The sequence below is a fragment of the Wolbachia endosymbiont of Cylisticus convexus genome, assembly GCF_003344345.1.
In genome coordinates, this window is sequence record NZ_QPIP01000001.1 from 1 (window position 1) to 57,671 (window position 57,671).

Consider the following 57,671-nt stretch of genomic DNA (forward strand, 5'->3'; position numbering starts at 1 on the left):
AGATAAGGGTACTCGGATGACATTCTTACCATGTCATTCCAGTGCTTGACACTGGAATCCAGCCTTTTATCGGAAACGTTGATTACTTTTATACTCTGTAAATTTACTGGATGCCAGTGTCTGGGCACTGGCATGACACCCATTTCTTTCTAGTACTCCCTTTCTTGTCATTCTAGCTTCCATAATGTCATCCGAGTAGCTGACACACAGCTGTACGAACATTATCCGTAAAGAGATGTCATCCCAGTCTGGGATCCAATAAGAAAATCTGGTCACGCGCTGGAATTCTTCGAATTCCAGTTATGCAAAATGCATTCAATACGATGATAGTTTGCATATAGTATAATCTTGCGTTTTGGTAAGAATAGTTTTATTCCATCCATCAAGGAGTGCTAAATTGAAATATGTATCACCCTTGTAAGGTTTGTGAATTTCAGTCATAATAAACTCTGAGATTAGGTTATGCTCTAAAAAAAAGATGTACTATCTGCGCTCCACCAATCACAAAAACTTGAGAACTACTTTTAATCAACAGAAACTCTTGCATAGAAGAAACGACAGTACATTTTGGGCCTCTATTAAAACACTTGTTACGAGAGAAAACAATAGGTGTACGATTCTTTAATACGCTTTGAGGTATAGTTTCAAATGTCTTTCTTCCCATAATAATAACTTGTTTGTCAGTCACTTGACAAAAATGTTTGAACTCACTTGGATAATGCCAGGGCAAATCATTATTTATTCCAATTACCCCATGAGGGTCAACAGCCATAATTCCAATAATCTTCATCCCTGCAAGGCAGCTTGGGCTACAAAAAATCGCATGTGATCACGCACATTATGCACTCGAAGGAAATCAACCTTATTTTGTAGTATAGCTGATGTAGCAATTGTTTCTAAATCTCTATTAGAGGCAGGTTCTGTGGAAAAAGAAGAAATAAATGACTTTCTGGAATGGCCAACTAAAACCTTGCAGCCAAAATTTTGTAAAGTTTCTATACTGCGTAAAATCTGAATATTCTGATACATAGATTTGCCAAAACCAATACCGGGGTCAATAATTATTGAATTTTCATCAAAACCCAGGCCTAGTAGTCTGTTAATGTTCTTCTCTGCCCAATTATTTATGGTATCAATCGGGTCAGTGTCATGTGGAATAATGTTGTCCTTATGTGGTGGTATGGAGAGTGAATGCATAACAACGATGCTACATCCATTGCTAGCAATCGTTTTTAGAGTATGATCATTCAGATCTCCCTTCTGATCGTTTACCCAGGCAATGTTGTAGTGCTTCAAAACGTTCAAAATAACGTCTGGCCAGAAACTATCAATGCTGACTTTAATATCACCAGCTTTCATATAATCACTAAGATTATCAAGTACTGGCTTTAGACGTGCATACTCTTCCTCTGGCGTCTTTATTGAAGCTCCAGGCCTTGTTGATTGAGCACCAAGATCAACTATGCTTGCACCATCTGATACCAACTGCAATGCCTGCTTGGTTGCTTGATCTGCATCATAATAAAGACCACCATCTGAAAATGAATCAGGGGTAATGTTGACAATACCCATAAGCTTTGGCGAGAGCGTAAAACTTTTTGAAAAACAGTTTTGAACATTAGAAGCAAATGTTTTGTTAACTATTGCCATCAAGTGGAGCAAAAATGGTCTATTTACCAATTCTGGGTGAGGAATTTTAAGGTCAGGTGTGTCGAGCGTTAAGTCACCCCATAACAAAATATCTAAATCAATAACGCGAGGTGCCCATTTTTCATAAACTTGTGGACGGCCAATTTCACATTCAATTTGTTTTAAGCCTTTTAATAGCTCCTCAGGAGGAGAAGAACAACTTCCATAGACAATCATGTTGAGAAATGGCTTGTCCCACTCAGGTGGAGCACCATTTGGTAAAATAGCCTTAGTTTCTAGAATGATTGAAGATTTTAAGTCTTTTAAATAGCGCTCCTTCAGTAACTCAGTAGCCTTTTGTAAATGGGAAAGGCGATTCCCTATGTTTGAGCCAATAGAAATATAGATCATTCTTGCAATTCATTACAGTAAGTAAAAAAAACGCCCCCATGTACACCAGGAACTGGTGGTGCAGTTTTGTGAGTAGTTACCCTGACAGAAGAAATAATATGCTCTTTTTGCATCAAAAGGTTAGTAATGGTCCTGTATATATCATGAGTTAAATGTTCGATTAAATTAAATTGCTTGCTCTGAGCGAGAGATTGAATGTTCTGTACTACCTCCAAATAGCAGATAGTATCTTTAAGTTGATCAGTTGTAAGCCCTAAAGGAGGGGATTTAAAAGTGAAACCAACATCAATACTCACCAATTGGGGAGAAAACTTCTCTTCTGCGCTACATCCTAAATGAACCCAAAGCCGCAGATCAGATATAAGAAAACTACATGCTACCACTGAATCTAGTATCTACTTATAATTAATGACAAACGTTAACATTCATCATGCCATCAAGAAAACCCCATAAGAGTTTTGCTCCTTTTTTAGCACCTTGCATGACTTTCTCTTGCTCTTCTTCGCTTAAATCTGCAATAAGGTTTGCACATTCTTCAGAATGCCACTCATCAGCTTCCATATGAACGGTAAAAAATTTGAGAGAACGTTCGTCGTTTATTGAATAGTGTTTTTTCAGGCCTTCGATTTTAGACTTAGAAATTTCCGGAGTTTGACGTTCGTAAGCATACAAAGCTCCAAGACCTTCTGCAAAACCTGATCTTACAATATCAAAGTAACCGTCAACTAATTCTTGCGTCTCCTTAACCTGTGCATCTTCAAAAAGATTAGGCCTTGCTACTCCCAGCCCTTCAGCAAAACGCTGCCATAATTCTGGGTGATTCTCATCGCCTTGTTCTTCTTCTATTAAATTACCAAGTAAAACTTGCCGTATCTTTAGACTTGGACATAAAGAATGTATACCACTGATATAACGAGGAAAAGCAGCAACATGGTGATAATATTCTTTAGCATAGGTTTGTAAAGCCTGCAGACTTAAGCTACCTTCATTCCATGACTCGTAAAACGGGTGTTTTAATAAGTGTAAACTATCTAATTGATTATTAAGTGATTGAGCAAATGTCATAAACAAACACAAAACTATTTCAGGCTACGCTTAGGTTCACCAGATGTCAAGAGACATTTCTCACCACCTTATCTCCAATTACAGAATTGTGCTCAAAGTGAACATAATTCCTGAGCTAATTTCACTCTTTTTAGAATTTACAGATGATTATTTCGAAAAGAAAGGCTCACTCAATCAAAAAAAACAACCAGAGATAAAAACAGAAGTGATACATGAAAAGAATGGTAAGAAAGAAATAAAGAAAAAGAAACAGTGTTTTAGCGACGTAGAAGATTATTCAATAAATCAGAGTATAGCTCAAAAGCTAACGGATTTAGAGGTAAAGAAAACCTCCACTAAGATAATGCCACTAGACCCTTATCTTTTCTAAACTTTCTTTATAAAAACCATAGGCGCCTATTATTAGCTAAAGTAAAGGTCAAGTATCTGGAATTCTGGACATAAAACCCTCCTGTATAAAAAATAAAATGCAGCGCACATACGACAGATATACACTGAAGTTTATTGAAAAATTGACCGAAAAGTCTGCAGACAAAGATAAATTAAGCTCTTAAAAATATCTCTAATTGTAATTATAATTAGATTCAAAATATGCGGAAGTAATTTTTTTACAATATAATGGAATTTTACAGACACTAACAATTGCAATGCTGCGTACTGTAACAACACAAAAAACTTATGTAAGAGGGTAGGTGTATGGTCCTGAAATTTTGTTCTAGAAAAATGTAATCACAATCTACTGCAACTTAATTCTGCTTCAGGTATAACTGAAATTATCTCAGACATTTGCGTAGTTGCCCTAGTACCGCAAAATGTGCTTTCTTGAAAATAACGCAATCTATTTTCCAATATATTTCTTTCTTTTACATAACTGGTGAATTCTTTATTCAAACTAGAATTTTCTTTTTCATACTTGGAAAGTGTTGTATCGATCAAGTAATTAAAAAATAATATTAGACCTGTAGTATTAAAAAGCAATTCAAGAGAATAATGTAGCATATCTTTACTTACTTCTTCACTTATTGTGTTATGAGAATTTTTATATATTCCAAAACAAGAGCCAAAAGCTGCCAGGCATACACAAGTAAGTTTTGTTTTGCTCAGGACGCATTTAATTTGTAATAATTTTTGATTATTATCTGCTAATCTTCCACGCAAATTATTAATTTTATCACTATAGTACTGAATAAACAATTCTATTGCCTCTTTATCATTAGCATAATTACATGCTTTATAAGATCCTCTATCTATGAGCTCAGTATTTACATACCTTGATTTTATAAGCTCTTTGATTGCTTCATTCTTGCCAAGAAGTACAGCTTCATGCAGAGGTGTGTAACTACTTTCAACATCTTTTTCCCTGTTAATACTTTCATAAGTTAAGTACTTGAAAAGAGCTGAAAGACATTCTGAATTATTACCCTCAATAGCCAGAGTAATTACATCTTTCCCATCTTTATTCTTAGCATTGATAATTTTAGAAAGCGGCTTTTCATTCTCTTGATTACGTTCAAAATACTTGCACTTATAGAATGTATTCGAAAGATATGGTTCTTTAAGAAGACATAAAAGTTTTTCTACGAAGCTAATACGATTTTTTTTAACAGCTACATGTAAAGGTGTGTCCTGATTTTTCTCATCTTGCAACAATAAGACATCATACAAACAAGCGTTTGTATGTAGAAAATTAATCTCTTGGTCAAAATAGATACCTTCTTCTTCTCCTTTACAGATATTTAATAGCCGTGACCCTATACTTTCTGCAGCACTGTAATCAATTGCAGAGCTACGTTGCACTTTGTATGGAATTTTTGCACTAGGAGTTATATTCACACTATTCCTACCTTTAAACAGTCTAGCTATACCTGGTTTACCTCGAGCTGCAGAAGGTGTTTTATCTTGAACATTAACCTTAGCATTTTCACTAGGAGAAAGTTTTAAAGTATGCGAGCTACTTCTTCTACTGGAAAAAGGCATCTCATTCTTTTGATCTTTAGCCTGAGCACTATTTTCTAGCTTTGTATTCAAGGAATTTGCTATGCCTAGAGGTGTTGAATAATTGTTATCTTTAGCTAAAGAGTTAAAATTACCAATTTCTGTAGCATTTTCAAACTCAAAGTCTTCTACTTGAAAATTTGCTGCAGCGTTTATTTGACCTTTCATATTTCTTTTTTTCACGGGAGTTACATGTCAGGCAGAATACCCCATCTTTAAAATTTTTCAACCCCATTTAAGATTTTCTTGAAATAGTTTTTGATAAAAATACTTATGACACTAACTTTTGTGTTAAACTTTTAGAAGATTTTATAGCTAAAAAATTACTTCCGCATATTTTAAATCTGATTATAATTACAATTAGAGATATTTATTGAGCTCAAAAATCTATCTCCGTCTGCAGACTCTTTTATTAAATAATCAAACTCATTAAAAAATGTGGCGTATCTTCTTCAGCGTATACACACGTACTTAATTTCTGTCGTATGTGCGCTACATTTTATTCAAATTTTTTTTCACAGGAGGATTTTATGTCCAGAATTCCAGATACTTGACCTTTACTTTAGCTAATAAAAACCAACTGGTACCTGCGGTTTTTATAGCTACGTTTTCTTAAACAAGTTTTAAATGAATAGATTTCTTGCATAAATAGATGTCATCCCAGTGCTTGACACTGGGATCCAATAAGAAAAATGCGCTGGAATGAAATCAACTTTCGAATTCCAGTTATGCAAGAAATCTAATGTTAAAAAACTCACAGTTATTCTAGTACTGCTTTATTATCTGCAATTTTTTCAGGCTCGACGGAATGCAATTGAGAATTAATAGCAACAACGCTTTCTATCGATGTGGCCTGTTTATAGTCCTGACTTAGGAAATACATAGCCACTCCAACTGCTATTCCAGCAATGAGAGCAGATACTGCTATTGCACATAATATAATAGTCATTGAAGGTATTAAAGCACCACCAACACCCAGCCCAACACTGAGAAAAACGCCAGGTATAACGCCACATAAACTATTATATTTAGCACTTTCTTTTTTCGATTTGGCTTGGTCTTTCATACATTTAATGAGTACTTCTCTTGTTTTTCCTTCAGCTAAATCTAATGGCATTTTGTCTTCTTTATTCCTTATCAAAGAATTTGCACCATATTTCAAAAGGGTTTCTATTGCCTCAGTGTTATTACTTATAACAGCTTGGTGTAATAACGTATTTTCACTTTGACCTTGAAAATTTATCAATTTATAGAAATACTCAGGAGTAATAAATTTATACACCGCTTCATCTAAAATATTCATTACGTTTTGAAACGGTAATATATCTCCTTTTTCAGACCTTGCACTATCGAATTTAATACAGTGGTGCAAAATAGGGTATACTATCTTTCCTATTTCCTTATTGATAAGCTCTCCATTTACAGGGACTTTATTGACAATAGCCTCTGTGAATAGCGTCTTGTTAATCACAACTTCTCTATCATCAGTAAGATACTCTTGCAACTCTTTAATTTTTTCTGTAAATTTCTTTTCTTGATTATTAATGATTTTAAGTAAAGTAGTCATACCATCTCCTTGTTCTAATTATATTAACAATATAATAAATTCTACTAAAAGTCAAATTTTTAATTAAAAAGTTAATATAATTTATTGACAATCTATACAAATGTCAAATAAATTCCGAAAATCCATCAAAAAAAAACTCACAGGATCAACATCTATTGTTACTGCAATGTTTGAACTCAAATTACAGCAATATTTCAGCTTCCTCTTTATAGATAGACTATGTTTATTGTGTATTTTGAGTAACACTCTATACCGATATTTATTATTTAAGAAATTTATTGCTGCTGGCGATGGGCCAAAAATTTCGAGTTCTTTTTCTCTAGTCAAGCACTGGAATGACAACACAGAAGGAGTAGTAGTTGAACATTGATCATGCAAAAAGCTTGTTATTCTACTTGCTGCTTTTTGCGTTGCAAATTGATCCTTACCGCAAACTATAAGCGCTATTAGTCTACTAAATGGTGGCATTTTAGCTTTGCGTCTTGACTCAAGTTCAACTTCATAAAACAAATCCCTTTTTTGCTGCTGCAATGCTTTTATTATCAAGCTTTCAGGGTTATTAGTTTGCACTATTACCATTCCTTTCTCATTGAACCTTCCCGACCTTCCTGCAACTTGATGCAATAATTGATACGTCTTTTCTGCTGCCCTAAGGTCAGAATTTTCAAGTCCTAAATCCGCATTTATCACTCCAACCAAAGTTAATTTAGGAAAATTATGCCCTTTAGCAATTACTTGTGTACCGATTATGATATTCACCTCTTCCTTGAGCACTGAGTCAATGATGTTACCAAGCGACTTCTGATCGCTGCTTATAATCGCAGTCTTTGCATTTGGTATTAGTTTCACTATTTCTTCAAGCAATCTTTCAATTCCCACACCATAAAGGAACAATGACTGCTCACTTTGACAATTAGAACATTTTTCTGGAAGTTTTGACTGGTAAGAGCAATGATGACACAAAAGGACGTTCTTCTTTTTGTGATATGTAAGCCAAACAGCGCAATTTGAGCAGGAAATTTTATATCCACATTTTTTACAAACTGCGAGTTGTGCATACCCTCTGCGGTTTAGAAAGAGCATAGCTTGCTGTTTTTTCTCTATGGTTTGTTTTATGCCTTCGAAAAGCTCATTGGAAATCCATTGTTTATTATTCACTACTTTTATGTGTGGCAACTCTGCACCACCGAATCTTTTAGTCAATTTTACATGATTGTAATTTCCGTTTTTAACATGATAAATCGTTTCAAGCAGCGGAGTAGCTGATGATAAAACAATCGGAATGTTTTCTATTTTTGCTAAGATAATTGCCATATCTCGGGCATTATATATAACTCCCTGTTCTTGTTTAAAAGATGAGTCATGCTCTTCATCAACGATGATCAATTTTAGGTTTTTATAAGGTAAAAAAAGCGCTGACCGTGCCCCAATAATTATCTGCGCACTTCCATTTGCGATACTGAGCCAATTATTTCGACGAGCTTTTGGAGTGAGCCCTGAGTGCCACTGAGCTATATTGCCAGATGTCTGACTGCGAACACGATTTACCAATTGTGAAGTTAGGACAATTTCAGGCAGGAGGATTAGCACTTGTGCATTACCCTCTTCTGGTGTCATTCCAGTGTGTAACCTTTTGGTGTTTGAACATTTGCAGGTAGTTTTAGTAGTAGATGATGTCATTCCAGTGCTTGACACTGGAATCCAGTCTTTATCGTACAACTGCTTAGTGTACTGATTTGAAATTAAGTTTTCTGGATCCCAGTGTCGGGGCACTGGGATGACATCCTTTTTGGTAAAAATTACTCTTATATTGTAACATTCGTCTAGTTGTGTATTGAACGCTGGAATGACATAACGTTTATTTTTGAAAGTAAATTGCATAGCAAATGGTGTCATTCCAGTACGTGGCAAAGGCAGTATGCTAAATGTTACAGTGGGTTTTGCCTTAAATACAAAGGTGTCATTCAAGTAGCTGACACTGGAATCCAGGAATTTTGATTGTAAATTAGGTATTGGTCTTAAATTAAAATAAACGTTTGTAATAAGATGATATAAAAAACTGGATCCCAGTGTCGGGGCACTGGGATGACAAGAGAAAGAAACACTGGGATAACAGGAGAAGGAAACACTGGAATGACACCATAGGGGGTACATCATAGAGTGATACCTTTTTGGTAGACAATGTTCATATGTACTGTAATTCTTAATCAACTGTGCAATCACAGAGAGATAAACTTCCGTTTTTCCAGACCCGGTTTCACCGTCAAGTAAAGTTACTGAATACTCATTCAAATTACTTATTATTTTATCACGAGCTATCTGCTGCTCAGAGTTTAATTTGTAGTCTATTTTGCTTATTTCCTGCTTTTGCTCAGCATAAACTAGTTTATCTATCTGATTTACCTTTAATACTCCTCCCATTATCACTTTCGCAAGCATACCAATAGGTATTACATTATATTGCGCAACCCACTCTGCAAATTCGATCAACTTTGGTCTGATGCTCGGTAAATCGACCTTTTGTTCAATGCATTTTAATTCTCGATCACTCTTGTCACTACATTTCCAAACTATTCCAATCAAACGCTTTCTACCAAATGGTACCACCACATAATCCCCGATTGAAACTTCAGTATCTTCCTCAACTGCATATGAAAATAACTGATCAATTGGAAGTGGTAGTAATATCTCAACTATTCTTGTCATGGCAGCCTAAACTGTTTTTGTAACTTTTGAATGAATCAGAAAAATCAGATACACCTTAATGCTTTTTTCATAGTACACGATTTATAATCATAAATATTGGAAATGTGAGGAAATTCTGTATGTTTAGCGATAAAATAATCCTAGATTTTGAAGTAGAAAAAGGTGACCCAATAGACCGATGTTACTTTTCTACACGTATCAAACTTACAGATGAGAGCAAGAATTTTCTATGTGAAAAGCTCGGTAAGCCTAACAATTTAGATGATTATTTTGATCTTAATTCTGAAAATTTTTATATTTATTACAATAAATATGGTGGGCACTACGGTATAAATGAGCTATATGTCAGAGATAATAATGGTAGATATTTAGCTACTAAACTTCCACTTGATCACAACGGATTTTCAATAGAGTTATCATTCGACGAGGTGAATTGTGGTTTTTATCCTCTTTATGCGATCTATAACCCTAATCAATATGACAAAGAACAGGAGAAGAGCTTTGAAGATAATGGTGAATTGCGACCACTTGCGTTAAGTGTGCTAGATCACTTTCTAAATGGCTTAACCATTCAAGACATGTTTTTGCAGATACAAAACAAATTTATTGAAAAAGAAACAAAATTAGCAAAAGAAAAAAGACAAGCAGAGAAAGAATTGAATCAAAAGAATGAAAAGTTAAGAGAACTCATAGAAAATGGTGAGATTGAAATATTTAAAGTAATAAAAGGTAATGGTATTGGAAATGGACGTTCAGCAGCAATTTTACAACTTGATGGTGACCTTGATGCAAGTAAGTACTACATAGCAGAGTATGAAGGCAATGAATACTTGCATTGTATGAGCCATGATTATGACATACTGCTTGACCAGAGCGATTTATTTTTTGTTCTCAATAGCAGCTCTTATCTTGAACTTGAAAGCGGTTTCTACTCAATATCTGCTGGCAGCTGTGCTAAATATCTCGATATTAAGAATCGGCTTTTCAGCGATGATCAACTATCTAAGCAGTTATGCAAAATCAGGCAAGGGCTAGTTAACACATTTTGCTCAAGACTTATTTATAGTGAAAATTTTTAAGAGGTGGATATGAAATTCAAAATAAACTCTGGATATGATAAATCACAAACGTTGGTTAAAAAATTATTTCCAAATAAAGAAAGTATAGTAATAAACGATCAGCTTACGATAGAAGTGAAATATGGGGGGCTAGCTAGTTATACACCCGAGTATATAAAACAAACTGTAAAAGATGCTTATGGAGCTTGGTCTGAAAATTTTTATTCACAAAAAAGCAATCATGCTGGTCCGGTAAAATTGCAGCTTTATGTGCTGAAAAATTATGATGATTATAAAGCTCATATAAAGGAACTTTCAGGTGGTAAAGACCATCGTGAATTATGGGGTGGTGGAACAGTAAGAGCACATGAAGCTGATGGCACGATAGCAAAGACTTTCATTGTTGGAGATGTAAATGGCTTACTTTGTGCAAAATCTAAAATTTTAATGGAAAAAATGAGCGATGCATTTCTTGAGTACGCCACTGGCGACCTCAATGCAGTTCCTGAAGTTTTACGTACCGGTATAAAGCTTTTCATGTGGAGCTATGATGCAGCTAAAAAAGAAAGCACTCGCGATATGCATTATACAAAAGAAGCATACAATAAAATGCAGGAATCTGGGTATGATACACCATATAAAATAGCAAGTATGTCTAACGACTATAGAATGTTAGATTGCTTGGTAACATTCCTACAAGAAAAACATCCTCAATTCATAAAGCAATTGCTGACTGAAATGTCCTTCGATGGAGTACAAGCGATATCAAAATTCAAGCATATTTTGAATAATTCAGAAATTGAAAAAGAATTTAAGCAGTGGATGGATATAAAAAGTGGCAATAAAATTGTAGCAGATCTTGTACCAGATAATGAAGTTATTACTTACAGCGAATACAAGCTTCAAATAAACATAAAATATGATAATAAAGAACTAAGTCAGGAAAAAATAAGTGATATAAAAGACACCATCGAGAATAGTATAAAAGACTTTGACTCGACATTTGGCATTAATAATTCTCAGCCTTGGCACAATATACAAAATAAAGTCAACGTTTCCGTGTTTAACACAAAAAGTGACTACGAAAACTATCTGAAGGAATTGAACGTTAACTATAAAGGCAATTCCGGTTTGACGCTCCAAGGTCGCGGCTCAGAAACTCATGTTTATTTTTATCTACAAGACCAATTCGATGACGCGTGTAAAACTTTAAAACACGAATTGGGACACGCTTTGACTGTCATTAATTCCTATTACGGTACGGGTGACATTTTATCTAGAGCTATGCATGAAGGAGTTGCTAACTATATAGCAAGCTTGGAAGACGGTCAGCATATCAATGATCACGGAGATAAAGAGGCCTTGATTGCAATAAGAAATAAAGATCTCAAACCAGATGAGATATTGCGCAATAATATTATGAACGATAAAGGGGAACATTATCATTCAGACGCTGAACAAGTGATCAAATTTCTTGAAGATAAACACCCAGATATGATTGATAATTTGCTCAAGAGCCTTTCTAAATCTGGTACGAATAGGTCTCAAGGTAATAAATTATTTGAGGATTTTTTGGCTGAGCTAAAAGGCTATGACCAAGAATTTAAACAGTGGGTCAAGGCTGAGTTGAGTGGTCTAAAGCATGAGCACGAAGTATCAAGTACGCAAGAGGATAAAGCTGAACAACCTGTTAGTGAAGAAAAAGAAAGAAGTAAAAGGTTACTAGAAGAAGACAAAGATGAGCAAGAAGAAGTTGTTATGAGAAGTGTAATAGAAAATATGGATAACAATTCTATCAACGAAGTGGAAGCTTCAAGCAGTGTTGCAAATGCACAACATCCCTTAAAAATAAAAATAGAGGAACCTAATGATCAATCTATAAACGAAGAAGTTAAAGTGAAAAGTGAAGTCGAATCTAGAAAGAAAAGGTCAATCGACGAAGATAAAGAAGAAGATGCTATAGGAAATGTGAATGAGATAAACGAGGTAACAGGTGCAACACGTTTACATTCTGCTGCTTCATTAGGAGAAGAAGAACCTAACAATATAGATCAAATGCCGGCAGATCAACCTGCAAGTGGAGAGAGGAATAAAAGATCGATAAGAGAAGATGAAGAGAAGCAAGAAGAAATAACTATTATAGATAATGTGAAGAGTAATCAGGAAGGTCCTTTAAAAATCAAAGTGGGTGAACTTATTGAAATGGGGAAATATAAGGTAGAGCTGCAAGTGACGTATGATGATGTAAGGAATTTTTATGATACTATACGTGGCAAATATCATGATGGTAGTGGATACAACTACGAGCAAATAATGGTTTTATATAATGGAATTGTCAAGCCAGCATCACAGCATTATGACGAGTCATTTACTCTTGCTGAGTCCTATATTGCAGATGGTCATCTATTTATTAAAAATCAAGATTTTGGAGTTTTGAATGATTTTAATGAGATGTTCTATAAAAGTGATGAGTTTATGTAACATAAAAAGTGGATGAGAATTAATTGATATAGGAAATTAGGGTTTTTGCATGATCTTCTATCATTCCAATCAGAAAGGTGTCATCCCAGTGCTTGACACTGGCTTTTTTTTACTAGATTCCAGCATCAAGTGCTGACCACCTACTACTAAAATTGCCTGCAAATTGCAACAATTGTGCGCTTAACCACTAGAGTTTTAAAAGGAAGGTGTCATCCCAGTGCCCAGACACTGGCTTTTTTTACTAGATTCCAGCATCAAGTGCTGACCACCTACTACTAAAATTGCCTACAAATTGTAACAGTTGTGCGCTTGACCACTAGAGTTTTAAAAGGAGGGTGTCATGCCAGTGCCCAGACACTGGCATCCAGTTAAATTCACGAGTATAAAAAAATACAACGTTTCTGATGATGATGGAAATTAGTGTTTACTCGGATGATACCCTTTGGGTTTTGTACAGCTATCCTTCACGTGCTATGTAAATAACAACTATGCAACAGTTCAAGATTATTTACCAAGTATAGACATCAGCTCATCCCATTCTCTTTTACCAATGCTACTTTCTTCTCTCGTAACATTTTCTCCTTTTATTAGCTTGCGAATTATTTCAAGACCAGTTTTTGAAATGCAGGCTGACTCTAACGAGTATTCAACAAAAGCATTATAGGCCAGCGGAACCCATTTCTTTATTATATCCAACATAACTTCTGCGTAAATTCTAATTTCATATTGGGCATGCTTATCAGCTCTAAGCCTTAAAAAGTGAAGAAGGTTATGCAGATCAATTTTCCAATAAAATTGTGTGTAGTAATTAAGTGTTAGGTTAGTGCGAGCAATTTCCCTTGCAAGGCCCTGCCCAATAAATTTCTCATAATGAGAATATACTAAATTAGAGTCATTTGTCAGAGAATCTATTATTTCTTTTGAAGTGTTTGAATCAAAAGCTTCACCGCTGCCTTGTTTATTATTATCAGATTGTTTTGCAACCTGTTCTGGTTTTGGTATATAAAATTCATTATCAAGTATCGAATACCTTCCAGAATATTCATTCACATTTGCAGTTCTATGTCTTATCCATTGTCTTGCAACAAAAATTGGAAGTTTCACGTGAAACTTAATTTCACACATTTCAAATGGAGTTGTGTGATGGTGTCTCATCAAATATTTTATAAGCGCTTCATCTTGATTTATCTGTTTCGTTCCTTTTCCATAAGAAACGCGAGCAGCTTGAACTATGGCGCTATCAGAGCCCATATAATCAATCACTCGAACAAATCCATGATCTAATACCTTATATTCTTCATATAGAATGTCATCTATCTCTTTTACTGTAGTTCGCCTATTCATAATATATCCTCAAGGAGATATCAGCTCCACATGAATTGAGTTTTTCATCCATTGCTTCATATCCTCTCAATAAATGATGTGAGTTATTTATTGTAGTTTCTCCATTTGCTACCAAAGAAGCAAGAATTAAAGCTGCTGTTGATCTTAAGTCATTAGCATGTAGATCAGCTCCATATAAGCTCTTTATTCCACTTATAGTAGCTTTACTTTTTTCGATGCTGATATCAGCACCTAATTTTCTTAACTCATTTGCATGTGCAAATCTATTTTCAAAAACATTTTCTTCAATTACTGATATTCCACCTGCAATTGACATTGCAGACATTAGTTGTGGTTGCATATCACTGGGAAAGTTGGGATATGGATTTGTTGCAACGTGAGCAGATTTAATAGAGCCGTTTTTTCTAGAAATAATAATACCATCGTCATGTAACTCAACTCTGGTTCCTATAGTCTTCAATTCATTTACAATACATCCTATATCAGATAGACTTACTCCTTCTAACTTTAGCTCGCCGCCGGTAATGACAGCAGCTAGCGCATATGTACCGGCTTCTATGCGATCTGGTATTATTTTGTGGACACATCCGTTTAATTCCTCAATGCCTTCTATTGTGATTTTTGTGTTGTTGACTTCAATATTGGCACCCATCCTCTTCAGGAACTCTATTAAATCAAGAACTTCCGGCTCTATTGCAGCATTGCTTATTATCGTTACTCCTTCTGCAAGTGTTGCTGCCATTATTACATTTTCTGTTGCACCAACACTCACTTTTTCAAATGTTATTTCTTTGCCTTGCAATTTCCCCTTTGTTGTTGCAATTATATTACAGCCATCAATTTCAATTTGAACTCCCATTGCTTCAAGCGCCTTGATATGCATGTCAACAGGACGTTTTCCAATATTACACCCACCAGGAAACACCGTTGCAATTTTACCAAATCTACTGAGCATTGGACCCAGCATTAGAAAAGAAGTTCGCAATTTACTTGCAGTTTTATATGGCATTATATGATTGTTGATATTACTACAGTCAATTTGTAAAGTGTGATTTGCTTTATAATCTTTATTGTGTATAAAATTCACTTCTGCACCAAGACTCTTAAGCAGCTCAGACATCAGATGCACGTCAATTAAATCAGGTACATTATGTAAAGTTACTGCAGAGCTACTAAGCAGACTTGCTGCTATTATTGGCAAGATGGCATTTTTTGAACCATTAATCTTGATTTTTCCAATCAAAGGTTTATGGTTACTCCTTACTAATATTTTATGCATTTAATCAAGCGAGAGAACTTATCAAAATTTTTCCAATCAAAGGTTTATGGTTACTCCTTACTAATATTTTATGCATTTAATCAAGCGAGAGAACTTATCAAATAAGTATAATGGGTTAGCAGTAAAAGGCAAAATTTTGCTTTTTTTTCCTCTGTCATCCAAGTAGCAGATACTGGGATCCATTTCTTCATCATCATCAAAATGTTATATTTTAACATTACTTTTATGATGACCAATTTAACTGGATTCCAGTGTCAAGCACTGGAATGACACCATTATTTTCTTTCTTAACCAATCTTGCATTTATTTTATCTTTAAGAGGTTTGATTATCATTTTTTCCAAAGATGAGAGACGCATTAGTGCCACCAAAACCAAATGCATTAGAAAGCACATACTGAATTTTATGCTCTTGAGCTTCAAATGGTACAAAATTCAAATCACATCCTTCTGAAGGTTTATGCAGATTCAAAGTTGGTGGAACAATTCCGCTCTTTAATGCAAGGATACTAAATATTGCTTCAACACTTCCTGCGGCACCAAGTAAATGTCCTATAGAAGATTTAGTCGAGGAAACAGGTATTTTATAGGCATAGTCACCGAATAACTGCTTCATTGCTATTACTTCTATTTTGTCTCCAAGTGGCGTTGAAGTGCCATGTGCATTGATATACCCAATTTGACCTGGACTAATTTGTGCATTCTTTAAAGCAAGCTCCATTGCCTTAAATGCGCCTCTTCCTTCTGGATGAGGTGCTGTAATGTGGTGCGCATCTCCTGTTAGTCCATATCCAGTGAGTTCTGCATATATTTTTGCTCCTCTTTTTTTTGCATGTTCATATTCTTCCAGTACTAATATACCCGCCCCCTCGCCCATGACAAATCCATCACGTTCTTCATCCCATGGCCTTGAAGCCTCTTCAGGTTTATCATTAAATTTAGTTGATAACGCCTTCATCGATGCAAAACCTGCAATTCCAACTCTGCATAACGCACTTTCTGCTCCGCCTGCAATCATCACATCAGCTTCATCAAGTTTTATAGCTCTTGCTGAGTTTATAATCGCATGCGCACCTGTTGCACATGCAGTTACCGCTGAGTCATTTGGACCTATAAATTCGTATTTAATAGAAATATGACCAGATATCAAATTTATTAGACTTGCAGGAACAAAAAATGGGCTAACACGTCTAGGCCCCTTTTCTTGCATGGTAATTACGTTTTCTTGAATTGATGAAAGGCCACCTATACCAGAACCAATAACTACACCTATTCGCTCTTTATTAATATTTTGATTTTCCAAAACTAGTGAATCATCTACTGCCTGAATAGCAGCTGCAATGCCATAATGAATAAAGCGATCTGTTCTTTTCAGGTCTTTTTCAGAAATATAACCTAGTGGATCGAAGTAATTTTCAATATCATCAGATTGCGTCGGAACTTGCCCTGCAACCCTGCAAGCAAGATCAGAAGAATCAAACCTATCTGTACTGATTCCTTTTATGCCAGATTTACCTTTGATCAACCTTGACCAAGTGTTATTAACACCTGCTGCTAGTGGAGTAATTAAGCCAATACCAGTAACTACTACTTTTCTGCTCATTCAACATTAATTGTTTGCTTTGTTTACTACATATTCAACTATCTGTTCCATAGTTTCCATCTTTTGTGCATCTTCATCAGGAATCTCTATACCAAACTCTTCTTCGGCTGCCATGATGATCTCAACTGCATCTAAACTGTCTGCACCATGCTCTGAAAGCTTTGAAGAGCCATCAAATTTTTCTACATCCTTACTAATATGCTCTAGTATGATCTTTTTTACCTTTTCTTCTATATCTTCTCTAGTACTTTTTGCCAATTCACTCATTTTTCACCAAAAAATAATCTATACCTTCGATATTATAAGAAATTTTGATGTTTGCAATAGCTTTTATGGTTATTATAAAGGTTTTTAGATGAGATATGCTTCAATGTGTTGTATGCTAGACGAAGCAACAAGAAATTTATTTATTGCAGAAATAAACAGAATTTTACCTAAAAATAGTCAAAATAGGCTCATATCAGCCATGCGTTATGTGCTTCTTGCTCCTGCAAAATATATACGTCCTTTTTTAGTCATAGCATCTTCGTCGGTGTTCAACATAAAGGTTGAAAAAGCAATAACAGCAGCAGCTGCAATTGAATTTATTCATGCTTATTCCCTAATTCACGATGATCTACCATGTATGGATAACAGCGACACCCGCAGAGGCCAGCCAAGCTGCCACAAAAAATTTGATGAAGCAACAGCAATACTTGCTGGAGATGCACTACTTACCCTGGCTTTTGAGGTATTATCTTCATTAAATTGTGAGATTATAAAAGTGCTCTCTCAGGCAATAGGAGTTAGGGGAATGGTGGGAGGACAGATTTTGGATATTAACAGTGAACATATAGATTTTAACCCCCAACCCTATGTCATCCCAGTGCTTGACACTGGGATCCAGAAGGCTTTGCCTACAAGCATTTCGTGCAAAAAGCCATGCGATGGTGAAGCTGAACATGAAATGGATTCCAGTGTCAAGCACTGGAATGACACCCTTTCTACCTTAAAACCACAACATTCGTACGGCTGTATGTATAACGCTGGAATGACGTCGGGCCAAGCTGATAAAATAAAGGAAGTTCATTTGATGAAAACTGCAAAACTATTTGCAGCTTCATGTGAAATAGGGGCTATAATAGGCAATGCTACAAGCGAAGAGCGGAGAGCATTATATAACTATGGAATAAATCTAGGGCTTATCTTTCAAGCTAAGGATGATATTGAAGATTATGAGCAGGATAAAACAAATAATTTGATATCTGTGCTTGGGAAAAGTGAGATGGAAGAATATATAGATGGCCTTTTTAAACAAGCCTCAGATAATTTGAGTGTGCTTTCAGGGAATACTAATTATTTATATGATTTATTGAATCAAGTAAGAAAAGATGGTTAAAAAAATTATATTACAAATATTTATCTCTGTAGTAATGATTCTCACTTTAGCTTCTGCTTTTATAATCACTATTGTTTATATAAATAAAGATAAACCGGAAAAAGAGGACAAGCTTTATGAGATAAATGCCACATACGGTGGTTTGACACAGACGATAGCACGTTATCTAGTGAAGCCAGTACTTGAATCAGCACTTGACCGCTATATTGAAAAGCATGGATTAGCAGAATATTTAGAAGAAATAACGCAGCAAAAAGAAGAAGAGACGATAAATTTTTATGAAATTACTGAAGGCAGTGGCAGTAAAGCTTTCTGTGGCCAAGAAGTCCTGCTACAAATGTATAAAATATCCAACAATCTAGCAATGCTACTTCCGACTGATGTCACTTTGAAAATAGGTCAGGATTATCTAAAAGAAGTGAATTTAGGGGTAATAGGTATGAAAGAAGGCGGAGAGCGTGTAGTTACTATTGCCGCTGATGACAACAAAATGAGTTTTAACTCTTATTACATCAAACTAATTGAAGTAAAAGATAAATATCCTGATTCAGTAAATAACCTGATGATTTTTAATGACTTAATTAACAAAATTGGAAAACAAATAAAGTGTGGTGATGAGATATCGGTTCAATATAGCATAAAGAGACATAATGGTGAGTATATAATCAAAGATCAAACAGTGCAGTTTAAAGTTGGTGACAGAAAAGCACCACTTGCTATAGAACTTGGAGTTGTGGGAATGAGAGCTGGTAATAAAAGAACCATTCTTTCTCCACCTGACCTTTTAACTGATATATTAACAAAAGACATAGATCTTGATATTTCAATAATTGATTTAAGCTTGAACTCTACTATTGAAAAATAGCTTAAAGAATATGTATCCGTTCAGATGCACGGCTAATGCTGAAACCAATGCTTTCTTTCTTGTCATCCCAGTGCTTGACACTGGAATCTAGGAATTCTGATCATGTATACAAAACGTTGTCATTCAAGTAGTTGACACTGCAACCCATTATACTCCGTAAATTTAACTGGATGCCAGTGTCTGGGCACTGGCATGACACCCATTTCTTTCTAGTTTGTCATTCAAGTAACCTTTTTAGTATCATCTACTTTCATGACACCATTTATTCCTATAGTTGTCTTTTCTTATCTACCTGATTTTACCACTCTGCTGAACAGATACCTTTACAGCGTTTTTGATGGAAAGGACTAGATGCTAGTGTCACGCACTGACCATTTGTTCCTATAGTTGTCTTTTCTCATCTACCTAATTTTGCCACTCTGCTGAACAGATACAGAAATATAGCTATAGAGATAAAAAAAAATAAAATCTCTTGAATGCTCTATATTACTTAAAAAGAGCTTCTTCTAAAGTATAAACTTAGATAAATCAAGCTGCTTTGAAATTGACTCTAGTTTATCTCTGACATACTTGCTATCTATAACAAATTTTTCACTGTTTTTTCAGAGGCGATAAAACTTATTTCATATAAAAGCTTCTCCATGACAGTATGAAGCCTTCTTGCACCTATATTTTCTACTTCTCTATTAACTGTAAACGCTATTTCAGCTATGGTTTCTATACCATCATCAGTGAACTCAAGCGTCACATTTTCTGTTTTCATTAAAGCTATATACTGCTTTAACAAACTAGATTCTGGTTCCTTTAATATTTTTATTAAATCCTCTTGAGTAAGTGCCTTAAGTTCCACTCTAATTGGCAATCTACCCTGTAATTCTGGTAAAAGATCAGATGGTTTAGACAAATGAAAAGCACCAGATGCAATAAATAATATATAGTCTGTTTTTACTGGACCATACTTAGTTGAAACAGTTGTTCCTTCAAGTAGTGGTAACAGATCGCGTTGCACCCCTTCTCTGTTGACTTCACCTTTTATTTCTGTACGTGCTGCAATTTTATCTATTTCATCTAAAAACACTATGCCTTCATTGCTAACAAGATCAATCGCTTCTTTGATTACCTTATCTTCATCCATTAACTTCTCACTTTCTTCGTTAACCAATATTTCTCGAGCTTCTTTTACCTTAACTGTAATAGTTTTTGTTTTTTGCTCCCATTAAACATCTTGCCAACTATTTCTGTTACATTCATCACGCCAATTTGCCCACCCGGCATACCAGGTATATCAAAAGTGGGTAGCATACCCTTGCTCTCCCTGACGTTAATAGAAACTTCTCCATCTTCAAATTCCTTATTTCTCAGTCTTTCTCTGAAAACCTTTTTGCTTTCCTCAGTTGCATCTTCGCCAACCATGGAATTAACTATTATCTTTTCGGCTAAATCCAAAGCTTTTTTAGTTAAAGCTTTACATGCTTTTGCCTTAACTAAAACTACTGCTGTGTCAACTAAATCACGTACTATCGAGTCAACATCACGCCCAACATATCCTATTTCGGTAAATTTCGTTGCTTCAATTTTTATAAAAGGTGCACCAGCAAGCTTTGCTAAACGGCGAGCTATTTCAGTTTTGCCAACTCCCGTATGGCCTATCATGAGTATATTCTTAGGTATAATCTCTTCACGTAGTGGAAGTGGGACTTTATTTCGACGCCAACGATTTCTGAGTGCAATAGCAACAGCACGCTTTGCGTCATTCTGCCCAATTATAAATCTATCCAGCTCTTTAACTATTTTCTGTGGTGGTAGATCATCTAATAAAGCTTGTGAGCTTTGAGTGCTACTGTTATTTTCACTTTCTGTACCTTCATTTTCATAGAGGACATTTTTTTCATTGCAGTTATCATTATTATCAGATTGATCTACTATAGGTTGACCAGAAGAATTGGTACACAAAATTCTTGACATGTTACTCCTCTATTTTTTCAATAATTACATTATGGTTTGTATAAACACATATATCAGCAGCTACCTTCATAGCCTTTTTTGCAATCTCCTCTATTGATATCCCTTTGACGTCAATCAAAGCTTTTGCTGCAGATAAAGCAAAATTTCCTCCAGAGCCAATGGCTGCAACCCCATCTTCAGGTTCAAGAACGTCACCCGTTCCTGTGATGATTAACGAAATGGACTTATCTGCCACAATCATCATAGCCTCTAATTTCCTTAGATATTTATCCATTCTCCAGTCTTTTGCAAGTTCAACACATGCTCTCATTAACTGTCCAGGATGTTTGTCAAGTTTTGACTCCAGTCTTTCAAAAAGGGTAAATGCATCAGCCGTTGCTCCAGCAAAACCAGCGATAACGGAATCATTAGAAAGACGCCTAACTTTTTTTGCTCCAGATTTTATAACGGTGTGGCCTAGTGAGACTTGCCCATCACCTATTACTACTACACTTTTGCCTCTTCTAATTGACAATATAGTAGTTCCATACATTTTACTGCTATCACGATGAATCATTTTTTTGCTACTTTAGTTCATTATATTAAGATTATAGCTTATAATATAATACTTTTCTTATAACATTTAAAGTGTAGATGCAAAATACAATTCATTCAAATTTGGAAAAAAATATAAATAATTGGTTCGAAGCAAAATTTAACGGCCTTACATTACCATTTTATAGCTCCATAGATCTTAGGAATTCAGGCTGCAAAATTGCTCCAGTAGACGCCAATTTGTTTCCTGCAGGGTTCAATAATCTAAGTGAAATATCGAGAGTAACAGCAGCAAAATTGATAAAAAGCTACTTTGAAACAAAACAATATAAAAAGGCTCTTATAATACCAGAGAATTACACACGAAATAAAATGTATATAGAAAATGTATTTGCCATAGAAAAAATACTGCAACTTGCAGATTTCGAGACTAAAATCGGTCTCTTTCACAGTGAAGCATATAATTTATACGAGACTATTGTAGAAGAAAACTCTTTGCTAAAGACAACTTCAGGGTTTGTACCCGATGTTGTTATACTGAATCGAGACATGACAAGCCACATTCCTGATATTCTCAAAAATGTAAAACAAGAGATAATACCAAGCCCATTGTATGGTTGGCACAGTAGACAGAAATTTCAATATTTTAAAATCTATCAAGAATTAGCATCCGAGTTTTGTAGCGAATTTCAAATAGATCTATGGCTTATTTCTGCATTTACAGAAAACTGCAATGAAGTAGATTTTAATGATGATTCATCACTAAAAGCAATAGCGGTTAAAGTTGATCAAATATTGTCCTTAGTACAAAAAAAATATCAGGAACATAAAATAAAAACACAACCTTACGTTTTTATCAAAGCAAGCAATGGCACATACGGGATGGGTATCATAACAGTGACAAGCGGTGAAGAAGTATTAAACCTCAACAAAAAAAAGCGCCATAAAATGAAAAAGGTAAAGGAAGGGATAGAAGTAAGTAGCGTTATTATACAAGAAGGTGTACCAACCATCGATGTATTTAAGCGCAGTCCTGCAGAACCGCTAATATACTACATAGGAAATATACCAATGTGCTACTTATATAGGTGTAATAGCAGAAAAGATATATATTCTAGCTTGAATTCCACTGACTGTGAATTTTATGATATTAGCCAAGAAAATAAAACCCTGCCACTTTGGAACATTGTTAGCAAATTAGCAGTGCTAGCATTAGCAGTGGAAATTAGGTCTTTTCATCTCTAATCATTAATTTCTATAATGTTGCCATTATGCTGAGTATGGCGAGCGCCATCAAGTCCAGTAGAAGGATCCGTACCATTATTAGGTTGATTGACAAATCTATCGATGTTTGATACCAAGTATGCCAGACTTAATATTATACTCACTGTTACGCTTAAGTTGAAGTTATAGATTATACCACTACCTAAGTCTATTGGTATAGTTGCAATTTTCATTCTTTTTAATATGAAGTTTAACAAGCTCAATGGCAAGGTTATTGTGCTGAAAATAACATCTTTCCTACATTCAGCAGATTTTTCAGGATTCTTATTATCCAGATACTTCTTCCATGTATAATAGTAGCTTATAAATTCTGAAAATAGAAACAGAACTGCTGATGTTAAGCTAATATAACTTATTATATCTTTATTGTTTCCAGCTAAGAAATGAATGATTTTTGTCTGCATCAATATTCCTATGATACAGTGTGTCAAGAAGGCCGAGCTACCTACAACCTGTACTGATTTTTTAGGTTCATTTTTATCATCTTGAGGTCTATATCCAGCCAAGCTGAGTCCGGAATGAAGAATATATAATGCTGATGTTGGTAATTTCATTAATCTGGCAACTTTTGATACAGCAGAAATATTGGATTCGTTGTTGTCAATAAACTCGCAACAAAATTGCAGCGAAATTTTACACAATATGCCTGTTAAACCTATTGCAATACAATACATCTTTCTGAAATCGTGGTTATGGGCATTATGTACCCTTTGTGCAAATGTGTTTAATTTTTTTTCTAGCATAAATAGCTAATAAAACAATAACTTTTTACTACTTTACTATATAAAATCTTAAAAGAAAAGTGCTATAAATTAGGACTTTGAGGGTGATTTACACACAAGTCAGCCAAGCACTTGATAAATAAGAAATCGGTACTGAGAGTTGGTACGCGAAAGTAATATCCTTCTTTGATAATTGCTTTATACTCTATATCAAGTTCAACTAGCGTTTCCGAATGCTCAGAAACAAAAGATATAGGTGACAAAACTACAGGTATATCATCGGCTCTTGCGCGTGATAGCTCACTTTCAGTGCTCGGCTCTAACCATTTTACAGGGCCAACCTTACTCTGATAGCATATTCCCCAATTAAGATCTTCAACATTCAATTTTTTTACTATTAATTTTACTGTTTTTTCTATCTGTGAAGCGTAAGGATCGCCTTTTTTAATAACACTAATAGGTAGGCTATGGGCTGAAAATAGGACTCTTGGCTTACCGATTTTGCTAGCTAATTTATAATATTTAGACGTCAGATTAACATGAGCCTCAATAAAGTCTTTATTGTCATAATAATGATTGATTACTTTTGTGTTACATTCTAGGCTATATTTTTTGGCATTTTTCTGCCAATTTTCAATGGATGACAAGGTTGTGGTGGTTGAATATTGGGGATATAGTGGTAGCAGAATGATTTCGTCAGGATCGAATTGCTTTACGCTTTTAACAACTTCATCAGCAAATGGATGCCAATAACGCATGCAGATGAATACTTTTGATGTCATTCCAGCGCTTGACGCTGGAATCCAGTGTTTTTTTCTAGATCCCAGTGTCTGAGCACTGGGATGACACAAGATAGGTTCATTAAGCTTACATTCAAGTGCATTAGCTTGTGCTTTTGTATTCTCCAAAATTGGCGATTTACCACCAATGTGCTCGTATATTTCTCGTGCAGTATTTTCTCGCTTTGTAGAGATAAATCTTGCTAAAAGCAAGCGAAAAGGATTTGGTAGATTGATTATTCTTCTGTCGTAAAAGAGATTAAATAAAAAAGGACGTACTGCACTGAGTGAATCAGGTCCGCCAAGGTTAAATAAAATAACTGCTTTTCTCACCTATACACCACAACAAGTTGCTTTTGGGGTACCTATAAAATCAGCTACACACTCATCAAGTTTAGTTACAGGTACTAAATTTCTCACACTAGCATACAATAAATGGCCAGATCTCTGCATGTTACTCTTTGTGGATGAAAAGCTTCTATCGAAAACCAGATCGACACAAAAACTTGGCACTGCTTCAAGAAGTTCAACAGTAGCTAAAGATAGCATGATGCAGCTTTGCAAGGCCTTTAGAAGAACTGTAAGGGGGAAAAGTAAAACTCTAACGGGGAGAGAGATATTATCATTCAATGATTGCCCTGGGTTAGGCGAGTTATACTCGATTTGTTTTCTACTTTTATCAAAGATAGGGAATTTTATAGTATCTTTCTTAAATTGTTCATCTATTTCTTGTTTACTATGTTTGGTCGATTTTTCTAGTGATAACTCACGCACGTGAAAAGTTCTTACAAAAAAGCATGTTGCAACCATCAATGCAGTGCATATAAGCGCACAATGCATGAGATTCATACTGCCTATCATAGATGGTAATGCAAGACAAACAAATGGCACTATGATAGCCATTTCGAAAAATGGAATGGTGTTTCTTTTCATTGCAAAAACAGCATCTTCTTTTAATTTTGTATTACGATGTGAACTATGTTCCAAATAACTCAAAAAAGCCAAGCTAAAAGTTAAAAACCCTTTTGTTCCGCAAAAAATCGATGATTTAAGATTATTTACTAATTTTTTACGACAGTAATCCATAAACTACCTCTTTGATGTTTTATTCTTGACTATAAATAAAAAATCTCTTTGATGGAACAAAAATTAGCAATAAAGTAAATATACGATCTTAATATAAGGAAATGATATGGCAATTGAGAGGACACTTTCGATATTAAAACCTGATGCAGTAAAAAATAATATTACAGGCAGTATAAATTCTTACATCGAAGAATCTGGACTAGAGATTATAGCACAAAGAATGATGCTGCTGACAAAAAAACAAGCAGAGCTGTTTTATGAAATTCATAAAGATAGGCCCTTTTTTGGGGAATTGGTAGAATTTATGACTTCTGGATCTGTGATAGTTCAAGTTTTAATCGGTGAAAATGCAGTCAGTAAATACAGACAAATCATGGGTGCTACAGATCCAAAACAGGCAGATAAAGGCACAATCAGAGGTGATTTTGCTGATGACATTAGTGAAAATAGAGTTCATGGTTCTGATAGTCTAGAAAATGCTCATAGGGAAATAGCTTTCTTTTTTGCTGAGTGTGAATTAGTGTAGTTTTACTTTTCTATACATAATTAAATTTTCTGAATTTTATGTTCAGCTATGGAATATTAGCTAAACTTTTAGTTATGAAGGAAAAGCTTTATATCAATTTCATGCATAGTATAGATAATATTTAAAATGGATCATATTGTTAATGCTTATAATAGATCTGAAGCTTCTATAGTTAGAGGAGAAGGAGTATATCTCTTCGATAAGGATGGTAAAAAATATTTAGATTTTGCTGCGGGAATTTCTACAACCTCTCTAGGCCATTGTCATCCATACATTACAGATAAACTGAAAGAGCAATTGGGTTCATTATGGCACTGCTCTAATATTTTCACTATCCCTGAGCAGGAGAGGCTCGCTCAGCGTTTAACAGAACTTACCTTTGCTGATAAAGTTTTTTTCTGCTCAAGTGGACTTGAAGCAACAGAAGCTGCAATTAAATTTATTCGCCGTTATTTCTACTCAAAAAATCAGAAAAAGCGTAATCGCATCATTACAATTGAAGGAGGTTTTCATGGCCGCAGTATTGCTGCAATTTCTGCTGGGGGAAATAAAAAATCACGCGAAGGTTTTGCTCCACTCCTTTCTGGTTTTGACAAGGTACCAAGAAATGACATTAAAGCGCTAGAGGAAAAAATAAACAATGAAACAGCTGCCATATTTTTAGAGCCCATACAAAGTGAAGGAGGGGTACATCCATTGGACGTAAGGTATCTAAAAAGAGTAAGAGAGATAACAAAAGCTCAAGGAATAATTTTATGCTTTGATGAAGTGCAATGCGGATATGGACGGATTGGCTCTCTATTTTACTATCAAAATATAGGAGCTGAACCTGACATGCTCACTTGTGCGAAGGCTATGGGTAATGGATTTCCCCTAGCTGCGTGTTTAGTAAAAGATTACATAGCAGAAGCAATTACTCCAGGAACTCATGGATCAACCTATGGTGGCAATCCACTTGCTATGACTGTTGGTAATGCAGTACTCGATGTAATACTAGAAGAAGGCTTTTTTGACCATGTTAAGAAGGTTAGTAAATATCTAAAAGAAAAATTGTTGCCTTTAGCTGAAGAATTTCCGAAGATAATCTCAGAAGTTCGTGGAGAGGGTTTATTGATAGGGATAGAGCTTAGAGTACCTTTGGCTGATAAAATTGTTAGCCAATCCCTTGACAAAGGCTTAATAGTGACTAAAATTTTAAATAATAGAGTAATAAGAATAACTCCTCCACTTATTGTTGAGAATGTGCATGTGAATGCAGTGTGTGATATATTTCATGATTTGTTTTTTAATATTAAAGATATATAAACTTGCAAATGCTCCTTACAACATATAAAATCAACTCTGTTTCTATATTGCAATAACATCATACTTTAATGGATTGGTTATTGGTTTCAGTATTGTCAGCAATTTTCTTCTTGTTGATTTTATCGTTTTTGTTCTCGGGAGCAGAAATAGGGTTAACCTCAATTAGCCGCTCCCGAGTCAATAAACTAAAGCTAGAAGGTCACAAAAAAGCTAAGATAATAGACCTTTTGTTGGGTAAAAAAGAATTAACAATAGGAACAATATTAGTATGCAATACAATTATTAACATTACTTGCTCTGCTTTATTTACAGCAATATTTATAAATTCTTTTGGGCGTGAGGGCATATTTCTTTCAACAGTCATGATGACGTTTTGTATTTTGCTATTTTGTGAAGTTTTACCAAAAACTTATGCCATACAAAATCCTGAAAAATTTACATTACTTTCTGCTTATTTTATGCTGTTTTTTGTCAAGATTCTTTCTCCATTGACATTAGGCATTCAGTTTATTGTCAATCTCATTCTGAAGTTATGTGGGCTTCATAAGAATAGGGAGATAATATCCGCAGCAGACGCAATGCGTAATATGATTACTCTTCACCGCAGTGAAGGAACTATGCTGCAACAGGATTTAGATATGCTAAGTAGTATACTTGATTTGGCTGAAACAGAAATATCACAAATTATGATCCACAGGAGAAACTTATTTTCTCTTGATATAGATCGAAACAAAGAAGATTTAATAAGAGAGATTTTAATCAGCAGTCATAGTAGAGTACCTTTATGGCAAAAAGAACCAGATAATATTGTTGGAGTGGTTCACGTGAAAAATCTAATAAACGCCTTGCGTGAAAAGGATAATAAAATAGAGATTGCCCAAGTTATGTCAAAGCCTTGGTTTATACCAGAAAGTATGCCGCTTAGTGTACAACTTCACAACTTCCGTAAAAACAGGAAACACCTTGCATTTGTTATTGATGAGTATGGAGCACTGCAGGGAATCGTAACTCTTGAGGATATACTGGAAGAAATAGTTGGAGAAATTTCGGATGAACATGATTTGATCACGGAGAATTTTATAAAAAAAATATCTGATAATGTGTATCACATAGAAGGGAAATCTACTATTAGAGACATTAACAGACAGTTACACTGGAATCTCCCTGATGATGAAGCTACAACTCTAGCAGGTATGATTGTAAACGAGATAGAACGCATTCCTGACGAAAACGAAGAATTTTTCATGTACGGTTTTTGCTTTAAGATTTTAAAAAAAGATAAAAATGTTATTACTGTTATTGAAGTACAAGTAAAAACTGATAATACTATAGCAGCAATTAATTAGTTGGGTTCTATGGAAGATACAGTAAAAATAACGGCTGAAGAGTTGAAGAGTTACATAGAGAGAATCGAAAAACTTGAACAAGAAAAGAGGGATGTGCAAGATCACATTCGTGATATATATGCAAAAGCTGCAGATGAAGGCTGGGATGCAAAAGTGATGAAACAAATTATTAGGCTAAGAAAGATGGATGATGGTGACAGAGAGGAACAGGAAATATTACTTGATACCTATAAACGTGCATTAGGAATGAGTTGCGAAGAAGAGCTAAGTGAATAGTAGAATTGTAGTTGGAATAAGTGGAGCATCTGGTTCTATTTATGGTGTACGGATTCTAGAAGCACTAAAAAATACCAACCATGAAACTCATTTAGTGATCAGCAGTGCTGGAAAAATAACTCTAGCTCATGAGATGAAAGAAAAACTTGAAGATATTACATCGCTTGCAGATTTTTACTATTCTGAAGAAAAAATAGGAGAAAAAATAGCAAGCGGCTCATTTAAAACCTCAGGGATGGTTATTGCTCCATGTTCTATGAAGACAATGTCTGAAATTGCATCAGGTGTTACTTCCAATCTATTGATAAGAGCTGCAGATGTAACGCTAAAAGAAAGAAGAAAGTTAGTTCTTATGGTGCGAGAATCGCCACTACATCTTGGGCATCTACGAAATATGTTAAAACTAACGGAGATGGGAGCAATTATTGCTCCGCCAATGCCTGCTTTTTATATTAAACCAAAATCTTTGGATGATATTGTAAATCATTCTGTTGGTAAAGTATTGAATTTATTTGATATCGCATTAGCTAATTTCAAGGAGTGGCAAGGAAATGACAATTATTATTGACGGTAAAAAAATAGCTAATGGCCTCTGTGAGAAGCTATCACAAAAAATTGATATTTTAAAGAGAGAGCATAATATTTTTCCTTGCCTAAAAGTAATTCTCGTTGGTAGCAATCCAGCAAGTCAGGTTTATGTTCGCAACAAACAGAAAAAAGCAAAATCAATAGGCATAAGTTCTGAAACAATTCTTTTATCTTGTGAGACATCAGAAGATGAGTTAATTGGAAAAATTAATGAATTAAATGAAGATCCATCTGTGCATGGAATTTTAGTTCAGTTGCCTCTACCAAATCACATCAGTGCAAGCAGAGTAATTAATGCAGTAAGTGTTGAAAAAGATGTAGATGGCTTTCATGATGAAAATGTTGGCAGGTTAGTTAAAGGTGAAAAAAATTGTCTGATACCTTGTACTCCTAAAGGTTCTTTGCATTTAATTAAGTCAGTTGAAAATAATCTGTCCGGTAAAAACGCAGTTGTGATTGGTAGGTCAAACATCGTGGGTAAGCCAATGTTTCACTTATTGCTGCAAGAAAACTGCACTGTTACCATCTTGCATTCACAAAGTAGGGATTTAGCTGGGTATTGTTCCAAAGCGGATATAGTAGTTGCAGCAGTTGGAAAGCCTAATTTTATTCAAAAAGATTGGATAAAAAAAGGTGCAATAGTAATTGATGTTGGAATAAATAGCGTTAATGTAGGAAATCAAGGTAAGCTCGTAGGTGATGTTGACTTCGAAGGAATAAAAGAAAAAGTCAAAGCAATTACTCCAGTACCAGGAGGCGTTGGCCCGATGACAATTGCATTTCTTATGATGAACACTGTAGTCGCTGCTTGCTTGCAGCAGGGAGCTGATGCTTCTAATTTCATTAGTTGAGGCATGAGAAAAATAGATACTCCGTCTCTAGATAATAACATCTAATTTTGTCCAAATAGCAAACCACTTTGCAGAATCACCTTATCCACTACAGAAATATGCAATTTAGAGCATTAAAAATTATAACGTATTCCTACCTCTAGCATCGCGTCCGGTATTTGTAATGGTGGTTTAAAACTACTTAGTTGCCCACCCATGGTCATACCAACTGTACCAATTATCTGCGGAGTAACTTCATAATCAACACCAACCTTCAGTTTGTACGAAATAGCACCCAGCATTTTATCTACTAAAGATGGTTCTGGAGCTGTACCTATTATCTCGCCTACTGCCTCGTCTACCCTTTCCGCTACATTTTTTACTACCCCCACCTTTTCTACTAACCTGCTTGCTAACGCGTCTGCCTTTTCTACTGCCCCGCCTAATGACGTGTCCTTGCCTACTATATTTTGTAATGCTTGAGCTGTGTTTGATCCTGATTTAGCTTCAATTATCTGGACATATCCACCTAAACCTCCACTGACATATAGCTTAACGGGATCAATATTAAGGCCAGGATAAAAGCGGTAGTTTACCAATAAGCTAGCTCCTATGCTCTTTAATGACTTAACATTACTGAGAACCTCAAGTTCAAATTCAGAGTTTTGATCATAATGGTAACCAAGAACAACGCCAGGTTTCATTTTAAAGCCATCACCCCAACCAGCACCAAAGTTTAAACCTGCATAGTACTGACTCTCTAAATTAGCCGCTGCATTATCATCTGCACCTGCTAGAGATGAAGTGAGCAATACAGCCAAAACACACAATCTCTTTATTTTCATATAACTACCCATACAAAAAAATATATAATGCGTAAGTATATATCCTTTATATTAAAAAAGATATAACTGCATATCAAAAAAAGTATAACTATAAAATTAGGGACGTGCTACTCAAATTTTTATATAACTATGTTTACTACCTTATTTGGTATAGCATATATAGTGCGAATTTTGCTTTGATCGATTCTATTAGATACAGAACCTGTTGCTATTTTCTTCAATTCTTCTTGAGGTAAATCAGTTGCTACTTTGATAGTCGCACGCAACTTTCCATTGATCTGCACTGCCACAGTCACCATATTATCAATTAGTAGTGATTCATCAGCTTTTGGCCAAGGTTGACCTCCTATTTCTTGCCATAGGCTTTCAGCTAGATGTGGTATGAACGGTTCGATTACTTTGATTAGTATACATATACCTTCATCAATAAGAGATTTTCCAGTTTTTACATCTATTTCGGCTATTAAATTCGTCATTTCACGGAATTTTGCTACCACACAGTTTAATCTGCAGTTTTCCAAGTCATCTGTAAGTCCGTGTAAGAGTTTATGTATTTTTTTTCTATATTCTAGAAGTTTATCTGTGTAATTTGGTGTCATCCCAGTGCGTGACACTGCAGCATCACGTGCTGGAATGACAGGCAGTTGTATAGGCCTTAGCTGCATTACCATACGCCACAATTTATTTATATAGCGAGAACAGCCTTCTACGCCATCATCTGACCATTCCATATCTTTTTCTGGAGGAGTGTCAGATAATACAAACAAGCGAGCAGTATCAGCACCGTACTTTTCTATGATAAAGTTTGGGTCAATTGTGTTCTTTTTCGATTTGCTCATCTTTTCAACTTTCCCAACTTGAACCTTAGCACCTCGTGCCATCAAATCTTTTGCTTCTTCAGGAAAGAGCCATTTGCCATTCTCATCTTTATAAGTTACATGGCAGACCATTCCTTGAGTGATTAAAGTAGAAAAAGGCTCTTTAATATTAAAATAGCCACATTTGGTCAAAGCACGGCAGAAAAATCTTGAATAAAGCAAATGCAGAATTGCATGTTCTATCCCACCTATATAATAATCAACAGGCATAAAACGATTACACGCATCTTTATTGATAGACTTATTTTCACTACAAAATGCAGCAAAATACCAAGAAGACTCGAAAAAAGTGTCGAATGTATCAGTTTCACGCTCTGCTTGCTTTCCGCACTTTGGACAATCAACAAATTTCCAAGTTGGGTGCTTATCCAGAGGATTACCACCACTTGTAAATTCTACATCCGTTGGTAGAACTACAGGAAGGTCTTTTTCTGGAACTGGCACAGTCCCGCAATCTTTACAATATATAACAGGTATAGGACATCCCCAATAACGTTGCCTTGAAATTCCCCAATCATGCAAACGATAGTTTACTGTTTTTTTACCTATCCCTTTTTCTTCAAGCTTTTTAATGATTACTTCCTTTGCCTCATTAACCGTTAGTCCGTTTAAGAATTCGGAGTTGAACATCACTCCATCGCCAGTATAGGCTTCATTTAAATCCTCTGTCATCCAAGTAGCTTGACACTGGGATCCATTATAAGAATCCTGATCACGCGCTGGAATGACACCTAAGTGGGCCAAAGAAACAACGGGAATAATCGGCAAATCATATTTCTGCGCAAATTCAAAATCACGCTGATCATGTGCAGGGCAACCAAAAATTGCACCTTCTCCATACTCCATCAACACAAAATTCGCTACATAGAGGGGCAATTCCTTATCAAGAAATGGATGTTTTACGTTTAATCCGGTGTAAATTCCAAATTTTTCGTCATTTTCCCCCTTTGTGTTTATATCATCAATTGTCATCCCAGCGCGTGACCATTCATCTTTTTCCTGGATCCCAGTGTCGGAGCACTGGGATGACAAAACTTCAGGAGCATCTGGAAGCGTAATATCCTGCACAATAGGGTGCTCTGCTGCTACTGCAAAAAAAGAAGCTCCAAACAAAGTATGAGGAGAAGTTGTAAAAATCTTTAACTTCTTATTCAAGCCACCTATTTCAAATTCTATAGTTACCCCTTCGGACTTTCCTATCCAGCGTTCTTGCATCGTTTTGACTTTTTCTGGCCAATTTTTTAAACCTTGCAAGCACTGAAGTAAATCTTCAGCGAAATCAGTAATCTTCAAAAACCATTGAGATAACTTACGTTTTTCAACAACTGCACCTGATCGCCATCCTTTTCCATCAACCACTTGCTCATTTGCAAGCACTGTTTGATCCACAGGATCCCAGTTAACCCACGACTCTTTTCGATAGGCAAGCCCATGCTTTAAAAAATCCAGGAAAAATTTCTGTTCGTGTTTGTAATAATCAGGCTCACATGTGGAGAGCTCACGATCCCAATTGTAGGAAAGACCTATAGATTTTAGCTGCGCACACATATTATCTATATTCTCTTTCGTCCACGCCGCAGGGTTAATGTTATTGTCTCTTGCTGCATTTTCAGCTGGTAATCCAAAGGCATCCCAGCCAATTGGGTGCAAAACCTCAAACCCACGAGCTCTTTTGTAACGTGCTATTACATCTCCTATTGCATAGTTGCGCAGGTGCCCCATGTGAATTTTACCAGATGGATACGGAAACATCTCCAACACGTAACATTTTTCCTGCTTGCTATTCTTGCTTACAGAAAAATTCCACTTATCTTGATGAAATTTTTCAACGTTTTTAAAATCATATTTCATAAATTTAATCACAGTTTATGTGTGCCAAAGGATCGATTACTTGGCCATTATGCCGTATTGTAAAACACATCTGAGGATTTTTATCTTGCGTGCTTGACTTACCTGCAGACCCAATAACTTGACCTTGTTTTACTTTATCACCAATTTCAACTTGTATATTTTTTAAATAGGAGTACATAGTCATGTAATTATCTTTATGTTCCACTATAATTAAATTTCCATACCACCTCAGTCCTTTACCTACGTATATTACTTTGCCAGGTGCAGAAGCAATAACATTTGTTCCATTTTGAGCAGTAATTTTTATGCCATCCTGACATATTTTATCAGAAGAGGTAGCTGCACCTTTAACAGGCATTACAAATTTACACACATTTTGCGCATTATTGTTATATACCTTATCTACGAAGGCTTTTCTACTTTCTTTTCGCAGCGAAGAATCAACATTTTCTTTAATCAAATGGTATTCCCTTGTGTACTCTAGGTCTCTTTTCCCATAAAACTCCTCACCTTTAAGTAGTACAGAAGCAGGTTTTTGCAGTCCACAGCTTATCAGTATTGCTGAGAATATAAAGAACAAGACTATACGAAACATAAACTTATCTCTAGATATATCAACTTTCACAAAACTTTATAGTGTTTTACGTCTGTTCATTACTTTCTTCATTTATTTTATCAATCAAATAGTCTCTTAAATCAGTAAGTTCTTGAAACAAATTCCTTAAATCATGATTGATTTTTACATCGTTACAAAATTCCTTTTGTACTCCTTTTATTGTATATCCTTTATCGTATAGCATGTATTTTACTTTTTTTATCGCCTCTATACACTTACGATCATATAGTCTTCTTCCCTTACGTTTTATGGGTTTGATTTGATGAAATTGACTTTCCCAAAATCTTAAAACATGCTGTTCCAAATGTAGTTCTTCAGCTACTTCCCCAATTGTATAAAATAATTTTTCCTTATTCATCGATTATTTATTAATTTTTTTAACACTTGTGAAGGTCTAAAAGAAATTGATTTTCTCGCTTGAATTACTACTTTTTTCGATGTATTTGGTATATTTCCTGGCCTTTCTTTCTTTTTTTTAACCAAGAATGTTCCAAATGAAGATATTTTTACTATTCCATCTTTTACCAAGCTTGTCTTTATCTCATTCAATATATCATCTATTATCGCAATAGAGTCTTCTTTTGATAGTCCAATTTCCTGATTTATGCATTCAGCTATTGTTGCCTTAGTTACTGTTGTGTCTTTTGTTGCCATAATTTATTACAGTATGTCAATATAATATAACAATCGACTCAAGATTCAGCTACTTTATTTTTATAGTATGTTTCTTTTGTAGCATAATTTAAAATACTAGCAAATGTTAACATTGCAAATATTGTGAAAAGCGCCATTTGATGATCTGGAAAAAGCGCTAAAACTGACACTACAATTCCGCTGACAATAAACATAAATCCATTGATAATGGATGATGATGTGCTAATGTATTTCCGCTCCACAATCTCACTGCCAACAGTAAAATTAAGCATATGTCCTCCTGAAAAAAAACCAAACATTAACATACAAAAGTATACAATATGAACTGTTAAGTGGCTGTATAGTAAAATAATAATTGAAATGCCTTGCAGTAGAGCAAAAGCAGAAATTACGTGCCTTCTATTTTCAAATAGATTTGAGATTAGATCTGCAATTGGAGCACCAATTGCAAGACCAAGCCACAATATTGCAGTTGCCACACCTGACTCCATTGTATTGAGTTCCAAGTTGCTTAGTAACCTTGGTGCCCACAACATATTAAGCGCTAAAAATGTTCCAAAAGTAATAGCACCCACTATTGAGGTTATCCAGATATCTCTTAATTTTAGCACCATTAGTACAGAACATATTACTGTTTTTATAGAGCTTTTTATTATGTATCTTTCCAAACTTTTTTTTAAAAATCCTTTCGGATAAAAAAACATAAGTACAAATATCGACACGCCAAATAATATTACGCATACAATTAGATTCTTCCAATCTGCACCTTCAACAAGAAAGCTAGAGAATAACATTTGAATCATCAAAGCGGAAAGACTTGAAATTGTCTGCACTAGTGAAAACATTAATCCAAATTGGGTAATGGGAAAGTATGTGCTACTTATATGAGCAGCGCCAATAAAACCAAACGATGCTCCAATTGCAATCAACAATTGAGATAAAATTAAATGGGCAAAATTATCACTGTTGATAAGGACAAAAAACCCAAAGATCATAATTGATAATGAGAAAAAATAAATTTTTTTACTGGAAAAAACGTTAAACATTGCCCCACTGAAAAATTGTGAGATGGCAAAAGTCCAACTATATGCTGAATTAGCCAGTGCAACTTGCGCAATTGTGATCCCAAGTTCTTTTTCAAGATTTACACTTATAAAAGTATAGATTATCTGCATATTGCTGAATATAACAATCAAGTTACTGATCAACCAAATGAACCAAACTCTACTTTCCATAAGTTTATTTTATAAATAATCCATTGATACTCAGCCCCTTTTTAGGCTCTGATTACTGTTAAAACAGTTGCAATTATAGTATGATATAAAAGCTATGGAAACTAAACAAACAATTTATTGTGAAATTTAAACTGCCATCAAAGTAGACCTATTACAGCACAACAGCCAATAAAAACCACTTGACAAACTTTCCCACTTTCCTTATTATATCAATAAGAGTATTTATCCTTGTTTTTGGGCTCAACGACAAAATTCAGTAAAAAAACTCAGATATTTATTGGCAAGTTACATAAAATTATAGCGGCTGCATGTCTTTTTTATTTTTTCTACATTCAGCCAAATCGCGCTTAAAATAAGCGTTAGCACATTATTACAACGCCAATTTAAATTATTATAGGGTCAAAACTCGCTATACGGGGGTTCTTTTGTCTTTTTTTTATTTAGTAAATTTCTTAATATTTATAGCTAAAGTAATTTTAGAGAGCCAGCGTGTGACTAGTTCTTATTACCTGGTCAGTCTTCTGGATCTCAGTGTCAGCTACTCGGATGACAGGAAAGAGGGCACTGGGATGACACCGAAGGGGCTACAGGAACGACACTACAGAGGTTACTTAGATGACAAAGGCACTGGGATGACAAGAAAGGAAGCACTGGTTTCAATATTTGCACATTAGTCATGCACCTGAACAGATACCTTTTTTCTGCCACTTGGATGATGTTTTTTCAAATTGTTGGTAAATCAAAGTCAGTTTAGCTACTAATTAGCTGTCTTTTTTCTAGTTATGCAAGGGGTCTATTATTAAATCTTTCAATAATACCTTTTATTTTTGCCGCCTCTTCAAACTCTAAATTTTCAGCATGTTTCAACATTTGCTTTTTCAAACTGTTTAGATCATCCTTATTAAAATTCTCAACTACCACTTTTTCCTGTAGAGTATTTGATATAGGCTTTATTATAGTTTTTGGTACAATATTATGCAGTATATTATACTCTGTCTGTTTCTTTCTTCTCCTTTCAGTCTCTTTCAGTGCGCGATCCATAGAATTAGTCATTTTATCTGCATATAAAATTACTCTGCCTTCAACGTTGCGTGCAGCACGGCCTATCGTTTGAATGAGTGAAGTCTCCGATCGTAAAAACCCTTCTTTGTCAGCATCTAAAATTGCAACTAACCCACACTCGGGAATATCAAGACCTTCCCTCAGTAAGTTAACACCAACTAAAACATCTATTTCTTTCGATCTTAATTTGCATATAATTTCAATTCTCTCCAGTGCACCAATATCTGAATGCAGATAAGTTACTTTCATACTGAGCTCACTCATATGTTCAGCTAGCTTTTCAGCCATTTTTTTTGTCAATGTGGTAATGAGAATACAAAACCCCTTCTTTATTGTTACTTGCGCCTCGTGAATCACATCATCAACCTGACTCTCTGTTGGTTTTATAGTGCAAATGGGATCTGTAAGTCCTGTTGGGCGGATAACTTGCTCTATGAATGCATGATTAGTCTTTTCTAACTCGTATTTTCCGGGAGTAGCCGAAACGTAAATAGTTTGGGGCCGTATTGCCTCCCACTCTTCAAATTTTAATGGACGGTTATCAGAAGCAGAAGGGAGCCTAAAACCATAATCAATCAATTTCTTTTTACGTGCTTCATTGCCACTATACATTGCACCTATCTGGGGAACGGTTACATGGCTTTCATCAACAAATAAAATTACATCTTTAGGTAAATACTCAAACAACGTAGGCGGTGGATCCCCGGCTTTCATTTCATAAAGATAACGAGAATAATTTTCAATACCTTTACACACTCCCGTTGCCATCATCATTTCAATATCAAAATTAGTACGCTGCTCAAGGCGCTTTGCTTCAACAATTTTGTTCTGTGAATAGTAATAATCCAAACGTTCATGCAGTTCTTTTTTGATCAGCTGAACTGCTTGCAATAGAGTTTCACGTGATGTAATGTGATAGCTGTTTGGAAAAATGGTGATTTTATCTATGCGTCTGATAATATTGCCAGTCATGGCATCGATTTCAAAAATTTCTTCTATTTCATCACCAAACAATGATAGACGCCAAGCTTTATTTTCATAATAGGTAGGAAAGATATCGATAATGTCGCCACGCACTCTGAAATATCCTCGCTCAAATCTAACATCAGAGCGCTTGTATTGAAGATCAGCTAAATTACTCAGGAAATCATTAACACGCACTTTATCTCCAATATTAAGGGATATAGTCATATTGAGGTAACTTTCAGGCGAACCAAGACCGTATATACAGGAAACACTGGCAACTACAATTGTGTCCCTGCGCTCCAAAAGCGAACAGACAGCGGAATAACGTAGCATATCAATTCTTTCATTTATTAAAGAGTCTTTTTCAATATAAGTGTCAGTTTGTGGCGAATAAGCTTCAGGCTGATAATAATCATAATAAGAAATGAAGTATCCAACAGCATTGTGGGGAAAAAATCCTCTCATTTCCTCGTAAAGCTGCGCCGCTAAAGTTTTATTATGCGCCATAATTAACGCAGGCCTGTTTGTTCTTGCAATAACATTTGCCATAGTGAAAGTTTTTCCAGAGCCAGTTACTCCAAGTAAAACCTGATCTCTTTTATTACTATTTAGCCCTGCAACTAAGCTATCTATTGCTTGTGGTTGATCTCCAGCTGGCTGAAAATGTGTAACTATTTGAAATTCCATACCTTTATATTTTCATAATGTATTTATTATTATATAATACATTTGCTAGTGTAAATAAGGTATAAAAGAATGAACATAAAAAAACTCTATTTTTTCTTTTTATAGAGCTTGCTCCAAATCCTGTTGTTAGTTAATACAAAAAACACCGTCAAAATTATAAAGTATGTCACTATTTTTAACCCAAGTTTATGTCGGCGTTCCAGCTCTGGCTCCGCTGCCCATTGTAAAAAATTTACCACATCATATGCCATATTTTCAACTGTGGCTTGCCTTGCACCATCATATTCTACCATTCCTTCAGAAAGCGGTGGTGCCATAGCTAACCTACCTGTTGAAAAATATGGATTAAAATATAAACCGTTCTCATCATGTTCACCGTTTTGATAACCAATTAGTAGTGAATAGACATAATTTGCACCATCATGTCTTGCTTTGACAATTAATGATAAGTCCGGTGGAATTGCGCCATTGTTGCTTGCTGCAGCTGCTTCTTTCGTGTCAAAAGGTGCAATAAAATAGTCCGAAGATACTCCCGGCCTATCAAACATTTCACCCATATCATTTGGCCCATCTTTCACTTGATAAGAGGCTGCGATTTGTTTTACATCCTCTTCAGAAAAACCAACATCTTGCAAGTTACGGAACGCTATTCTATTCATTGAATGGCAAGCAGCACAGACTTCCTTGTATACCTTATAGCCACGCTGAACTGACTCTCTATCGAAAGATCCGGTAATCCCATTAAAACTCCAATCCATCTTCTTATTTGGTGATGGTGTGAATTCTTCTGCAGATATAAAACTAGACAGGAATAACATGCAAAAGACTGCAAATACATTAGATCCCATGCGTAACCACTGTTTTAGTAAATTTCGAATTGATGTCATTCCAGTGCTTGACACTGGAATCCAGTTTATTTCATCACTGACATTATGGTTATCGTGCACTCCCAGAATTTGTTGTTCATTGCATGATTTATAAGTATTTTTATATCTGGATCCCAGTGTCAAGCACTGGGATGACAACAGAAGATAGCGAAATGACGCTGTGTGTTGTATACAATATTCATAAAGTTGTGAAGCTGGGATGACAGAGAATTTTGTAAGGAATTTGCTTTGAGTTGACATCACTTCATCTCCGGCGCAGAATCACTTATGGTTTTCGGTGGTTCTTTTGGTTTCTCATACTTACTAAGTAAAGGTAAAATTATCACAAAGTATGAAAAGTAATAAAGAGTTGAAAGCCTACTTAAAGTAATGTAAGGCTCTTTGACTTCCTGCCCCCCAAGCCAAGCAAGAAATGCAAAATTTACTGCAAAAACCCAAAAAAATTTCTTAAACAGTGGACGGTAAGCACCACTTTTAACCTTTGATTGATCAAGCCAAGGCAAAAGAAACCACACTAAAATAGACCCAAACATGGTAAGTACACCAATAAGTTTATTTGGAATTGAACGCAGCATCGCATAAAAAGGTAAGAAATACCACTCTGGCACTATATGTACTGGAGTTACCATAGGATCAGCTTCTATATAATTATCAGGATGCCCAAGATAATTAGGGGCATAAAAAACAAATGCAAACAAAATTATAAAAAATAAACCAAAAGTTATGCAATCCTTTGCTATATAATAAGGATAAAATGGAATGGTATCCTTATCTGACCTGACTTCTATTCCACTTGGGTTACTAGAGCCAAATCTGTGTAGAGCAATAACATGCAACATAGCTAAAGCAATAATAATGAAAGGCAGAAGATAATGCAGTGCAAAAAAACGATTGAGTGTTGGGTTATCAACAGAAAAACCACCCCACAACCATATAACTATTTTATTGCCGATCAAAGGTATCGCTGAAAATAAGTTGGTTATGACTGTTGCACCCCAAAAACTCATTTGCCCCCAGGGAAGAACATACCCCATAAAGGCAGTTGCCATCATTGCAAAAAATATAAATATGCCAATAAACCACACCATCTCTCGTGGCCTCTTATAAGATCCATAATACAATCCACGCATTATATGGACATATACAACCATAAAAAAAAGCGAAGCTCCAACAGCATGAGTGTAGCGTATCAACCATCCGTAATTTACGTCACGCATTATACGCTCCACGCTATTAAACGCATAATCAACATGCGGAGTATAATGCATAGCAAGAAATATACCTGTTATTATCTGCAAAATTAGTGCTATACCAGCTAAAGAACCAAAGTTCCAAGCATAATTTAAATTTTTTGGTACTTGATAAGAAGCAGTGTGTTTTAGAAAAGAAAATATAGGAAGCCTATACTCTATCCAACCTAATATACCTTTTTCTTCTATTATTTCTTTTTTGCTATCATCTTCCATAACTTAAAGTTTTTTCGCCTTAACTCATTTTATTGTAACAACTTACCTACAACGCACAATAAAAAGTTTAAATTTAAAGAATAGATTTCACGAAAATAAGCACTCAAACTCGAGTACTTATTTTAAAGGGACTTTTGATATATACCTTTAGATGTTGTTGAGTTGCTTAGTGAACTTCCAGGACACCGATAAAGTTTCTCACACTTACTAAGTGCCATCCTGACATCTCTTTCTAGAGAATTAAGTTTTCTTTCTTTAATCTGTTCTATCGTCGAAAATGAGTCATCCAATGGCATTGAATATTTTTCTCCTGTGAACTTTCTGACCACTACATCAGCTAGTAGGGCTGTTCCATTAAAATCAATCTTTCCAGCAACAGGCTGCTGTGCAGGGAGTAAAGCAGGAGAACTGCTGAATAAGCCACTGAGTGTGGCGGTACTTAAAGCTCTCACCCAACTAAATATACTATGAATAAAAGAAGAAGATTTTACTGCGCTGCTTGTAGTGCTGCTAGCTTCTTTAAAATTTTCTCTGGTAAAGATGAAGGAAGGATTCACTGCGCTATTTGTTGCATCTGTGGTATCGCCAGCTTCGAGCTCTAACTTAGCATTTATTCTAGCAGAAAGTAATAGTGCTCTACAATTATTTTCATGAGATCTTAACAAAGCTAAGGGTATTTTTTGTATGTCACAGCCATCACTGCACAGACTTTCATAATCTGGAATAACCTCAAATGCTGTTTTGCCATTTGTACTTTTAATGTTAATATCAATACCATCCTCAAGCAGAACTTTTGCTATATCTAATCGACAATGATAAAGCGCTAAGTGTAAAGCTGTAAAATTTTGCATTCCTTGAAAGCTAGTTTTGTCTTGGGTACAAAGAAATACAATTTTCTCCATTGGTAACTTATCACGTCCTATAACAATGGGCTTCAAAGGAACAAGGCACGCATCACTCACAGCATTAATATCAGCACCATTGTTAAGCAAAAACTGCAATATCTTTTTGCTACCTCTGTAAGTAGCAAAATGTATAGGTGTCATACCATATTGCTCGCCATTAATAATTTCCTTTTGTACACCTTTAATCTTCGCCTTTCCAACACATCTTTTAACTTCCTTAAAATCAAGTTTGTTTATAGCAGTAAACAATTTACTCCTTAACTCTTTTATTCTGTGTTTTCGCATCAAATACCTCCTAAAAGACAACGTTCTTGGCTTTGTATCACATGATTTAGTATTTGCAAGTGAAATTTAAAAAGAAAAAATTTCAATGGTTAAAAATTAGGTTTTCAATAACCTATCACGTAATTTTTGTGCAAAATACTCTGAACCTCCTTATTCAAATTTTTTGGCTCTTGATAAGAAGCAATGTGTTTGAGAAGAGGAAATAAGGGATAGAAAAATAAGCACTCAAATTTGAATGCTTATTTTAACCGATTTAAAGGGATTTTTGATGACGCACACCTTTAGATATTGTTGGATTGCTTAATGAACTTTCAGGACACTGATAAAGTTTTTCAAACTTACTAAATATGCTCTCAACGTTTTTTGCCATAGTGTTAAGCTCTCTTTCTCTAGTTTCTTCTCTTGTCAAAAACGAATCTTCCAATGACCTGAAATATTGTTTTCCTGTAAACTTACTTATTGCTACAGCAGTTAGTAGAACTGTTCCATTATCAACTTGTGAAGAATAGATGGGGCTTCCAGTCGAATATGCAACAGATTGCTGTGCAGGGGGTAAAAGCAGGAGTACTGCTGAATAAGCCATTGAGTATGGCGGTACTTAAAGCTCTCACCCAACTAAGTATACTATTAATAGAAGAAGAAGGTTTTACTGCATTGCTTGTAGTGCTGCCAGATTCCAATGCTGCTTTAAGGCTGACTTTAGTAGAAGCTAATATCGCTTTACAATCAGTTGAAACGGTACCACTCAATATAGATATTACTCTTTGCATTTCACTATCGCGATTACATATATCTTTCCTATAACCTCCAACAATATCTAATGCTGTTTTGCCATTCATATCTTTAGTATTAATATCAGCATTATTACAGAGGAGGAGTTCTACCATATCTGACTGACAATAAAAAGATGCTAAGCATAAAGGTGTAAAACCTTTATAATTTGCAGCATTGATATTGGCACCGCTATCAAGCAGAAATTGTCCTAATTCTAGTTCACCATGAATAGCAGCAATGTGTAGAGAAGTACTAAGATATTCAGTACTAGTAGCATTAATATCAGTACCTTCATTAAGCAAAAGCTGCAATATTTTTAAGTTGCACTTGTTAGTAGCAAAATGTATAGGTTTCATACTGTATCTTTCACTACTCAAAATCCTGCTTTTTATACCTATATTCTCTGCTTCTTTAATACATTTTTCAACTTTCTGAAAATTACCTATATTCATGGCAGCGAATAATTCATCCGTCAATTGTTCAACTTCTTTGCTTGCCATATCTGCAGTGTTAGAGTTATCATCAATTTCTAATACTGTCTTAATAGTTACTGTAAAGGTCACATATTCCAATATAGATACTATTTCTTGTCTTGTGTTGCTATCACACATATTTCTTCTATAACCTCCAGCAACATTTAATGCTGTTTTGCCATTCATATCCTTAATACTACTATCAGCGCTGTTGAAGAGCAGAAGTTTTACCATATCTGGGCGACAATAGAAAGATGCTAAGTACAAAGGTGTAAAGCCTTTATAATTTGTAGCATTGATATTAGCACCATTATCAAGTAGAAATTGTGCTATTTCTACTTCATTATCAACAGTAGCAATGTGTAAGGGAGTACTCAAATATGTATTACTAATAGCAACATTAATATCACCACCTTTAGCAATTAAAAAGCGTAATATTCTTAAGTTACGTTTTTGAGTAGCAAGAAGTATAGGATTTATACTGTACTCTCCATTATTCAAAACCTCGTTCTTTATATGTTCTCTCTCTGCCTCTTCAATACATTTTTCAATTTTCTGAAAATCACCCATGCTTATAGCAGCAAGTAATTTTTTTCTTAACTTCTCAGCATTTGTTAACATCAGAACACCTTTTAAAGGATAACATTCTCGGCTTTATATCATATAATTGAGTATGTGCAAGTGAAATTTACAGAGAAAAATTTCAATGATTAAAAATTAGGTTTTCAATAACCTATCACGTAATTTTTGTGCAAAATACTCTGAACCTCCTTATTCAAATTTTTTGGCTCTTGATAAGAAGCAATGTGTTTGAGAAGAGGAAATAAGGGATAGAAAAATAAGCACTCAAATTTGAATGCTTATTTTAACCGATTTAAAGGGATTTTTGATGACGCACACCTTTAGATATTGTTGGATTGCTTAATGAATTTTCAGGACACTGATAAAGTTTTTCAAACTTACTAAGTGCCATCTTGATATCTCCTTCTATAGCACTAACCTTTCTTTTTTGAAGTTCTTTTAGTGTTAAAGGCGAATTACCTATGGGCTCGGAAAATTGTATTCCAAAAAGCTTGTTCATTGCTACAATAGCTAGCATAGCTGTTCGATAATAATAATCTTGCGAAAAACCAATTGAGCTTCCAGTTGAATGAGTAGCAGGCTGTTGAACAGAAGGTAAAGCAGGAGTAGTTACCCAATTAAGTATGTCATTAATAAAGAAAGAAGGCCTTACTGTACTGCTTGATGCAGATATAGATTTCGTAGTATCACCTGGGTTTACATTTACGCTTTCTACTTCTGCAACAATTTCTTTTATCGTTTTATCGGGATAAGACAACTTAACATAGTCTGATGGTGTCTCGTTCCTTATATCCTTAACATTGTCAATATCAGCCTTATTATCGTATAACAATTTTATCATTTCAGGGCGTTTTAATTTAATAGCCAAATATATAGGTGTCTGGCCCTGTTCGTTTTGAACATTGACATTAGCGTGATATTTGATAAGAAGCTCAACTATTCTTAAGTAGTTCTTTTGAACAGCAGCATGTAAACATGAATTTTCTGAATAAGCAAGAAGATCAAACTTGCCGTTTGGGCTAGCACCACGCTTAAGTAAGACTTCCACTTTCTCCGGACTATTATCATATATAGCCCAACCTACAAGAGTACGTTTCTTACCAGCATATAAAAAGTAGCCACTAATCCTAGCCTTTTTATCGATTAGAAGCTCTATCATTTTTGTAGTGCCCTTCGTAACAGCATAGTATATAGGTGGCATACGAAAATAATCCTCAATATTAACATCTGCACCATTCTCAATTAAAAAATTCATCATTTCTAAATCTCGGTTACTAACAGCAATCGATAAAGGTGAGTTATCATTCACATCTTTAGAGTTAATAACATTAGTAGTATGTGTCCTTCCTTCTCTAATATACTCCTCAGCCTTTTGAAAATCACGTTCCTTTACTGCAGAACGTAGCCCATCTCTCCATTTTTCAATTTCTTTATTTGTAATCATAAACCCTCCTAAGGGCTAATATTTTTAGCCCTTATACCATATAAATTGAATGTGTGCTAGCAAAATCTATATGGAAAATTAAAGAGGTTTTACAATGTAAGAAATTGTTATTTCAGCAACTTATCACGTGCTGCGTTTAACTTTTGTGCAAAATATTCTGAGCCTCCTTTGTCTGGATGGACTAGCTTCATTAAATTTTGGTATGCTTTATTGATTTCATTCTGGCTTGCTTCAGGATTTAGCCCCAGTATTTTTAATGCTTCGTCTTTAGACATGTTATCACCAGTATAATTTTTGTTGTAACTTGTACCACTATTAAATTCGTTCAAAAACTTACTTAATATAGAGTTCATCATAAAACTTATGTTATTTCTCTTCGCCAGAAAGAGAAAAAATACAACAACGCTAGGCAGGACAAAAGTGATTATTGCGAATATCAAAAAAAGGAAAAAGATGAATGACATGTATATTTTTTTATCATTTTATGATTAAATAGTAACAATTATAATTATTGTGGTAAATAACATGTTTATCCAGATTGAAGAAACACCAAACCCAAACACACTAAAATTTCTTCCTGGGTTTGAAATTTTAAGCGAAGGAGAAACAGCCGATTTTTCAAATCTAGATGAAATAAAAAGCTCTAAACTAGCAGCAAATCTTTTTCAAATAGAGCATGTTGTAAGAGTATTTTTTGGTCATGATTTTATTTCAGTAACAAAATCAGATGGAATTAATTGGGATATATTAAAAGTGGAAGTCTTAACTACAATTATGGATCACTTTACTTCTGGTGGAAAAGCACTGGATAAAGAAGGAGCAAACGATCCAAATGAAGAGTTTTTTGATAAAAATGATATAGAAGTTGTAAATAGAATAAAAGAATTAATGGAAAGTTATATCAAACCTGCAGTTGCTCAAGATGGTGGTGATATCAAATTTCGTGGATATAAAGACGGAATAGTTTACGTTGAGCTGCAAGGAGCCTGCTCTGGATGCCCAAGTGCTGCAATTACCCTAAGGCAAGGAGTGCAAAATATGCTGAGCTATCACATACCAGAAGTTTCGGGTATAGAGACTATGCTATGACTAATCAAACAGTTAGAGGGACAAAAGATCTTCTGTTTGATGAATGGTATAAATTTAAATACATAGAGCAAACAGCAAATCGAATCTCAAGTTTATACGGCTTTTTGCCTGCTCAAACTCCGATATTTGAATACACAGAAGTTTTCACAAAGACTTTAGGTGATAGCTCAGATATCATCAATAAAGAGATGTACACCTTTAATGATAAAGGAGGAAAGAGCATAACTCTGCGTCCTGAATTCACTGCAGCGATTGTCAGGCTGCTCATTGAAAAAAAACTGCAAACACCGATAAAATTATTCTCAACAGGACCTGCATTTCGTTACGAAAGACCACAAAAGGGACGACAAAGGCAATTTCATCAGATAAATTTTGAAGTTTTTGGCATAGAAGATCCAAAAGTTGATATTGAATTGATATCACTTGCTCAGCACTTACTAACTGAATTTGGCATCGATAAAAACGTAAAGCTGGAAATCAACTCTTTGGGTGATGGTGAAACAATAACCAGATATAGAGAAGCTTTGATATCATATTTTAAAAAGTTTAAAAATGACCTATCAGAAGATAGTCAAAATAGATTGATTAAAAACCCACTCAGAATACTAGACTCCAAGGATAAGATAGATAAAGAAATAATCTCTAATGCACCTAAAATCAGCAACTATTGTACAAAAAAATCCTCAGATTTTTTTTGAGCAAATATTAAACAGACTGACAGCTCTTGATATACCTTATACCGTAAATAATAAATTGGTTAGAGGTTTAGATTATTATTGTCACACAGTGTTTGAGTTTGTTACAGAAGATTTGGGTACACAAGGAGCGGTTTTTGCAGGAGGAAGATATGATAATCTAGTCTATTCCGTAGGTGGAAAGCATACTCCAGCAATAGGATTTGCAGGAGGTATTGAGCGCATAATGGAATTAATCAACTATGTCACAAAAGAAGAGAGACCCATTTACCTAATTCCAATCGGTAGAGAAGCTGAAGAACATGCTCTAATACTTGTAAATGAATTGCGCAAAAATGGTTTATATGTGGTTCACGAATATAGCGGAACGCTTAAAACCCGCATGAAAAAAGCAAATCAAGCAAATGCAAAAGCTGCATTAATCTTTGGTGATGAAGAGCTAAGCAGTAAAACTTTAAAAATTAAAAATATGGATACGAGTGAAGAAAAAATAATCGCTCGCGATAAAATAGTAGAAAACATCTAGGCTCTGTGGACAAAATGTTAGCAGGTCAAATTAATTGAGGGCAGGAAGTATAAAAAAGCGGTAATTTAACCTAATGATCATAAATATAGAGAAGTTACCGTATGAAATATCACATAAAAAAGGAAATTTGGAAGCAAATTTTTGCATTTTTAAAGAGCACAAAAGGAATACACAGTAAAAATGAGGAGAAGTTAAGAATATTTATGGAAGCAGTGTGGCAAAGTGGTTGCCAATGACCAAGAATTTACGGTAATTACAGGAGTATACGTAGGAGGTTTAAAAAGTGGTGCGAAAAGGGAATTTTGGCAAAATTACTTAAGTATGCACAACAAGATCCAGATTTGGAAATCTCCATAATTGATGGAACAATCATCAGATCTCATTAAACCTCTTTGAAACTAGAACAAAGCTAAGAAGAGTGTACAATGATGGGTTTTGAGTAAGGGAAAAGGTGAAAATAGTAGAAGAGTTGGATGATGAAAAATTTCGCAGGTTAACAGGAGTAAAAAAGGTAATATTTAATAAAATGGTAGAGATTTTACGGGAAGGAAAAAAAGGTTAAAGGAGGTAGAGTTGAGTGAAGAGGGCATACTATTTATGGCACTGAGAGAATATCGTACATATTTTCATAAAGCTATGGAATTAGCGAAAGTACAGCATATAAAAAGACATAAGTAGTGATAGAAAAAGAGAGCAAGAGAGTGATATGTACGTCATTTTCAAACGGCAGGGTGTATGATTTTTGGATTTTTAAAGAGTCAAAAGTGCGTATTTACCAGAAATGAAGGTGCTAGCAGATACAGGGTACAGAGGTTTGCAAAAAATTCATGAAAACGTTGAATTGCCATACAGGAAAACGAAAAAGAACCTCTTAACAAAAGAGCAAAAGAAAGAAAATCAAAAGCTAAGAGAGCAGTAGTTGAAAATGTGATAGAATTGCTCAAAAGATTCAAAATTATAGTGGATAGATATAGAAATCGAAGGAAACGCTTCAGTCTCTGAGGTTCAATCTTATTTCCGGAATTTACAATTTGGAGTTGTCCATATGGGTTATGCAAGAGGTCTATTATCTTGCATGATGATTCATTAAATACCGATATACTAATATTCGACATTGAGCAGGCTATTCAGCAAGGAATGGTACTTGAGATTTGCGGTACACAGCTACCTTTGAATCAATTATTGACAGAACTCGACAGCAACAATAATTACTTGGCAACTGAAAATAAATGAAGATCAGCTTTTGATGGGAGTGTTAAATAAACCATACGCATCAAGTTAAGGAAAAGTGGTATAAGAAAGAAGAGAAGCGGTAAAAATTATTTTAGACATTAAACGATAAAATTAGTAATTCATAGACTCTTTAAAAAAAATTATCTTACTTTAATAAACAGTGATTTTGCAATTTGCCTATATATCCCTGATCAGCAAAAAACTTACGTAAATTTGCATTTAGCTTGAACAAAAAGATACCATCACGATCTTGAACGCTTGCACTATGAACATCTGCTAGCCATATTGTATCTACAACAATATGGCGTTTCCTACCCTTTATTTTCTTGCCAGCTCTGGTTTGAGTTGTTTTCACTGATTAACTATTCCTACTGAAGGCGTTTCGTTTTTACCAACCATTTTTCTTACCTCTTTTACTAGCATATCATGTATTTTTTCCAATTTGCCATCCACCTGAGATACACACTCTTCCACGGCGGAAAATCCTTGTCATTTACATCACTTGGATACAATTTACCCTCCTATTTTTTGCTTACCTCATCATATTCTTTTCTTTATTCCCTTTTAAGACATGTTCTTAGAATCCGCCATGTTTAAGTCATAATTAAGAGCCCAGTTATCACTAATTTTTACTTCTACTTCAAGTGGTATAGTAATTTTTACTGCATTCTCCATTATGTCTTTCATAAGTTTCGCTGTTTCTTGTACTCTGACTTCCTCAACTTCTACAAGCAATTCATCGTGCACTTGCAGGATTATTTTACCTGATTTTAGCTGATCAAAAAGCTGAATCATCGCACGTTTTATTATATCAGCGGCAGTTCCTTGCAGTGGTGCATTTATCGCTGCCCTTTCTGCAAATTGTCTTAGATAAGGAATTTTATTGTTTATGTCCTTTATAAAGCATCTTCTACCAAACAAAGTCTCTACATAACCATGCTGTCTCGCGATAGATACTGCTTTTTCCATATAGACCTTTATTTCTGGGTAACAGGAAAAGTAGTAATTAATATATTCAGCAGCTTCCGCAATGGTGATTCCAAGCCGCTTTGCAAGGCCAAATGGACTAATGCCATATATAATTCCAAAATTAATGGATTTTGCTTTGCGTCTTAATTGTTCATCTATTTCTTGCACTCCAAAAACTTGTCTTGCGGTGATATCATGAATATCTTGCCTGTTTGCAAAAGCTTCTTTAAATGCTGCAACGTTTGCAACGTGTGCCAGAAGTCTTAGTTCTACTTGTGAATAGTCAGCAGAGATTATCTTGCATCCTTTTGGCGCAATAAATGCTTGTCTGATGAAATTTCCCTCTTCGCTTCTGATAGGAATGTTCTGTAAATTAGGATTGCTGGAGCTCAGCCTTCCAGTTGCAGTTATAGTTATCGAAAAGTTTGTGTGTATCCTACCATCAAGATGATCAACCTGTTTTATTAATGCATCAGTGTAGGTACCCTTTAATTTACTTAGGTGTCGCCAACTTAAAATTTTACTTGCAATTTCTACCCCTTCTTCTTCAAGCGCCTCTAGCACTTCATAATTGGTGCTATACGATCCAGATTTTGACTTTTTCTTTTTACTCAACCCCATTTTATTAAATAAAACATCACTTAATTGTTTTGGTGATGCAATGTTGAATTTTTCCCCTGCCAAGTCATATATATCGTTCTCAAGTACAGTAATTAGCTGTTGAAACTTATCAGATAATTCCTGTAGTTTTTGAATATTGAGCAGTATTCCATTTTTCTCCATATCAAATATTACTTTCATGAGAGGCCTGTCAAAGCGTTCGTAAATCGTAAAAAGTTTTTCCTGAAATAATCTTTGTGTCAGTTTCTCATGGATCGCTATTAAAGTTTTTGCCGAGAAAGTTTCTACATTTTCACTCAAATTATGTGCAACTATGTTTGGAATGCTGTGATCATGCTTCCCTGTGTCAAGGCTATATGACATGATCATCAAGTCATCAATTGAGTCTAGCACTTTCTCTATTGCAGGGAATGTTTCTCTGATCTTTCTAATATCATGTATTATTTTAAGCACCCCATTTGAAAATAAAGTTGAATTTATTATAGTGAATGCATCTTGTAGATAGTTTTGATCTATGTAGAAAATATTATCTTCATTGCAAGATAAGGAGATTTTTTTTTAACGCGTTGTTTTCAAAGTGGCAATGAACTGCAACTTTGCCTTCATATCTGCAGTGCTCTAAAAATTTCTCTAACTTTTCACTGTTATATTCTGTTTCCTCTTTTGTGCTAGACCCATTATAAGAAAAAAGCTTTTCCACTTTTCCTATCAATGAATTAAATTCATACTTCTTTAAAAAGGATAACAATTTTTCCATATTTGGAGGATGGACTTCGTATTTTGCAACGTCATGCTGAAGATCTACTCTTTCGCATAATGATAAAAGCTTTCTTGAAATGAGTGCTTTTTCCTGATGTTCAGTAAGAATATTACGAACTCTTGTTTGCTCGATATTATCAATGTTCTCTATAATATTATTCAGCGAATCAAATTCATCCAGTAATTTAGCTGCAGTTTTTGGGCCTATTCCTGGGACGCCTGGAATGTTATCAGATGCATCTCCAGTTAGAGAAAATAAATCAAGAAGCTTGTTTGAATTTACACCAAATTTTTCTATTACTTGTTTTTCATCTATGTATATATTTTTAATGGGATCAAATATCAAAATATTGTAATTCAAAAGTTGAAATAAATCTTTATCTGAGGAAACTACTACCACCTTAAAGTCTTGATGGTTGGCATATTTTGCAGCTAGTGTTGCAATTATGTCATCTGCTTCATAGCCTTCAGTCTCTTCATAGCTGAAGTTAAAAGCTTCTACCGCTTCCCTTAATATGGTAAACTGTGGAATTAAATCTTCAGGAGGTGTTACTCTGTTTGCTTTGTACTTAGTATATAAATCGTGCCTAAAGTTTTTTTTCCTGAATCAAGTGCTATAGTTAAGTAGTCCGAATGGGAAATATACTTCAGAACCATATTAAGAAAGCCGTACACAGCACCTATTGGAATACCGGTTGTGGTAGTTAAATGATGCAAAACGTAATAAGCTCTGAAAAGAAAGCCGTAACCATCAATGATTGTGAAAGTTTTTTCTTTCATTGTAGATATTTATGTGTGCCTTTGATGCTCTATTATTTAGCTACAAAAATCAAGTTCTTGTTTCCTATAGCTAAAGATTCAAATTACAATCATAATGCTATAGTTACTATAAGAAAACATATTACATAATAGAGTTAATTATTCTGCCGCAATTTTGCTCTATCACACTAGCTATATTTAATATTCCAGCTTCATCATAATAATTTCCAATTACTTGTAAAGCAATCGGTAAGCCCTCATTGGAAAGTCCAACAGGAACAGAGATAGCCGGCAATCCTGCCAGGCTTGCCGGCACGGTAAACACATCATTGATGCACATAATTAGTGGATCTGGCTTTTCATTTAAACCAAAAGCTTCTGTTGGAGCAGATGGCACAAGTATGTAATCTATTTTTTCAAACGCTTTTATAAAATCATTTCTGATTAATGCCCTAATGCACTGTGCTTTTTCATAATACTCATTGTAATGACCTGAGGAAAGCGCATAAGCACCAATTAAAATTCTCCTTTTCACCTCTTTACCAAAACCTTCTGCTCTTGTTAGCGAATACATTTCCTCAAGGGTATCAGCATCAACCCTGAATCCGTAACGTACACCATCATAGCGAGCAAGATTAGATGAAGTTTCAGCAGAACAAATTAGATAGTAGACCGGTATCGCATATTTAGTATGAGGCAGAGTAATGTCAACAATTTCAGCACCATTTTCTTTTAAATAGGAAGCAATTTTTTCCCAATTATAAACTATTTCCTCTGAAATTCCATCCATCTTATACTCTTTTGGTATACCGATACACTTACCTCTGATATCACAATTTATGAAATTGGAAAATTTAGGCACTGGCCTTTTGCTCGATGTTGAATCTTTTTCATCATAGCCACAAATTGTTTCCAGCATTAATGCTGAATCAGAAACGGAACGAGTAATTACTCCTGCTTGATCGAGAGAACTTGCAAACGCAATCATACCAAAACGCGAACACCTTCCATAAGTTGGCTTTATTCCAACCACTCCACAATAAGCTGCTGGTTGACGTACAGACCCACCGGTATCGCTTCCTAGTGCCCCAGCACATAAAAACCCAGCAACTGATGCTGCAGATCCACCAGATGATCCACCAGGAACAATTTTTTCTCCATCACTTTTTCTAATCCACACATTTTCAACAGGACCAAAATAGCTATTTGTGTTCGCAGAACCCATAGCAAATTCATCCATGTTAAGTTTACCGAGCATGGCTGCTCCATTTTTTAAAAGCAAGTTAGATACCGTAGATTCATAAGTCGGGACGAAATTTTCTAGCATTTTTGAGCATGCCGTTGTTTTTATTCCTTTTGTACAGAATAAATCTTTAACACCAACTGGTATGCCCATAAGTGGTGAAATATCATCTTTTTGTTTTAAGAAATATTCATCTGCTATTTTAGCGGCCTTTATCGCAACTTCTGGGGTTTTTGTTATAAATGCATTTAGTTGCTCATTTTCGACTGCATTAACATGCGTCACTACAAGCTCAACAGCAGAAAAATCTCTCCGCCTCAGTCCATCATGCATCTCTACAATACTTAGCCTTCTCAATTCATTCATCAATATTCAATTTAGCGAGGTATTAATTATAACAACAGTAGGGCAGAAAATCTATATATTTATGATCGAAAACAGGAATACAATCAAGATCAATTCAGATTTCTGAAATGGACTAGTTAGTAATACATTTTAAATAGCCATTTTGGCACACAATGCTGGTTGAGTCAAGCCATAAGGGCTTACTATCTAGCATTTCTAAAATCAAATATCAACATCATGCACGTTAAGTGCATTGTTATTTATAAAGTCACGACGTGGTTCAACCATATCACCCATTAGCACCGAGAATATGCTATCTGCTTCCTCACAATCTTTTATTTCAACTTTTAGCAGAGTTCTAGTTTCTGGATTGAGTGTAGTTTCCCAAAGCTGATCAGCATTCATCTCACCAAGGCCTTTAAATCTCTGCAGAGTTAAACCTTTTTTACCGTAATCCATTACTATTTTTGCAAGTGCACTTGGAGACTTTATTTTTATTTCAGTTTCTTGCGACTTTAAAAATGAATCACCATTAAATAAGTCAATTATGTTATCAAGAGAACTCAATATATTCTGTATTTCTTTGCTTTCAAGCATGCTAAGCGAGAATACATATTTGTCTGCTAATCCTTGAAACAATTTAGTAATGTGAATTTCTTCATCTTTTACTTCTACTTCCCAATTATATTCACTATACATCAATTTTAAATATTTTAATATCTCATCAGCAGACAATAGAGCATTCTTTTTGCTTAAAATTAGCAATGATTCTAAGAGATCTTGTGGTATTTCCCTATCATAATTTTTGCTAATGTTTGAAATACTGAGGCACTTATTCAAAACGAAACGCAAGTCTTTGCCTATACCATTTAATGTTAATCTTTTAATCGCTGAATTTACCATATACTTTTTAAAAGTTTCGTCATCTTTAATATGAGTATCTTTGGCATTTTTTGTAACTTTATAGAGCGGTGGCTGCGCTATATATAAATATCCTTTTTCAATTACTTCGCGCATATGTCTAAAAAAGAAAGTTAGAATCAAAGTTCTTATATGTGAGCCATCAACGTCTGCATCTGTCATAATGATAATTTTATGATACCTAGTTTTTTCAATATCGAAGTGCTCACTCCCTATTCCAGCCCCAATTGCCGTGATCAGAGAGCCAATTTCTGCAGATGAAAAAATACGATCCAATCCTGCACGTTCTACGTTTAGAATTTTCCCTCTTAATGCAAGTACTGCCTGTGTTTTACGATTACGTCCCTGCTTTGCAGTACCACCTGCGGAATTACCCTCTACTATAAACAATTCCGATAACTCAGGAACTTTTTCCTGACAATCGGCAAGCTTTCCAGGTAAAGTTGCGATATCAATATTATTTTTATTTTTAACTAACTCTCGTGCTTTTCTTGCTGCTTCTCTTCCTTTTGCTGATCTAATCGCTCTTTCTATTATGCTTGTTGCTAACTTGGGGTCAGTTTCAAGTATTGTACTTAATTTGTCAAAAACTATGCTCTCTACAACTGTCCGCGCTTCAGAACTGACCAACTTATCTTTTGTCTGTGAAGAAAATTTAGGATCAGGCATTTTGAGAGATAAAACACAAGTTAAGCCTTCTCTAACGTCTTCTCCGGTCAAATTCACTTTTGCTTTCTTCAAAAACCCTTCATTGGTTGCATAGTTATTGATACATCTGGTTAGTGCAGATCTAAACCCTGCCAAATGCGTACCACCATCCCGTTGTCTTATGTTGTTTGTGAAGCACAGCATATTCTCATAGTAAGAATCATTCCACTCCATCGATATTTCTACACTGGTGCCTAGATTTTTCACATCATCTCTAATGCTGGCAATTTTAGTAACGTGTGTCTTGTTTTTATCCAAGTACCGTACAAAATTTGCTGTGCCGAAATTATCTTCAGACTGTTTACTATCGTTAAAGTGAGACTCCACATATGGTTTATTACGTAAATCACACAAAGTAATCTTGATGTTTGAATTTAAAAATGCTAATTCTCTGATGCGACTCTCAAGAGTAGAGTAACTAAAATCGACACCGTTAAAAGTCTCTGTTGATGGCATGAATGTCACTCTAGTTCCTCTTTTGTTTGTGTTTTCATTCACTACTTTTAAGGATTCAATGGACTCACCATCTTCAAAGCGTATAAAGTGTTCTTTCTTGTTGCGCCAGATAGTTAATTCCAGCCAGCTTGATAATGCATTTACAACCGAGATTCCAACACCATGTAATCCACCGGAAACTTTATAGGTATTATTATCAAACTTACCGCCAGCATGAAGTTGAGTCATTATTACTTCTGCTGCTGATATTCCTTCTTCTTCATGAATATCAGTTGGAATGCCACGACCGTTATCAGTTACAGATACTGATCCATCTTCATTTATGCTAACTTCAATTTTATCACAATATCCAGCTAAAGACTCATCTATCGCATTATCAACAACCTCATACACCATATGGTGCAAACCAGATCCATCATCAGTATCACCAATGTACATACCTGGACGCTTTCTTACAGCATCAAGACCTCTTAGGATTTTTATTGCGTCAGCGTTGTAATTACTTTCCATGGAATTGCTTTATTTATAAATGTTAATTAATATTACATTTGTATACAACGATTAGCAAGATTTTAAAACTGAAAGAAGTATCTTTGGTTGTGGTATATAGGCAAAATATACCACACTACCTACATGAAACCCTGCTTTATATTTCAAGATGTATAACTACAGTGAGGTATAATTTACCTTTCCCTTTTGCTTAGACTTTCCAAATTAACACAGAATAGATTGCTTATACACTCTTTAATATTTCATCCTTTTTATCATTGTTTAGTTTACTGCTGAACTCCTGACACCTTCTCTCGACAGCTGAATGCGTAGTCATAATATACCTTACCGTTTCAGATGATAACTCTGGTAACTCATTACGGATCCTTCCTTGTTCTAGTTCAGAGAAATTGCTAAAATTGGCTCTGGCCATTTCAGGGAATTTTTGCGTAATCGTTTCTTTTATCATTGCTCTAGCTTCTTCTTCATCTAGTGTAATAACTACTAATAGATGCAAATCAGATAAAGACTCAAACAGTTTATTGTATGTTCCACCTGCACAACTTTGACCTTGAGTACCGTAAGTTGTTGCAGCGTCTACAAGACCCTTTACAAACATATCTTTTCT

47 protein-coding genes and 5 pseudogenes (1 of these 52 running past the window's edge) are annotated in these 57,671 nt (G+C 35.0%); 17 read left to right on the forward strand and 35 right to left on the reverse strand.

The features are described 5' to 3' along the window. Positions 1 to 315: 315 nt before the first annotated feature. The 4 genes and pseudogenes from Wcon_RS00005 to Wcon_RS00020 form a co-directional block, all read right to left on the reverse strand. Positions 316 to 790, reverse strand: a pseudogene (locus Wcon_RS00005) (dihydrofolate reductase). Beyond that, entirely contained in the window at positions 787 to 2,040 is a 1,254-nt protein-coding gene (gene folP, locus Wcon_RS00010) for a dihydropteroate synthase (protein ID WP_114516741.1), read from the reverse strand. The pseudogene Wcon_RS00005 and the gene folP overlap by 4 nt, the downstream one beginning before the upstream one ends. Beyond that, positions 2,037 to 2,423: a dihydroneopterin aldolase gene (locus Wcon_RS00015; protein ID WP_114516742.1), complete on the reverse strand. Its 387-nt coding sequence runs from the start codon at positions 2,421 to 2,423 to the stop codon at positions 2,037 to 2,039. Before Wcon_RS00015 ends, folP begins: the two co-directional genes overlap by 4 nt. A 22-nt stretch (positions 2,424 to 2,445) precedes the next feature. Continuing rightward, positions 2,446 to 3,105 (reverse strand): CADD family putative folate metabolism protein, encoded by a 660-nt coding sequence (locus Wcon_RS00020; RefSeq protein ID WP_114516743.1) that lies wholly within the window; start codon positions 3,103 to 3,105, stop codon positions 2,446 to 2,448. A 43-nt stretch (positions 3,106 to 3,148) separates the two neighbouring features. Here Wcon_RS00020 and Wcon_RS00025 point away from each other — a divergent pair, with 43 nt between their 5' ends. Next, a complete protein-coding gene (locus Wcon_RS00025; RefSeq protein WP_179947439.1) occupies positions 3,149 to 3,475 on the forward strand; it encodes a hypothetical protein in 327 nt (108 codons plus the stop codon). A 359-nt stretch (positions 3,476 to 3,834) separates the two neighbouring features. On the opposite strand, the gene Wcon_RS00035 is transcribed toward Wcon_RS00025, so the two are convergent. The 3 genes from Wcon_RS00035 to priA all read right to left on the reverse strand — a co-directional run bounded on the left by Wcon_RS00035 (position 3,835) and on the right by priA (position 9,373). Continuing rightward, complete coding sequence (locus Wcon_RS00035) at positions 3,835 to 5,268, reverse strand: ankyrin repeat domain-containing protein (RefSeq protein WP_114516782.1); 1,434 nt, start codon at positions 5,266 to 5,268, stop codon at positions 3,835 to 3,837. A 592-nt stretch (positions 5,269 to 5,860) separates the two neighbouring features. Next, complete coding sequence (locus Wcon_RS00045) at positions 5,861 to 6,667, reverse strand: ankyrin repeat domain-containing protein (protein ID WP_114516744.1); 807 nt, start codon at positions 6,665 to 6,667, stop codon at positions 5,861 to 5,863. 81 nt (positions 6,668 to 6,748) lie between these two features. Then, positions 6,749 to 9,373 carry a replication restart helicase PriA gene (priA, locus tag Wcon_RS00050; protein ID WP_114516745.1) on the reverse strand — a complete coding sequence of 875 codons (2,625 nt, stop codon included), beginning with the start codon at positions 9,371 to 9,373 and terminating at the stop codon, positions 6,749 to 6,751. 119 nt (positions 9,374 to 9,492) lie between these two features. Between priA and Wcon_RS00055 the strand changes: the two genes are divergently transcribed. Next, the gene (locus Wcon_RS00055; RefSeq protein WP_114516746.1) at positions 9,493 to 10,452 is read left to right on the forward strand and encodes a hypothetical protein; all 960 of its coding nucleotides are present in this window, start codon (positions 9,493 to 9,495) and stop codon (positions 10,450 to 10,452) included. Between the two features lie 9 nt (positions 10,453 to 10,461). Continuing rightward, positions 10,462 to 12,912, forward strand: a complete 2,451-nt coding sequence (locus Wcon_RS00060) for a collagenase (RefSeq protein WP_114516747.1) — start codon at positions 10,462 to 10,464, stop codon at positions 12,910 to 12,912. Between the two features lie 504 nt (positions 12,913 to 13,416). On the opposite strand, the gene thyX is transcribed toward Wcon_RS00060, so the two are convergent. The 4 genes from thyX to acpP form a co-directional block, all read right to left on the reverse strand. Then, on the reverse strand, positions 13,417 to 14,256 hold the full coding sequence (thyX, locus tag Wcon_RS00065; RefSeq protein WP_114516748.1) for an FAD-dependent thymidylate synthase: 840 nt from the start codon (positions 14,254 to 14,256) through the stop codon (positions 13,417 to 13,419). After that, complete coding sequence (gene murA, locus Wcon_RS00070; RefSeq protein WP_114516749.1) at positions 14,249 to 15,535, reverse strand: UDP-N-acetylglucosamine 1-carboxyvinyltransferase; 1,287 nt, start codon at positions 15,533 to 15,535, stop codon at positions 14,249 to 14,251. Before murA ends, thyX begins: the two co-directional genes overlap by 8 nt. Positions 15,536 to 15,849: 314 nt before the next feature. Next, complete coding sequence (fabF, locus tag Wcon_RS00075; RefSeq protein WP_114516750.1) at positions 15,850 to 17,136, reverse strand: beta-ketoacyl-ACP synthase II; 1,287 nt, start codon at positions 17,134 to 17,136, stop codon at positions 15,850 to 15,852. A 6-nt stretch (positions 17,137 to 17,142) separates the two neighbouring features. Beyond that, a complete protein-coding gene (gene acpP / locus Wcon_RS00080) occupies positions 17,143 to 17,403 on the reverse strand; it encodes an acyl carrier protein (RefSeq protein WP_047759756.1) in 261 nt (86 codons plus the stop codon). Positions 17,404 to 17,515: 112 nt separating this feature from the next. On the opposite strand from acpP, the gene Wcon_RS00085 reads away from it, so the two are divergent. Together Wcon_RS00085 and Wcon_RS00090 are read left to right on the forward strand one after the other, a co-directional pair. Next, positions 17,516 to 18,514, forward strand: a complete 999-nt coding sequence (locus Wcon_RS00085; RefSeq protein WP_114516783.1) for a polyprenyl synthetase family protein — start codon at positions 17,516 to 17,518, stop codon at positions 18,512 to 18,514. Further along, a complete protein-coding gene (locus Wcon_RS00090) occupies positions 18,507 to 19,379 on the forward strand; it encodes an FKBP-type peptidyl-prolyl cis-trans isomerase (protein WP_114516751.1) in 873 nt (290 codons plus the stop codon). Before Wcon_RS00085 ends, Wcon_RS00090 begins: the two co-directional genes overlap by 8 nt. A gap of 506 nt (positions 19,380 to 19,885) precedes the next feature. On the opposite strand, the pseudogene hslU reads toward Wcon_RS00090, so the two are convergent. Together hslU and hslV are read right to left on the reverse strand one after the other, a co-directional pair. Then, positions 19,886 to 21,344: pseudogene (hslU, locus tag Wcon_RS00095) on the reverse strand (ATP-dependent protease ATPase subunit HslU). 1 nt (position 21,345) lies between these two features. Further along, a complete protein-coding gene (gene hslV, locus Wcon_RS00100; RefSeq protein WP_114516752.1) occupies positions 21,346 to 21,900 on the reverse strand; it encodes an ATP-dependent protease subunit HslV in 555 nt (184 codons plus the stop codon). A gap of 77 nt (positions 21,901 to 21,977) precedes the next feature. On the opposite strand from hslV, the gene gshA reads away from it, so the two are divergent. Beyond that, on the forward strand, positions 21,978 to 23,123 hold the full coding sequence (gene gshA, locus Wcon_RS00105; RefSeq protein WP_114516753.1) for a glutamate--cysteine ligase: 1,146 nt from the start codon (positions 21,978 to 21,980) through the stop codon (positions 23,121 to 23,123). Here gshA and Wcon_RS00110 read toward each other — a convergent pair. The 3 genes from Wcon_RS00110 to Wcon_RS00120 form a co-directional block, all read right to left on the reverse strand. After that, positions 23,120 to 23,905 carry a hypothetical protein gene (locus Wcon_RS00110; RefSeq protein ID WP_114516754.1) on the reverse strand — a complete coding sequence of 262 codons (786 nt, stop codon included), beginning with the start codon at positions 23,903 to 23,905 and terminating at the stop codon, positions 23,120 to 23,122. The genes gshA and Wcon_RS00110 overlap by 4 nt on opposite strands. A gap of 62 nt (positions 23,906 to 23,967) precedes the next feature. After that, positions 23,968 to 24,996, reverse strand: a complete 1,029-nt coding sequence (gene hemH / locus Wcon_RS00115) for a ferrochelatase (RefSeq protein ID WP_114516755.1) — start codon at positions 24,994 to 24,996, stop codon at positions 23,968 to 23,970. Further along, entirely contained in the window at positions 24,997 to 25,749 is a 753-nt protein-coding gene (locus Wcon_RS00120; RefSeq protein ID WP_114516756.1) for a hypothetical protein, read from the reverse strand. 106 nt (positions 25,750 to 25,855) lie between these two features. Between Wcon_RS00120 and ndk the strand changes: the two genes are divergently transcribed. From ndk to folD, 6 genes are all read left to right on the forward strand, one after another. Beyond that, positions 25,856 to 26,275 carry a nucleoside-diphosphate kinase gene (gene ndk, locus Wcon_RS00125; RefSeq protein WP_114516757.1) on the forward strand — a complete coding sequence of 140 codons (420 nt, stop codon included), beginning with the start codon at positions 25,856 to 25,858 and terminating at the stop codon, positions 26,273 to 26,275. Positions 26,276 to 26,401: 126 nt separating this feature from the next. Beyond that, the gene (locus Wcon_RS00130) at positions 26,402 to 27,580 is read left to right on the forward strand and encodes an aspartate aminotransferase family protein (protein WP_114516758.1); all 1,179 of its coding nucleotides are present in this window, start codon (positions 26,402 to 26,404) and stop codon (positions 27,578 to 27,580) included. A 68-nt stretch (positions 27,581 to 27,648) separates the two neighbouring features. Continuing rightward, positions 27,649 to 28,926, forward strand: a complete 1,278-nt coding sequence (locus tag Wcon_RS00135; RefSeq protein WP_114516759.1) for an HlyC/CorC family transporter — start codon at positions 27,649 to 27,651, stop codon at positions 28,924 to 28,926. A gap of 9 nt (positions 28,927 to 28,935) precedes the next feature. Next, a complete protein-coding gene (locus Wcon_RS00140; protein ID WP_114516760.1) occupies positions 28,936 to 29,202 on the forward strand; it encodes a DUF2312 domain-containing protein in 267 nt (88 codons plus the stop codon). Beyond that, on the forward strand, positions 29,195 to 29,770 hold the full coding sequence (locus Wcon_RS00145; RefSeq protein ID WP_114516761.1) for a UbiX family flavin prenyltransferase: 576 nt from the start codon (positions 29,195 to 29,197) through the stop codon (positions 29,768 to 29,770). Before Wcon_RS00140 ends, Wcon_RS00145 begins: the two co-directional genes overlap by 8 nt. Next, positions 29,754 to 30,641 (forward strand): bifunctional methylenetetrahydrofolate dehydrogenase/methenyltetrahydrofolate cyclohydrolase FolD, encoded by an 888-nt coding sequence (gene folD, locus Wcon_RS00150; RefSeq protein ID WP_114516762.1) that lies wholly within the window; start codon positions 29,754 to 29,756, stop codon positions 30,639 to 30,641. The genes Wcon_RS00145 and folD overlap by 17 nt, the downstream gene beginning before the upstream one ends. Positions 30,642 to 30,754: 113 nt before the next feature. Here folD and Wcon_RS00155 read toward each other — a convergent pair whose 3' ends face one another. The 14 genes from Wcon_RS00155 to Wcon_RS00220 form a co-directional block, all read right to left on the reverse strand. After that, positions 30,755 to 31,465 carry a hypothetical protein gene (locus Wcon_RS00155; RefSeq protein ID WP_114516784.1) on the reverse strand — a complete coding sequence of 237 codons (711 nt, stop codon included), beginning with the start codon at positions 31,463 to 31,465 and terminating at the stop codon, positions 30,755 to 30,757. 119 nt (positions 31,466 to 31,584) lie between these two features. Then, positions 31,585 to 34,194 (reverse strand): leucine--tRNA ligase, encoded by a 2,610-nt coding sequence (gene leuS, locus Wcon_RS00160; protein ID WP_114516785.1) that lies wholly within the window; start codon positions 34,192 to 34,194, stop codon positions 31,585 to 31,587. A gap of 4 nt (positions 34,195 to 34,198) precedes the next feature. After that, positions 34,199 to 34,789, reverse strand: a complete 591-nt coding sequence (locus Wcon_RS00165) for a murein hydrolase activator EnvC family protein (protein WP_114516786.1) — start codon at positions 34,787 to 34,789, stop codon at positions 34,199 to 34,201. 46 nt (positions 34,790 to 34,835) lie between these two features. Then, the gene (locus tag Wcon_RS00170) at positions 34,836 to 35,168 is read right to left on the reverse strand and encodes a MerR family transcriptional regulator (protein WP_047759767.1); all 333 of its coding nucleotides are present in this window, start codon (positions 35,166 to 35,168) and stop codon (positions 34,836 to 34,838) included. Beyond that, a complete protein-coding gene (locus tag Wcon_RS00175; RefSeq protein ID WP_114516763.1) occupies positions 35,165 to 35,464 on the reverse strand; it encodes an integration host factor subunit alpha in 300 nt (99 codons plus the stop codon). The genes Wcon_RS00170 and Wcon_RS00175 overlap by 4 nt, the downstream gene beginning before the upstream one ends. A 38-nt stretch (positions 35,465 to 35,502) precedes the next feature. Next, complete coding sequence (locus tag Wcon_RS00180; protein ID WP_114516764.1) at positions 35,503 to 36,699, reverse strand: MFS transporter; 1,197 nt, start codon at positions 36,697 to 36,699, stop codon at positions 35,503 to 35,505. A gap of 780 nt (positions 36,700 to 37,479) precedes the next feature. Next, positions 37,480 to 39,414 carry an excinuclease ABC subunit UvrB gene (gene uvrB / locus Wcon_RS00185; protein ID WP_114516765.1) on the reverse strand — a complete coding sequence of 645 codons (1,935 nt, stop codon included), beginning with the start codon at positions 39,412 to 39,414 and terminating at the stop codon, positions 37,480 to 37,482. A gap of 86 nt (positions 39,415 to 39,500) precedes the next feature. Continuing rightward, on the reverse strand, positions 39,501 to 40,262 hold the full coding sequence (locus Wcon_RS00190) for a cytochrome c1 (protein ID WP_047759771.1): 762 nt from the start codon (positions 40,260 to 40,262) through the stop codon (positions 39,501 to 39,503). A gap of 278 nt (positions 40,263 to 40,540) precedes the next feature. Further along, positions 40,541 to 41,767 (reverse strand): cytochrome b, encoded by a 1,227-nt coding sequence (locus Wcon_RS00195; RefSeq protein ID WP_114516766.1) that lies wholly within the window; start codon positions 41,765 to 41,767, stop codon positions 40,541 to 40,543. A 122-nt stretch (positions 41,768 to 41,889) separates the two neighbouring features. Beyond that, a complete protein-coding gene (locus tag Wcon_RS00200) occupies positions 41,890 to 42,957 on the reverse strand; it encodes an ankyrin repeat domain-containing protein (protein WP_114516767.1) in 1,068 nt (355 codons plus the stop codon). Positions 42,958 to 43,210: 253 nt separating this feature from the next. Continuing rightward, complete coding sequence (locus Wcon_RS11625; protein WP_237349937.1) at positions 43,211 to 43,366, reverse strand: hypothetical protein; 156 nt, start codon at positions 43,364 to 43,366, stop codon at positions 43,211 to 43,213. Between the two features lie 82 nt (positions 43,367 to 43,448). Beyond that, positions 43,449 to 44,825: an ankyrin repeat domain-containing protein gene (locus tag Wcon_RS11630; RefSeq protein ID WP_237349938.1), complete on the reverse strand. Its 1,377-nt coding sequence runs from the start codon at positions 44,823 to 44,825 to the stop codon at positions 43,449 to 43,451. Between the two features lie 253 nt (positions 44,826 to 45,078). Next, complete coding sequence (locus Wcon_RS00215; RefSeq protein ID WP_114516768.1) at positions 45,079 to 46,230, reverse strand: ankyrin repeat domain-containing protein; 1,152 nt, start codon at positions 46,228 to 46,230, stop codon at positions 45,079 to 45,081. A gap of 107 nt (positions 46,231 to 46,337) precedes the next feature. Continuing rightward, the gene (locus tag Wcon_RS00220; RefSeq protein ID WP_237349939.1) at positions 46,338 to 46,586 is read right to left on the reverse strand and encodes a J domain-containing protein; all 249 of its coding nucleotides are present in this window, start codon (positions 46,584 to 46,586) and stop codon (positions 46,338 to 46,340) included. A 169-nt stretch (positions 46,587 to 46,755) separates the two neighbouring features. On the opposite strand from Wcon_RS00220, the gene Wcon_RS00225 reads away from it, so the two are divergent. The 5 genes and pseudogenes from Wcon_RS00225 (at position 46,756) to Wcon_RS11315 (ending at position 49,773) form a co-directional block, all read left to right on the forward strand. Then, positions 46,756 to 47,319, forward strand: coding sequence for a NifU family protein (locus tag Wcon_RS00225; protein WP_114516770.1), 564 nt, complete (start codon positions 46,756 to 46,758; stop codon positions 47,317 to 47,319). Beyond that, positions 47,316 to 48,540 (forward strand): annotated as a pseudogene (gene hisS / locus Wcon_RS00230) (histidine--tRNA ligase). Before Wcon_RS00225 ends, hisS begins: the two are co-directional and overlap by 4 nt. A 101-nt stretch (positions 48,541 to 48,641) precedes the next feature. Continuing rightward, positions 48,642 to 48,776, forward strand: a complete 135-nt coding sequence (locus Wcon_RS12390) for a hypothetical protein (RefSeq protein ID WP_255351250.1) — start codon at positions 48,642 to 48,644, stop codon at positions 48,774 to 48,776. 215 nt (positions 48,777 to 48,991) lie between these two features. After that, positions 48,992 to 49,619: pseudogene (locus Wcon_RS00235) on the forward strand (transposase family protein). Continuing rightward, positions 49,612 to 49,773: a hypothetical protein gene (locus tag Wcon_RS11315; protein ID WP_179947440.1), complete on the forward strand. Its 162-nt coding sequence runs from the start codon at positions 49,612 to 49,614 to the stop codon at positions 49,771 to 49,773. The pseudogene Wcon_RS00235 and the gene Wcon_RS11315 overlap by 8 nt, the downstream one beginning before the upstream one ends. Positions 49,774 to 49,918: 145 nt before the next feature. On the opposite strand, the gene Wcon_RS11635 is transcribed toward Wcon_RS11315, so the two are convergent. The 5 genes and pseudogenes from Wcon_RS11635 to Wcon_RS00260 all read right to left on the reverse strand — a co-directional run. Then, positions 49,919 to 50,128 carry a transposase gene (locus Wcon_RS11635; RefSeq protein WP_114516771.1) on the reverse strand — a complete coding sequence of 70 codons (210 nt, stop codon included), beginning with the start codon at positions 50,126 to 50,128 and terminating at the stop codon, positions 49,919 to 49,921. Between the two features lie 209 nt (positions 50,129 to 50,337). Continuing rightward, positions 50,338 to 52,902 (reverse strand): annotated as a pseudogene (polA, locus tag Wcon_RS00245) (DNA polymerase I). Between the two features lie 121 nt (positions 52,903 to 53,023). Then, positions 53,024 to 54,490 carry an Asp-tRNA(Asn)/Glu-tRNA(Gln) amidotransferase subunit GatA gene (gene gatA, locus Wcon_RS00250; protein ID WP_114516772.1) on the reverse strand — a complete coding sequence of 489 codons (1,467 nt, stop codon included), beginning with the start codon at positions 54,488 to 54,490 and terminating at the stop codon, positions 53,024 to 53,026. Positions 54,491 to 54,691: 201 nt separating this feature from the next. Beyond that, positions 54,692 to 57,064 (reverse strand): DNA topoisomerase (ATP-hydrolyzing) subunit B, encoded by a 2,373-nt coding sequence (gyrB, locus tag Wcon_RS00255; RefSeq protein WP_114516773.1) that lies wholly within the window; start codon positions 57,062 to 57,064, stop codon positions 54,692 to 54,694. A gap of 223 nt (positions 57,065 to 57,287) precedes the next feature. Beyond that, positions 57,288 to 57,671, reverse strand: the end of a protein-coding gene (locus Wcon_RS00260; protein WP_237349940.1) for a hypothetical protein. It continues 789 nt past the right edge of the window; the window shows 384 of its 1,173 coding nt (coding positions 790–1,173); the start codon falls outside the window, past its right edge; the stop codon is at positions 57,288 to 57,290.

Bases quoted from the DNA above. Each gene is read 5' to 3' on its own strand.
- fabF (WP_114516750.1), bottom strand. From the start codon at position 17,136: ATGAGCAGAAAAGTAGTAGTTACTGGTATTGGCTTAATTACTCCACTA.
- Wcon_RS00165 (WP_114516786.1), bottom strand. From the start codon at position 34,789: ATGTTTCGTATAGTCTTGTTCTTTATATTCTCAGCAATACTGATAAGC.
- folD (WP_114516762.1), top strand. From the start codon at position 29,754: ATGACAATTATTATTGACGGTAAAAAAATAGCTAATGGCCTCTGTGAG.
- Wcon_RS00155 (WP_114516784.1), bottom strand. From the start codon at position 31,465: ATGAAAATAAAGAGATTGTGTGTTTTGGCTGTATTGCTCACTTCATCT.
- hslV (WP_114516752.1), bottom strand. From the start codon at position 21,900: ATGATTCATCGTGATAGCAGTAAAATGTATGGAACTACTATATTGTCA.
- Wcon_RS00020 (WP_114516743.1), bottom strand. From the start codon at position 3,105: ATGACATTTGCTCAATCACTTAATAATCAATTAGATAGTTTACACTTA.
- Wcon_RS12390 (WP_255351250.1), top strand. From the start codon at position 48,642: ATGAAATATCACATAAAAAAGGAAATTTGGAAGCAAATTTTTGCATTT.
- Wcon_RS11630 (WP_237349938.1), bottom strand. From the start codon at position 44,825: ATGTTAACAAATGCTGAGAAGTTAAGAAAAAAATTACTTGCTGCTATA.
- Wcon_RS00130 (WP_114516758.1), top strand. From the start codon at position 26,402: ATGGATCATATTGTTAATGCTTATAATAGATCTGAAGCTTCTATAGTT.
- Wcon_RS00110 (WP_114516754.1), bottom strand. From the start codon at position 23,905: ATGCTAGAAAAAAAATTAAACACATTTGCACAAAGGGTACATAATGCC.
- Wcon_RS00190 (WP_047759771.1), bottom strand. From the start codon at position 40,262: ATGGGATCTAATGTATTTGCAGTCTTTTGCATGTTATTCCTGTCTAGT.
- Wcon_RS00180 (WP_114516764.1), bottom strand. From the start codon at position 36,699: ATGGAAAGTAGAGTTTGGTTCATTTGGTTGATCAGTAACTTGATTGTT.
- leuS (WP_114516785.1), bottom strand. From the start codon at position 34,194: ATGAAATATGATTTTAAAAACGTTGAAAAATTTCATCAAGATAAGTGG.
- priA (WP_114516745.1), bottom strand. From the start codon at position 9,373: ATGACAAGAATAGTTGAGATATTACTACCACTTCCAATTGATCAGTTA.
- Wcon_RS00195 (WP_114516766.1), bottom strand. From the start codon at position 41,767: ATGGAAGATGATAGCAAAAAAGAAATAATAGAAGAAAAAGGTATATTA.
- Wcon_RS00225 (WP_114516770.1), top strand. From the start codon at position 46,756: ATGTTTATCCAGATTGAAGAAACACCAAACCCAAACACACTAAAATTT.
- gatA (WP_114516772.1), bottom strand. From the start codon at position 54,490: ATGAATGAATTGAGAAGGCTAAGTATTGTAGAGATGCATGATGGACTG.
- thyX (WP_114516748.1), bottom strand. From the start codon at position 14,256: ATGAATAGGCGAACTACAGTAAAAGAGATAGATGACATTCTATATGAA.
- Wcon_RS00215 (WP_114516768.1), bottom strand. From the start codon at position 46,230: ATGATTACAAATAAAGAAATTGAAAAATGGAGAGATGGGCTACGTTCT.
- Wcon_RS00135 (WP_114516759.1), top strand. From the start codon at position 27,649: ATGGATTGGTTATTGGTTTCAGTATTGTCAGCAATTTTCTTCTTGTTG.
- folP (WP_114516741.1), bottom strand. From the start codon at position 2,040: ATGATCTATATTTCTATTGGCTCAAACATAGGGAATCGCCTTTCCCAT.
- Wcon_RS00220 (WP_237349939.1), bottom strand. From the start codon at position 46,586: ATGATGAACTCTATATTAAGTAAGTTTTTGAACGAATTTAATAGTGGT.
- gyrB (WP_114516773.1), bottom strand. From the start codon at position 57,064: ATGGAAAGTAATTACAACGCTGACGCAATAAAAATCCTAAGAGGTCTT.
- Wcon_RS00120 (WP_114516756.1), bottom strand. From the start codon at position 25,749: ATGGATTACTGTCGTAAAAAATTAGTAAATAATCTTAAATCATCGATT.
- Wcon_RS00060 (WP_114516747.1), top strand. From the start codon at position 10,462: ATGAAATTCAAAATAAACTCTGGATATGATAAATCACAAACGTTGGTT.
- Wcon_RS00035 (WP_114516782.1), bottom strand. From the start codon at position 5,268: ATGAAAGGTCAAATAAACGCTGCAGCAAATTTTCAAGTAGAAGACTTT.
- Wcon_RS00055 (WP_114516746.1), top strand. From the start codon at position 9,493: ATGTTTAGCGATAAAATAATCCTAGATTTTGAAGTAGAAAAAGGTGAC.
- acpP (WP_047759756.1), bottom strand. From the start codon at position 17,403: ATGAGTGAATTGGCAAAAAGTACTAGAGAAGATATAGAAGAAAAGGTA.
- uvrB (WP_114516765.1), bottom strand. From the start codon at position 39,414: ATGGAATTTCAAATAGTTACACATTTTCAGCCAGCTGGAGATCAACCA.
- Wcon_RS00090 (WP_114516751.1), top strand. From the start codon at position 18,507: ATGGTTAAAAAAATTATATTACAAATATTTATCTCTGTAGTAATGATT.
- gshA (WP_114516753.1), top strand. From the start codon at position 21,978: ATGCAAAATACAATTCATTCAAATTTGGAAAAAAATATAAATAATTGG.
- ndk (WP_114516757.1), top strand. From the start codon at position 25,856: ATGGCAATTGAGAGGACACTTTCGATATTAAAACCTGATGCAGTAAAA.
- murA (WP_114516749.1), bottom strand. From the start codon at position 15,535: ATGCATAAAATATTAGTAAGGAGTAACCATAAACCTTTGATTGGAAAA.
- Wcon_RS00025 (WP_179947439.1), top strand. From the start codon at position 3,149: ATGTCAAGAGACATTTCTCACCACCTTATCTCCAATTACAGAATTGTG.
- Wcon_RS00170 (WP_047759767.1), bottom strand. From the start codon at position 35,168: ATGAATAAGGAAAAATTATTTTATACAATTGGGGAAGTAGCTGAAGAA.
- Wcon_RS00085 (WP_114516783.1), top strand. From the start codon at position 17,516: ATGCTAGACGAAGCAACAAGAAATTTATTTATTGCAGAAATAAACAGA.
- Wcon_RS00140 (WP_114516760.1), top strand. From the start codon at position 28,936: ATGGAAGATACAGTAAAAATAACGGCTGAAGAGTTGAAGAGTTACATA.
- Wcon_RS00175 (WP_114516763.1), bottom strand. From the start codon at position 35,464: ATGGCAACAAAAGACACAACAGTAACTAAGGCAACAATAGCTGAATGC.
- Wcon_RS00045 (WP_114516744.1), bottom strand. From the start codon at position 6,667: ATGACTACTTTACTTAAAATCATTAATAATCAAGAAAAGAAATTTACA.
- Wcon_RS00200 (WP_114516767.1), bottom strand. From the start codon at position 42,957: ATGCGAAAACACAGAATAAAAGAGTTAAGGAGTAAATTGTTTACTGCT.